General features: G+C 61.9%; 52 protein-coding genes (2 of these 52 cut by a window edge). 23 read left to right on the top strand and 29 right to left on the bottom strand.

The features are described 5' to 3' along the window. The 5 genes from BM132_RS04670 to pssA form a co-directional block, all read right to left on the bottom strand. On the bottom strand, positions 1 to 118 hold the start of the coding sequence (locus tag BM132_RS04670; protein WP_092453629.1) for an acetyl-CoA C-acyltransferase. Its footprint begins 1070 nt before the window's first position; 118 of the gene's 1188 nt are visible here — the first part of the coding sequence; the start codon lies at positions 116 to 118; its stop codon lies beyond the left edge, outside the window. An 11-nt stretch (positions 119 to 129) separates the two neighbouring features. Next, positions 130 to 891 carry an SDR family NAD(P)-dependent oxidoreductase gene (locus BM132_RS04675; protein ID WP_092453631.1) on the bottom strand — a complete coding sequence of 254 codons (762 nt, stop codon included), beginning with the start codon at positions 889 to 891 and terminating at the stop codon, positions 130 to 132. 16 nt (positions 892 to 907) lie between these two features. Continuing rightward, positions 908 to 2572 carry an AMP-binding protein gene (locus BM132_RS04680; protein WP_092453633.1) on the bottom strand — a complete coding sequence of 555 codons (1665 nt, stop codon included), beginning with the start codon at positions 2570 to 2572 and terminating at the stop codon, positions 908 to 910. A gap of 250 nt (positions 2573 to 2822) precedes the next feature. Next, the gene (locus BM132_RS04685; protein ID WP_092453910.1) at positions 2823 to 3839 is read right to left on the bottom strand and encodes an AraC family transcriptional regulator; all 1017 of its coding nucleotides are present in this window, start codon (positions 3837 to 3839) and stop codon (positions 2823 to 2825) included. Positions 3840 to 3850: 11 nt separating this feature from the next. Then, the gene (pssA, locus tag BM132_RS04690; protein WP_092398369.1) at positions 3851 to 5194 is read right to left on the bottom strand and encodes a CDP-diacylglycerol--serine O-phosphatidyltransferase; all 1344 of its coding nucleotides are present in this window, start codon (positions 5192 to 5194) and stop codon (positions 3851 to 3853) included. 122 nt (positions 5195 to 5316) lie between these two features. Between pssA and BM132_RS04695 the strand changes: the two genes are divergently transcribed. The 3 genes from BM132_RS04695 (at position 5317) to BM132_RS04705 (ending at position 7097) form a co-directional block, all read left to right on the top strand. Next, entirely contained in the window at positions 5317 to 5886 is a 570-nt protein-coding gene (locus BM132_RS04695) for a TetR/AcrR family transcriptional regulator (RefSeq protein ID WP_092453635.1), read from the top strand. A gap of 55 nt (positions 5887 to 5941) precedes the next feature. Continuing rightward, on the top strand, positions 5942 to 6421 hold the full coding sequence (locus BM132_RS04700) for a nuclear transport factor 2 family protein (RefSeq protein ID WP_092453637.1): 480 nt from the start codon (positions 5942 to 5944) through the stop codon (positions 6419 to 6421). A gap of 274 nt (positions 6422 to 6695) precedes the next feature. After that, a complete protein-coding gene (locus BM132_RS04705) occupies positions 6696 to 7097 on the top strand; it encodes a hypothetical protein (RefSeq protein ID WP_092398375.1) in 402 nt (133 codons plus the stop codon). A 33-nt stretch (positions 7098 to 7130) separates the two neighbouring features. Here the strand turns inward: BM132_RS04705 and BM132_RS04710 are convergent, their stop codons facing one another. The 5 genes from BM132_RS04710 to BM132_RS04730 form a co-directional block, all read right to left on the bottom strand. After that, positions 7131 to 9554, bottom strand: coding sequence for a TonB-dependent receptor (locus BM132_RS04710; protein ID WP_092453639.1), 2424 nt, complete (start codon positions 9552 to 9554; stop codon positions 7131 to 7133). A 67-nt stretch (positions 9555 to 9621) separates the two neighbouring features. Next, positions 9622 to 10566, bottom strand: coding sequence for a FecR domain-containing protein (locus BM132_RS04715; protein ID WP_092453641.1), 945 nt, complete (start codon positions 10564 to 10566; stop codon positions 9622 to 9624). Further along, positions 10566 to 11075 carry a sigma-70 family RNA polymerase sigma factor gene (locus BM132_RS04720; protein ID WP_092453643.1) on the bottom strand — a complete coding sequence of 170 codons (510 nt, stop codon included), beginning with the start codon at positions 11073 to 11075 and terminating at the stop codon, positions 10566 to 10568. The genes BM132_RS04715 and BM132_RS04720 overlap by 1 nt, the downstream gene beginning before the upstream one ends. 164 nt (positions 11076 to 11239) lie before the next feature. Beyond that, on the bottom strand, positions 11240 to 11806 hold the full coding sequence (locus BM132_RS04725) for a GNAT family N-acetyltransferase (RefSeq protein ID WP_092453645.1): 567 nt from the start codon (positions 11804 to 11806) through the stop codon (positions 11240 to 11242). Then, positions 11803 to 12360, bottom strand: a complete 558-nt coding sequence (locus BM132_RS04730; RefSeq protein ID WP_092453647.1) for an RNA polymerase sigma factor — start codon at positions 12358 to 12360, stop codon at positions 11803 to 11805. Before BM132_RS04730 ends, BM132_RS04725 begins: the two co-directional genes overlap by 4 nt. Positions 12361 to 12623: 263 nt before the next feature. On the opposite strand from BM132_RS04730, the gene sctW reads away from it, so the two are divergent. The 13 genes from sctW (at position 12624) to BM132_RS04795 (ending at position 28867) form a co-directional block, all read left to right on the top strand. Beyond that, complete coding sequence (gene sctW / locus BM132_RS04735) at positions 12624 to 13745, top strand: type III secretion system gatekeeper subunit SctW (RefSeq protein WP_092453649.1); 1122 nt, start codon at positions 12624 to 12626, stop codon at positions 13743 to 13745. Beyond that, positions 13742 to 15835, top strand: coding sequence for a type III secretion system export apparatus subunit SctV (gene sctV / locus BM132_RS04740; RefSeq protein WP_092453651.1), 2094 nt, complete (start codon positions 13742 to 13744; stop codon positions 15833 to 15835). The genes sctW and sctV overlap by 4 nt, the downstream gene beginning before the upstream one ends. Before the next feature lie 12 nt (positions 15836 to 15847). Beyond that, a complete protein-coding gene (locus BM132_RS04745; RefSeq protein WP_256244131.1) occupies positions 15848 to 16792 on the top strand; it encodes an FHA domain-containing protein in 945 nt (314 codons plus the stop codon). After that, on the top strand, positions 16792 to 18147 hold the full coding sequence (locus BM132_RS04750; RefSeq protein WP_092453653.1) for a FliI/YscN family ATPase: 1356 nt from the start codon (positions 16792 to 16794) through the stop codon (positions 18145 to 18147). The genes BM132_RS04745 and BM132_RS04750 overlap by 1 nt, the downstream gene beginning before the upstream one ends. Continuing rightward, positions 18134 to 18598 (top strand): type III secretion protein, encoded by a 465-nt coding sequence (locus BM132_RS04755; RefSeq protein WP_092453655.1) that lies wholly within the window; start codon positions 18134 to 18136, stop codon positions 18596 to 18598. Before BM132_RS04750 ends, BM132_RS04755 begins: the two co-directional genes overlap by 14 nt. Then, positions 18595 to 19161, top strand: a complete 567-nt coding sequence (locus BM132_RS04760) for a type III secretion system HrpP C-terminal domain-containing protein (RefSeq protein WP_092453657.1) — start codon at positions 18595 to 18597, stop codon at positions 19159 to 19161. Before BM132_RS04755 ends, BM132_RS04760 begins: the two co-directional genes overlap by 4 nt. A 1-nt stretch (position 19162) precedes the next feature. Next, the gene (locus BM132_RS04765; protein ID WP_092453659.1) at positions 19163 to 20224 is read left to right on the top strand and encodes a FliM/FliN family flagellar motor switch protein; all 1062 of its coding nucleotides are present in this window, start codon (positions 19163 to 19165) and stop codon (positions 20222 to 20224) included. Beyond that, positions 20221 to 20874, top strand: a complete 654-nt coding sequence (gene sctR, locus BM132_RS04770; protein WP_092453661.1) for a type III secretion system export apparatus subunit SctR — start codon at positions 20221 to 20223, stop codon at positions 20872 to 20874. Before BM132_RS04765 ends, sctR begins: the two co-directional genes overlap by 4 nt. A gap of 13 nt (positions 20875 to 20887) precedes the next feature. After that, positions 20888 to 21145: a type III secretion system export apparatus subunit SctS gene (gene sctS, locus BM132_RS04775; RefSeq protein WP_371264104.1), complete on the top strand. Its 258-nt coding sequence runs from the start codon at positions 20888 to 20890 to the stop codon at positions 21143 to 21145. A 1-nt stretch (position 21146) separates the two neighbouring features. Beyond that, positions 21147 to 21947 (top strand): type III secretion system export apparatus subunit SctT, encoded by an 801-nt coding sequence (gene sctT, locus BM132_RS04780; protein ID WP_092453665.1) that lies wholly within the window; start codon positions 21147 to 21149, stop codon positions 21945 to 21947. 33 nt (positions 21948 to 21980) lie between these two features. Continuing rightward, positions 21981 to 23072 carry a type III secretion system export apparatus subunit SctU gene (gene sctU, locus BM132_RS04785; RefSeq protein WP_092453667.1) on the top strand — a complete coding sequence of 364 codons (1092 nt, stop codon included), beginning with the start codon at positions 21981 to 21983 and terminating at the stop codon, positions 23070 to 23072. Between the two features lie 129 nt (positions 23073 to 23201). Beyond that, a complete protein-coding gene (locus BM132_RS04790) occupies positions 23202 to 28160 on the top strand; it encodes an AvrE-family type 3 secretion system effector (protein ID WP_092453669.1) in 4959 nt (1652 codons plus the stop codon). 89 nt (positions 28161 to 28249) lie between these two features. Next, positions 28250 to 28867: an aspartyl/asparaginyl beta-hydroxylase domain-containing protein gene (locus BM132_RS04795; RefSeq protein ID WP_092453671.1), complete on the top strand. Its 618-nt coding sequence runs from the start codon at positions 28250 to 28252 to the stop codon at positions 28865 to 28867. A 300-nt stretch (positions 28868 to 29167) separates the two neighbouring features. On the opposite strand, the gene BM132_RS04800 is transcribed toward BM132_RS04795, so the two are convergent. After that, positions 29168 to 29395 (bottom strand): DUF3079 domain-containing protein, encoded by a 228-nt coding sequence (locus BM132_RS04800; protein WP_092398604.1) that lies wholly within the window; start codon positions 29393 to 29395, stop codon positions 29168 to 29170. A gap of 202 nt (positions 29396 to 29597) precedes the next feature. Here BM132_RS04800 and BM132_RS04805 point away from each other — a divergent pair, with 202 nt between their 5' ends. From BM132_RS04805 to BM132_RS04820, 4 genes are read left to right on the top strand one after another with little or no spacing between them, the layout of a single operon-like run. Next, entirely contained in the window at positions 29598 to 30128 is a 531-nt protein-coding gene (locus tag BM132_RS04805) for an iron transporter (protein ID WP_092453673.1), read from the top strand. 2 nt (positions 30129 to 30130) lie between these two features. Continuing rightward, positions 30131 to 30481: a cupredoxin domain-containing protein gene (locus BM132_RS04810; protein WP_092453676.1), complete on the top strand. Its 351-nt coding sequence runs from the start codon at positions 30131 to 30133 to the stop codon at positions 30479 to 30481. Between the two features lie 22 nt (positions 30482 to 30503). Then, positions 30504 to 31358, top strand: a complete 855-nt coding sequence (locus BM132_RS04815) for an FTR1 family iron permease (RefSeq protein ID WP_092453678.1) — start codon at positions 30504 to 30506, stop codon at positions 31356 to 31358. Further along, positions 31346 to 32701: a 4Fe-4S binding protein gene (locus tag BM132_RS04820; RefSeq protein ID WP_092453680.1), complete on the top strand. Its 1356-nt coding sequence runs from the start codon at positions 31346 to 31348 to the stop codon at positions 32699 to 32701. Before BM132_RS04815 ends, BM132_RS04820 begins: the two co-directional genes overlap by 13 nt. Before the next feature lie 163 nt (positions 32702 to 32864). Here BM132_RS04820 and BM132_RS04825 read toward each other — a convergent pair whose 3' ends face one another. The 12 genes from BM132_RS04825 to BM132_RS04880 form a co-directional block, all read right to left on the bottom strand. Continuing rightward, entirely contained in the window at positions 32865 to 34487 is a 1623-nt protein-coding gene (locus BM132_RS04825) for a methyl-accepting chemotaxis protein (protein WP_092453682.1), read from the bottom strand. Between the two features lie 123 nt (positions 34488 to 34610). Beyond that, on the bottom strand, positions 34611 to 35306 hold the full coding sequence (locus BM132_RS04830) for an anaerobic ribonucleoside-triphosphate reductase activating protein (protein WP_092398396.1): 696 nt from the start codon (positions 35304 to 35306) through the stop codon (positions 34611 to 34613). After that, positions 35303 to 35464 carry an anaerobic ribonucleoside-triphosphate reductase gene (gene nrdD, locus BM132_RS04835; protein WP_003182303.1) on the bottom strand — a complete coding sequence of 54 codons (162 nt, stop codon included), beginning with the start codon at positions 35462 to 35464 and terminating at the stop codon, positions 35303 to 35305. Before nrdD ends, BM132_RS04830 begins: the two co-directional genes overlap by 4 nt. Positions 35465 to 35495: 31 nt before the next feature. Next, on the bottom strand, positions 35496 to 37511 hold the full coding sequence (locus tag BM132_RS04840) for a ribonucleoside triphosphate reductase (RefSeq protein WP_092453684.1): 2016 nt from the start codon (positions 37509 to 37511) through the stop codon (positions 35496 to 35498). Positions 37512 to 37782: 271 nt separating this feature from the next. Beyond that, positions 37783 to 38775: a GTP 3',8-cyclase MoaA gene (moaA, locus tag BM132_RS04845; RefSeq protein ID WP_092398400.1), complete on the bottom strand. Its 993-nt coding sequence runs from the start codon at positions 38773 to 38775 to the stop codon at positions 37783 to 37785. 25 nt (positions 38776 to 38800) lie between these two features. After that, the gene (locus BM132_RS04850) at positions 38801 to 39772 is read right to left on the bottom strand and encodes a peptidylprolyl isomerase (protein WP_092453686.1); all 972 of its coding nucleotides are present in this window, start codon (positions 39770 to 39772) and stop codon (positions 38801 to 38803) included. Between the two features lie 10 nt (positions 39773 to 39782). After that, positions 39783 to 40463, bottom strand: coding sequence for a respiratory nitrate reductase subunit gamma (gene narI / locus BM132_RS04855; protein ID WP_092398404.1), 681 nt, complete (start codon positions 40461 to 40463; stop codon positions 39783 to 39785). After that, entirely contained in the window at positions 40456 to 41211 is a 756-nt protein-coding gene (gene narJ, locus BM132_RS04860) for a nitrate reductase molybdenum cofactor assembly chaperone (protein WP_092398406.1), read from the bottom strand. The genes narI and narJ overlap by 8 nt, the downstream gene beginning before the upstream one ends. A 2-nt stretch (positions 41212 to 41213) precedes the next feature. Beyond that, complete coding sequence (narH, locus tag BM132_RS04865; RefSeq protein ID WP_092398408.1) at positions 41214 to 42752, bottom strand: nitrate reductase subunit beta; 1539 nt, start codon at positions 42750 to 42752, stop codon at positions 41214 to 41216. 1 nt (position 42753) lies between these two features. Beyond that, positions 42754 to 46527: a nitrate reductase subunit alpha gene (locus tag BM132_RS04870; RefSeq protein ID WP_092453688.1), complete on the bottom strand. Its 3774-nt coding sequence runs from the start codon at positions 46525 to 46527 to the stop codon at positions 42754 to 42756. A 64-nt stretch (positions 46528 to 46591) separates the two neighbouring features. Then, positions 46592 to 47989, bottom strand: coding sequence for a NarK family nitrate/nitrite MFS transporter (locus tag BM132_RS04875; protein ID WP_092453690.1), 1398 nt, complete (start codon positions 47987 to 47989; stop codon positions 46592 to 46594). Next, positions 47967 to 49268 carry an MFS transporter gene (locus BM132_RS04880; RefSeq protein WP_092398414.1) on the bottom strand — a complete coding sequence of 434 codons (1302 nt, stop codon included), beginning with the start codon at positions 49266 to 49268 and terminating at the stop codon, positions 47967 to 47969. The genes BM132_RS04875 and BM132_RS04880 overlap by 23 nt, the downstream gene beginning before the upstream one ends. Positions 49269 to 49579: 311 nt before the next feature. Here BM132_RS04880 and BM132_RS04885 point away from each other — a divergent pair, with 311 nt between their 5' ends. From BM132_RS04885 to BM132_RS04895, 3 genes are all read left to right on the top strand, one after another. Then, positions 49580 to 51379 (top strand): HAMP domain-containing protein, encoded by a 1800-nt coding sequence (locus tag BM132_RS04885; protein ID WP_092453692.1) that lies wholly within the window; start codon positions 49580 to 49582, stop codon positions 51377 to 51379. Continuing rightward, the gene (narL, locus tag BM132_RS04890; protein WP_092453694.1) at positions 51376 to 52023 is read left to right on the top strand and encodes a two-component system response regulator NarL; all 648 of its coding nucleotides are present in this window, start codon (positions 51376 to 51378) and stop codon (positions 52021 to 52023) included. The genes BM132_RS04885 and narL overlap by 4 nt, the downstream gene beginning before the upstream one ends. A gap of 261 nt (positions 52024 to 52284) precedes the next feature. Continuing rightward, positions 52285 to 52962 (top strand): Crp/Fnr family transcriptional regulator, encoded by a 678-nt coding sequence (locus tag BM132_RS04895; protein ID WP_092398420.1) that lies wholly within the window; start codon positions 52285 to 52287, stop codon positions 52960 to 52962. Between the two features lie 137 nt (positions 52963 to 53099). On the opposite strand, the gene BM132_RS04900 is transcribed toward BM132_RS04895, so the two are convergent. The 6 genes from BM132_RS04900 to moaB form a co-directional block, all read right to left on the bottom strand. Next, positions 53100 to 53489: a putative zinc-binding protein gene (locus BM132_RS04900; protein WP_092453696.1), complete on the bottom strand. Its 390-nt coding sequence runs from the start codon at positions 53487 to 53489 to the stop codon at positions 53100 to 53102. Continuing rightward, complete coding sequence (locus tag BM132_RS04905; RefSeq protein WP_092453698.1) at positions 53489 to 53959, bottom strand: ubiquinone anaerobic biosynthesis accessory factor UbiT; 471 nt, start codon at positions 53957 to 53959, stop codon at positions 53489 to 53491. The genes BM132_RS04900 and BM132_RS04905 overlap by 1 nt, the downstream gene beginning before the upstream one ends. After that, the gene (locus BM132_RS04910) at positions 53953 to 54843 is read right to left on the bottom strand and encodes a U32 family peptidase (RefSeq protein ID WP_092398426.1); all 891 of its coding nucleotides are present in this window, start codon (positions 54841 to 54843) and stop codon (positions 53953 to 53955) included. The genes BM132_RS04905 and BM132_RS04910 overlap by 7 nt, the downstream gene beginning before the upstream one ends. Positions 54844 to 54853: 10 nt before the next feature. Further along, a complete protein-coding gene (locus BM132_RS04915) occupies positions 54854 to 55849 on the bottom strand; it encodes a ubiquinone anaerobic biosynthesis protein UbiU (RefSeq protein ID WP_092398428.1) in 996 nt (331 codons plus the stop codon). An 81-nt stretch (positions 55850 to 55930) separates the two neighbouring features. Beyond that, positions 55931 to 57178, bottom strand: a complete 1248-nt coding sequence (gene glp / locus BM132_RS04920; protein WP_092453700.1) for a molybdopterin molybdotransferase MoeA — start codon at positions 57176 to 57178, stop codon at positions 55931 to 55933. Beyond that, positions 57175 to 57671, bottom strand: the 3' portion of a protein-coding gene (gene moaB, locus BM132_RS04925; RefSeq protein ID WP_092453702.1) for a molybdenum cofactor biosynthesis protein B. 58 nt of this gene lie beyond the right edge of the window; only the last 497 of its 555 coding nucleotides appear in the window; the start codon falls outside the window, past its right edge; it ends in the stop codon at positions 57175 to 57177. The genes glp and moaB overlap by 4 nt, the downstream gene beginning before the upstream one ends.

Here is a 57671-nt window from a genome sequence, read left to right on the forward strand (position 1 = left end):
CGGCAGCTTTAATGGCAGCGGCTCCCAGTTGCGGGGCGCTGAGGCTTTTCAGTTCACCTTGAAAGCCGCCCATGGGGGTGCGGACGGCGCTGACGATAACAATCGGATCATGGGACATGACAGTTGCTCCTACTTGGCAGCCATACGCAAGGCGCCGTCGAGACGGATCACCTCACCGTTGAGCATGGTGTTTTCAATGATATGCCTGACCAGCGCCGCGTACTCGGCCGGTTTGCCCAGGCGCGGTGGAAACGGCACGCCGGCGGCCAGGGAGTCGCGTACTTCGGGTGTCATGCCGGCCATCATCGGGGTTTCGAAAATACCTGGGGCGATGGTCATCACACGGATGCCGAAGCGCGCCAGTTCCCGGGCGGCCGGCAGGGTCAGGCTGGCGATGGCGCCTTTGGAGGCCGCGTAGGCTGCCTGGCCGATCTGGCCGTCGAAGGCCGCCACCGAAGCGGTGTTGATGATCACACCACGTTCACCGTCAGCATCGGCCTCGGTTTCACTGATGCCGGCGGCGGCCAGACGCAGCAAATTGAAGCTGCCGATCAGGTTGACGTTGATCACCTGACTGAAGCTGGCCAGCGCGTGTGGGCCGTTCTTGCCGAGGATCTTTTCGCCGCGCACGATGCCGGCGCAGTTCACCAGGCCGTTGAGGCCGCCGAACGCATCCACGGTGGCCTTGACCGCCGCAGCCGCAGCCGCCTCGTCACTGATATCCGCCACCACGCTTTGGCACCCAAGCTTTTGCGCCTGGGCAGCCACGGCTTCGGCATTGAGATCCACCAGCATCACCTTGGCGCCGGCCTTGACCAGCATCTCGCCGGTGGCCGCGCCGAGGCCGGACGCGCCACCGCTGACGAGGAAAATCTTGTTGTCGATCTGCATCATGGTTTCCTTGGATTCAAGCTGAAACGTTATGCGCCGCGGCTTCTTGGGCCTTGGCGACTTCCTGATTGCGCAAGATAAAGCGCTGCAATTTGCCGCTTGGGGTTTTCGGCAAATCACTGACAAATTCGATTTCACGGGGATAGGCATGAGCGGCGAGGCGCTTACGCACGTGCTGGCGCAGTTCTTCGGCCAGCTCCGGCGCGGCGCGGTATTGGGCGCCGAGCACCACGAAGGCTTTCACCAGTTCGGTGCGCTCGGGATCGGGCTTGCCGACCACCGCAGCCTCGACCACGGCCGGGTGTTCGATCAGTGCGCTTTCCACGTCGAACGGGCCGACGCGATAGCCGGAAGTGGTGATCACGTCGTCGCTGCGGCCGACGAAGCTGATACTGCCATCGGGGTTGAACTCAACGGTGTCGCCGCTCAGGTAATAATCGCCGACGAAAGCCTTGGTGGGCCCGCCCACATAACCGGCGAACCAGCACATCGGCGACTGGCTGCGGTCGACGGCGAGAATGCCCGGCTGGCCCACGCCCAATTCACGGTTATTTTCATCCAGCACCACGATCCGGTGGCCCGGCGAGGCAAAACCGGCCGCGCCCAGGTGCACCGGATGCTCCAGCCCGTGGTGATTGCACAGCACCATGCCCAGTTCGGTCTGGCCGTAGTGATCGTGGATCACCACGTTCAGGTTGTCGGCAAACCAGCGGATGACCTCCGGGTTCAGCGGCTCGCCGGCGCTGCTGACCACGCGCAGCGTGCCCTTGATCGAGCGGGCGAACTGCTCGCCCCCAGCGATTAGCAAACGATAGGCGGTGGGTGAACCGGCGAGGTTGGTGATGCCGTACTTGTTGATGACTCGGCAAGTGCTTTCCAGGGTGAACGGCCCATCGTAGAACGTGATGGGATGCCCCATCGCCAGAGGGCCGGTCACACCGAAGTAGATGCCATAGGCCCAGCCCGGGTCAGCGACGTTCCAGAAGGCGTCTTCGGGACGCAGGTCCACGGCGTCACGCATGTAGTTCTGGAATGCGACGATGGCCTTGAGCGGCACCGACAGCGCCTTGGCCGGCCCGGTGGTGCCGGAGGTAAACATCAGCAGGAACGGGTCCTCGCCACTGAGCATCACCGGTTCGCACTGGTTTGCATGGTTCGCCACTTCTGCCCAGAAACTGTAATCGCCGCGAACGATGCCCTGGCCTTTTGCGCTGCCGACGGTGACCACTGTGGGGCAATCGGCAACATCGTTGAGTTTGGGACGATTGACCGCGTCGGTGACCACAACACGCGCGCCTGAGCTGCCCAGGCGATGTTCGATGGCCTTGGGGCCGAATGCAGTGAACAGCGGCTGATACACCGCGCCGATGCGCCAGGTGGCGAGTACCACGATCAGCAGTTCAGCGGTGCGCGGCAGCAGGCCGGCCACCTTGTCACCCTTGCCCACGCCTTGGGCCAGGAGGAAATTGGCAAAACGCGCGGCGTTATCCTGCAGGTCACGGTAAGTCCAGGTCGCATCGCTGCCGTCACGGCCCTCCCAGAACAAGGCAATGCGCCCCGGCAACGCATGCCGGTCGCAACACTCGACACAGGCGTTCAGCGCCTCGAGCGAGCCGTGCAGTGCGGTATTGACGGTGTGCAGGTAATCGAACTGTGACGTGGCGGACGAGTAATCGCGCATGACCAGAATCCCTCTGTACTTTTTATTGGTTGGGGGAACCGTAAACAGCAGGGAAATACTCGCGCCGAAGGGCTTGGGCGGCAATGGTCAAAGCTATCAAGTTGCTTGACTGGTTTGGCCATGGTTGGGTGATCTGGAGTCTGAGAGGCCGCTATCGCGAGCAAGCTCGCTCCCACCGGGGCAATGCGACCTCTATGTGGGAGCAAGGCTTGCCCGCGATAGCGTCAACCCAGCCAACCCACATGCCGGATCAGCCAGGATCGTTGAGGATCAGGCTGCGATAATGTCCCGGATTGGACCCGGACCACTTGCGAAACGCCTTGTAAAAAGAACTGGCATCGGCAAACCCCAGGCGCGCGGCGATTTCCACGAAGCTGATGGAAGGTTCGGCTAGCCAGTTGATGGCCAACTCCTTGCGCACACTGTCCTTGAGCCCTTGATACGTCTGGCCCTCCTCCGCCAAGCGGCGGCGCAGGGTCGAGGCCGAAACACACAATTGCTGGGCCAGAGCCTCGGTCTCCGGCCACTGCTCGGGCGGTAACTGGCGCAGGTCGTGCCGGATGCGGCTGGCAAGGCTTTGCGGGTCGCGATACTTGACCAGGATGTTGGCCGGTGCCTGGGCCAGAAAGCGGTTGAGTTCCTCGGTGCTGCGTCGGATGGGCAGGTCCAGGCATTCGGCGGAGAAGATCATCCGGGTGCGGGGCCGGTCAAAGCGCAGGTTCCGCGAGAACATCACACGATAGTCGTCGCAGAAATCCGGTTCCGGGCAACGCAACTCAATGGAAAGAATCGGTATACGCCGCCCGGCCAGCCAACAGGCCACGCCATGAACAATCATCCAGTAGGTGAAATAGGTGAAGGCCCGGCGCGGGTCCTGATCGTCCTCCAGCAGGACGATCTCCGCCAGGCTCTGCTGGCGGCTCCACTGGGCCGGCAACTGTTCGAACATCAGCGAGAGGAACCCAAGCCCCACGGTCAACCCGCCCGCCAACGTCGGCTGGGCCATGGCGCATTGGCAAAGAAAGGCCAGGCTGCCCGACTTGAGTTTGCGCCCATCCATGCCGAAAAACTCGTCATCCAGGCGCCTGGCCAGCAAACGCCAGAGCCGCGCATAGGCGTGGGCCGGGACCCTCGCCTGGGGGTTGTCGAGCAATCCTGGATCGATACCGACCTTGCTCAGCACTTCATCGGTGGCCGGCCCAGGGGCGCAGCTTTGCAGCAGCGCCTCACGCACCAACTGGATGGAGATGGTGTCTTTTTCCGACATGGCACGGGCTTTCACAGGATCCGGTAAAGCAGCCGCTCTATCCGCACCCGGCTGACCCGTTTCAGAAACCTGGCGACTGCGGCGGGATAGTCCGGCAGGGTTTCCAGGTCCAGATATCGATCGATGCGCCGGGTGTGCTGGTAAATCTGCTCAAGCTCGGCCTGGCGTGGCCCCAGTAGCTCGCCCTTGGGGTCATCCAGCAACAACGCGTTTTCCAGGTCCAGGCGAAACGCTCGCGGGTTGAGGTTATTGCCGGTCAACAACGTGTAGCGCTCGTCGATCCACATGCCCTTGAGGTGATAGGTGTTGTCGCCGTCACGCCACAGGTGCAGGTTCAACTGGCCGCTGTCGATGTAGCGCTGATGCCGCTTGGCGAAGCGTCGCAGGCTGATTTCGTAGAGATAGGGCAGCGCGGCGATGATCTTGAACGGCTCACTGGGCGGCATGTAGAAGTCATTGGCGGTTTTGTCGCCGACGATAATGTCGATCTTGACCCCGCGAGCCAGCGCGCGATTGATCTCCCGGGTCACCCCCAGGGGCAGGTTGAAGTACGGCGTGCAGATGGTCAGTTGCCGGCGGCTGCTGGCAATCAATTCACCGATCACCCGGCTCAACGGATTGTTCTTGCCCACGCCCAGCAACGGGCTCACCGACAGGCCGCTCCTGTCGAGGCTGCCGGCCTGCGTGTCATACGCTGCGTACTTGAGCCGGCTGCGCAGATCGCCGATGTCCTTGCGCAGGCTGCGGGTGCTGGGCAGGTTCGGCAAATCCAGACGATGCACAGCGCTGGAAGCAATCAAACCATGCTGTATCAGGTGCTGCATCGAATCGGCCAGCGCCTCATTTCGCAACAGGTGGTAGCGGTCGTAGCGGTACTTGTCGAACTTGTGCAGGTAGACGTTATTGAGGCTGGCGCCGCTGTAAAGCACACAGTCGTCGATCACGAAACCCTTGAGGTGCAGCACACCGAACAACTCGCGGGTCTGCACCGGCACACCGTAGATCGGCACTTCGCTGGCGTGAGTGCGGGTCTGCTCCTGATACCACGCCGAATTGCCCGGCTGCTTCTTGGCACCAATCAGCCCGCGCTGGGCCCGCAGCCAGTCCACCACCACGACCACGTCCAGTTCCGGACGCTTGGCCTTGGCGGCGTGCAAGGCATCGAGGATTTCCTGCCCGGCCTCGTCCTCTTGCAGGTACAGGGCGACGATGTAGATGCGCTGGGTGGCCTGGGCGATTTTCTCCAGCAGGCAACGGCGGAACTGGGCTGCGCCATCGAGGATGGTCACGGCATCGGCGGTCAGTGCAAAGCTGCGTAGCTTAGGCAGCAAGGGGCGTTTGAAAAGCGACGGCATAGGGCTCGCAAAAGGTCGAATCCGAAGAATGGTTGAGCTTACACCATCGATGGGTTCGGGTCTTCAGGGCGTCATGAAAAAACAATTTGACCAAGGAGAACGATCGTTCTACTGTTGGCGCCATGAATGAAATCAATAGCAATGAGACCCGAGACATTATTCTCGATGTCGCCGAAAAGTTGATCTATAAAAGTGGCATCGCGGCCACCGGCATGGATCTGCTGGTGAAAACCGCCGGCGTCTCCAGAAAAAGTATCTATCGCTACTTTACCAATAAGGACGATCTGATCGTGGCCGCCCTCCAGCGGCGTGACGAGCGCTGGATGCACTGGTTCAGCAGTGAGGTCGACAAGGCCCCTACTCCGCGCGCCCGGCTGCTCAACCTGTTTACCGTGCTCAAAGCCTGGTTCGACAGCGAAGGCTTCCGCGGCTGTGCATTCATCAACACCAGTGGCGAAACCGGCGACCCACAGAACCCGGTCCGCCAGGTCGCCAAATTGCATAAACAGAAGTTGCTCGATTATGTAACCCGGCTGTGCACAGAACAAGGCGTCGAGCGCCCGGACGCCTTGGCCCGACAGTTACTGATCCTGATCGATGGCGCCATTACCGTCGCACTGGTCATGGGCGATCACAGCGCCGCCGACCAGGCCCAAAACATACTCAAGTCTTTATTGGCCGACACTGAATAACCTGTTTCCTGTAAACCGCTGTGCCACTTGCTCAATCACTCACTGGAGATCTGCCATGTCATCCACTGCTGAAGTTCGTCCGCCGCTGCCGCCGTTCACCCGTGAATCGGCCATTGAAAAAGTCCGCCTGGCCGAAGACGGCTGGAACTCCCGCGACCCGCAACGGGTGTCCCTGGCCTATACGCTGGACACTCAATGGCGCAACCGTGCCGAATTCGCCCATAGCCGCGAAGAGGCCAAGGCATTTTTGACCCGCAAATGGGCCAAGGAACTGGACTACCGGCTGATCAAGGAACTGTGGGCCTTCACCGGCAACCGTATCGCCGTGCGCTACGCCTACGAATGGCACGACGATTCGGGCAACTGGTTCCGTTCCTACGGCAATGAAAACTGGGAGTTTGACGAGCAAGGGTTGATGTCCAACCGCTACGCCTGCATCAACGACATGCCGATCCAGGAAAGCGAACGCAAATTCCATTGGCCGCTGGGGCGCCGGCCGGATGATCATCCGGGGCTGTCTGACCTGGGGCTGTAAGCCCACAGCATTTGTATAGGCAACAGAAACCTTGTGGGAGCGGGCTTGCTCGCGAAGACGGTTGCTCATCCAGCATTACTACCCGCTGAAGCACCGCTTTCGCGAGCAAGCCCGCTCCTACATGGGTGCTGCGGGGCTCGGCCCAGCGCCCGCTCGCAACGGCGCTAGACAAGCGGCCACTCACTAGGGTTGACCGGCATGCCGTCAAGCATCACATTGCCTGGACCGCCGAGACATTCAGGGGCGGTTCGATTGTTGCTGACCTGTGGAGCCCATGACTGCGTCGATTCCAATCCGTCCCCCCTGCCCGCCTGGTGTCTGTGACTGCGGGCGTGATGTGTTGCTGCAAACCCCGGGCAGTGACCTGCGCATCCTTTGCTTTAACCGCCAGGAAGAAAAACGCCTGCTCGAACGGCTGGAAAATATCCAGAGCCTGGACGAACTCCAACGGTTGCAGCAGCGTATGTACGAGAACCTCGGAATCCGCCTGACCGTCGAACCGGGCTACAACGAAGTGCGCACCATGCGCGGCATCGCCATCGAGTTCCAGGCACAGCCCGGCCTGTGCCGCAAGATTCGCCAGTCGATCCCCACCGCCATTCGACGCGGGTTGGAAAAACGTCCCGAAATCGCCTGGCGACTGCTTGATGCCCACGACCTGTTCCGTGACGCCTGAAAAACAGCTTCATCCCTGAAGCTGCACACCGGCCTAGAAGTCCACGGTGGCCGAAAGCAGGTAAGTGCGCGGCGTTGCCAGCGTCAAGCCTGCCTCACTGTCATCCGAGGCGCCGGCGGAACTCCAGTAGCGCTTGTCCGCGACGTTCTCGACATTGGCACGCAGGGTGATGTTCTTCTGGTCCACCTTGAACGCGTAGCGCGCGCCCACATCCAAACGCTCCCAGGAATCGATTTCCTTGGTGTTGGACTGGTCCAGGTACTGGGCGCTGGAGTGGATGGCGCGGCTGGTCAGGGTCAGGCCCTGCACGGTCGGCACATCCCACTCGGCGCCCAGGTTGAGGTTGTATTTGGGCGTGGCCGGCGCCCGATTGCCATCGAAGGTGCCATTGGTGGTGTCGGTCAACTCGCTGTCGATGTACATGACCCCGCCGAGCAAACGCAACCCCTTGAGCGGCTCACCAAACATGTTCAACTCAACCCCGGTGTTCTCACGTTTGCCGTTCGGACCGAAAACACGGGTCGTGGCGTCGGTCGCATAGGCAGGCTGCTTGATCCGGAAAACGGCGGCGGTGACGGCGAGCGCACCCGCGTCATATTTGGCACCGACCTCGACCTGACGACTGATGAACGGCGGGAATATTTCGTCCTCGTTGACCGAGGTCGATGGCGCGATCTTGCCCTGGCTCAAACCTTCCATGTAGTTGGCATACAGCGACAGCTTATCGGTGGCCTTGAACAGGATCCCGCCCGACGGCGACATCTTTTCCTCGTCGTACGCGGTGGCGCCTTTGACGTTATCCGTCCAGTCGTCAACCTTGATCCGCTGCCAGCGGGTGCCCAGGGTCAATAGCAGCCGATCATCGAAGAAACCCAGGGTGTCGGACAATGCTACGCCGGTGGAGCGGTTTTCGGTATAGACCTTGTTGTCCTGTCGCGTGGGGTCTCCCGGCGTCGGCGTTTGCACCGGGTCATACAGGTTGCTCGGAGACGAAGCATAACGCGCGCCGCCATTGGTGAAGTCCATGTAGAAATAGCTGGCGGCCAGGTTGATCTCATGGCTCACCGGGCCGGTATGAAACCAGTTGCGTACCCCGGCCGTGGCCGTGCGGACATTTTCATCCCGGGTAAAGTCGCGGGGTTGAACGCTGAAATCGCCCGCGTCGTTGCTGACCGAAACGTTATGGCGCAGGAAGTCATGATCACTTTTGCGCGCCCCTGCGCCGCCGTACAGCATCACCGAATCGTTGACATCGTATTCGGCATTGACTGTACCGAAAGTGTCCTGTGTACGTGCCTTGCTCCAGCGCTGAGCGTAGTTGCGGCGCACATCGCTGGCATGCGGGACCTGTGCGTTGGCACCGACCAGTACGCGCTCCTGCGGCGCGTCGGTATCGCGCTCGGTGCGCCCGATGTCCGTCGAGAGGCGCAAACGCTCGCCACGAAAATCCAGGCCCAGCACGGCCATGTCGCGGTCGACACTCTGGTGATCCCATTCGGTGTCGCCGGACTGCTTCACGCCGTTGAAACGAACGCCGAACTTGTTGTCTTCACCAAAACGCCGGGCGACATCCACGGCACCGCCGAGCTGGTTGTTGGAGGCGTAGCTGCCCGTGAACGAAGTGATGGGCTTGTCGGTGGCCCGCTTGGGCACCACATTGATCCCGCCCCCCACGCTGCCACGTGGCGAGACGCCGTTGATGAGCTGGGTCGGGCCCTTGATGATGTCGACGCGGTCGGCCATCTCCATGTCGATCGAATAGGTCGGCAGGATACCGTAGAGGCCGTTGTAGGCGACGTCACTGTTGAACAGACTGAAACCACGAATGGTGAACTGCTCGAAACGCCCGCCCGCCGGATTGGTGGCGCGAACCGAAGGGTCGCTGGCGATCAGGTCGCCCAGGGTACGAGCCTGCTGGTTCTTGACCACTTCGCTGGTATAGGTGGTCATGCTGAACGGGGTTTCCATGAAATCCCGCGACCCGAGCAAGCCTTGCGAGCCGCGGCGCGCCACCTGGCCCCCGGCATAGGGTTCGCCCTGCGCCAGGCTCGTGGCCCCCTTGATCGAGGTGGGAGCCAGTTGCAAGCTGCTGCCTTCCGGGGCCGGAGTCAGGATGTAAGCCTGCTCGCCCACTGGCTGCAGTTGCAGACCCGAGCCCTGCAACAGTCGGGCAAAGCCCTCCTCCACGGCATACTCACCCGACAGACCGGCGCTGTTACGCCCGTTCACCAGGGCCGGGTCGACCGACAGGTTGACACCCGCCAGGCCGGCGAACCGGGTCAGCGCGGCGCTGAGGCTGCCGGCCGGCACCTGATAGCTGCGTCGAGCAGCTTCTTCGGCCTGGCTGGAGGACATGAACAATGGACTGGCGCTCAGGCTTAGCACGAGGCTCAGGTTCAACAGCGCACGCCGGTCGGCAAAGGCCGGGCGAAAACGCAAAGGTACGACTGCGGACATTGGGGGGAGCTCTCATTTTTGTTCAGTTGCCTTGAATGACAAGCGAGACAAAAAAAGGGGACAGGCGTCAGACAGTATTTTTGCGAAGCGTCAATGTGACCCAGTATCGGGTGCGCATTTGCACGTGCACCGGCAGGCTGGCCGAGAGCAACGCGAGGATGCGATCGGTGTTTTCCAGACGGAAGCTGCCGGTCACCCGCAGCGACTCCAGGGCGGGGTCCCAACGCAATAAACCTGAGCGATAACGGCCCAGTTCACGGAGAAAATCCCCCAGCGGCTGGTTCTGCGCCACAAGCACACCGTCACGCCAACCCAACTGCGCTACGTCGAACGCCCCCACAGGTCCTGCGCCCGAGGCCAAGAGGTTGACCTGCTCGCCTTCCTTGAGCGTCAGCATTGGCCCGCGCAGCGGTTGCAGTTGCACCGAACCACTGAGGACCGACACCCGGCAACTGCGCTCACTCAGACGTACGCAGACCTCGCTACGGCTGACGGAGATCAGGCCGAACGGTGCCTGAATGGCCAATGGCGCAGCCCCCGGGACGTTGAGGGCCATCTCCCCTTGCACCAGCACCAGGCGTCGAGCCTTGAGGTCCAGGTCCAGGGCGCTGTCGGTGTTCAACTGCAAGGCGCTGCCGTCGGCCAGCGACCAGCGCCGCTGTTCGCCCGTGGCTGTGTGCAGGTCGGCGCGCCAGACCTCCAGCGGCAGCTCTCGCCCCAGCCACCAGGCCGTGGGCACCAAGGCGGCAACACCGAGCGCGCGCTTGAGCACCGCCCGACGGGGCAATGCCGGGCGATCCAGGGTCGCCATGCCCAACGATGGCGGCACCCCGGCGAAACGCTGGCGCAATCGCTGGGCTTTTTGCCAGGCCGCCTCGTGCTGGGCGCTGCTGTCGCGCCAGCGTTGCAGCGCGGCGCAATCGAAGTCATCCCCGCCAGACTCCATCATGGCCAGCCAGCGAGCCGCCGCCCGAGCGACTTCACGAGCTTCAAGCGAAGGGGCCTGGCGCATCAAAAGTCCATCAACAGGCAATGCTCATAAGCCTGGGCCATGTAGCGCTTGATGGTGCGCTCCGACACCTGCATGCGCTCGGCGATCTCTCGGTAGCCCAGGCCTTCGAGCTGGCTCCACAAAAAAGCCCGCCGCACCAGAGCCGGCAGGCCATCGAGCAATTCATCCAGGGCTTGCAACGTTTCCAGCAGCAACCAACGCTGCTCCGGTGAGGGTGCGCACGCTTCGGGCAAGCTCGCCAAGGCGTCGAGGTAGGCCTGCTCCAGATTGCGGCGAGCGTAAAAATTGCTCAGCAGACGCTTGCCGACTGTCAACAGATAAGCGCGTGGTTCGTGCAGATCGGCCAATGGCTGAGCGCTGGACAGTACGCGCAGGAACGTATCCTGGCGCAGATCCGCAGCATCCCAGGCGTTGCCCATGCGTCGTCTCAACCAGCCTTCCAGCCAGCCACCGTGGTCTCGGTACAGCGCGTGCAAGGAACGCTCCGTTGGCGTAGCTGCATCAGACATGTCAAGAAGCCTTGTGCAAGAGATCGATTAAATGAGAGTGATTCTAATTAATGTTCCCGCACGAATCCAATTTCTTTATCGACCGCTCTGTTAAATGCACGCTGGCCTATCAATGTTTGCCCGCCCCGCCAAACGGGTGCCCACCTGCGGGCACCCGTTGTCAGTCAGGCCTGGGAAGCGTCTTGCGCAAGGTTTTCGTAGAGAGGCAAGCCATAAAGCAACACGTCGGCACGTTCCTCGCCAAAGCGCGCGATGTTGGGCAGCCGAGCCCAAAGCTTCGCGCCAATGGACTGCACGATGTGCTGGCTCGGCACGTTGGCCGCCATGATCCACGCCACCAGCGTTTCCAGACCGAACTGGCGACCGAGCACGACGGTGGCATGGCCCAATCGCACACCGATGCCGCTACCATGGCGATCGGCACGCACGTAGATCGCTGTTTCGCCGGTGTTGCGGCACGCCTGGGTGCCCCAACTGAAGCGGTTGATCGACAACCAGCCAACCACTTGTCCGCCGCGCTCAAGGACATACACCGGCAAGCCGTCGCGTTTGTACAGGTTGATGTAGAACGTGACCTCTTCAAGCGTCATGGGCCGTGTCACGGGCGAATTGGCACCGGTGCCGGCCGTTTCGTTGAAGATGTCCATCATCGCCGGCAGGTCGCTGTCCAGCGACTCCCGGACGCCGCGGGGCAAGGTTTCGGGAAATGACTTGGCAATGAACCCGTTCATGCGCTGGCTCCCCCGGCGTAGACGCTCTGTTTCAATTGCCCGCGGGCCCTGGCCAGGCGTGACCGTACCGTACCGATCGGCACCCCCAGGTGCAACGCCGCGTCCTGGTAGCTGACGTCGGTATCGACCACCAGATCGATCACTGCCTTCATATCCACAGACAGCGCGTCCATCGCTTGCAGAGTGCGGCTCAACAGGCGCTGATGATCACTGACACTGCAAGGATCGTGATCATGCTCCAGGCTGTCGAGGCCCGACTCCTCCAGCACCGAGCACTGCGGCTGGCTGTAGAGCGTCTTGAAATGATTGCGGATCAGGTTGGTCGCGATACCAAACAACCACGTTTCCGGCTTGGACGCGCCGAGGAACTTGTGGCGATTGCGCCAGGCTTCCAGGTAGGTCATTTGCATCAAGTCATCGACGTCGGCCTGGTTGAACACACGTTTGTTAATGAACCCCCGCAGCTTTTTCTCGCTGCTGCGTGCCAGTCCGCTCAGGTCCAGGTCAATAGCGCCAATCACTTTGGCTTCCTGTTGAACAGTGCTCAGTTCCATGCTTGATCCCTCGTTATTCAGGCTATGCCAACAATGGCGAGGGACACAGAGAGCAGCGAACGTACCAACCTGCTTACATTGACTCCTCATTGATTTATAAGGATTTATTTTTGGAACCAAGGCTTTTTTTGCCATTTGTTGCACATTCGACAAAATGCCCGTGCCAGTTCTGGCACCGGTTTTCGAACCTTGCATGAGCGAGGGAACCACGCGCCGTCAATCACCACTCAGTGGCACCCAACCGCCGTGGAAATCGCGCCTTCATGAAGATCAACAGTTACAACGATGTGATTGCGCTGGACGTCCTCCCCCGCCCGTTGGCAGGCCCTCCCATGCCCTCGGCGGTGCCCGCCAATCCGCTGCTCGACGGCATGGAAGAAGTGGCGCTCAAGTTCAGTGAAAGCGTGGAGCGACACAGCAAAAGCCTGGACGAGCGCAGCATCGCGCAGCCAAACCAGGGCCAACGCATTGAACGAATCGAGAAACTGGCCGAGCTGTATCGCCTGCTCGATCGCAACGATCAGCCAAGCCTTGATCAGCAATCCCGGCGCATGCAGATCCAACTGCAGCAGCAACCTTCGATGGACGCCGTGCTGAGCCTGGGGGACAACGACCCGGCCCGCACCGACATCCTGTTGCAGCAGGCTTTGCGTCTATCGATGAAAGAAGGCGACGAAACCACCGTCAGCCAGGCCCGCAGCCTGATCGAAGAACTGCGCCAGTTGCACGGCGACAAGATCCGCGCGGGTTTCAACACCGCCAGCGCCATCGCCCTGTTCAGTCGCGATCCGGAACAGCGTGCAAGCATGCGTCAGCTCTACTACAAGGCCATTGTCGGCCAACAATCGCTGGCCAGCCTGCTCGAAGCATTACTGGAGCGCTTCAGTGACGAGCAATTCGTCCGTGGGCTGCGCACCTTGCAGCGCGCCCTGGCCGACGACCTTGCCGCCCTCGCCCCGTCATTGCCCGGCGCGGTGCTGGGTACGATGTTGCGTGGGCTGGGCTCCTGCGGTCAGTTGAGCAATCTGCTGTACACCTGCGACGCCTTGCTCAAACGCCTAGCGTTGAAACACTCGGGCACCCAACTGACGTCACTGGCGATGGGCAAACGCGTCTTGCGCTTCTGCGGCAACGGTTTTTTTGCTCGTGACCTGACGCTACTCACCGAAGAAGCGGTCGGCTCGACACGCGCGCTGCACCCGTTATTCCTCAATGGTTTGTACCCGTTGCTGCAAGGCTTGCCACTGGTGTTGTGGAAAGACCTTAAAACCCGGCAGAACGGCCTGCGCCTGTTGCACAACCTCATGGACGAACTGGCTCGCCAGGAGCGCCAAGCCCTGGGCTTCGATAAGCCGGGATTGAAGCAAGGACACCTGACGCGATGAACCGCCTGATTCACCTGCTCAACAAGCTGGCCCTGGCCGTCATGGGCCGTACTGAAATTGTCGGTGCGGTGATGGTCATGGCGATCGTGTTCATGATGATCCTGCCGCTGCCCACCGCCCTGCTCGATGTGCTGATTGCCCTGAACATCTGTATCTCTTCGCTGCTGATCGTCCTGGCGATGTATTTGCCCCGACCACTGGCGTTTTCGACGTTTCCGGCGGTGCTGCTGTTAACCACGATGTTCCGCCTGGCGCTGTCCATCGCCACCACGCGGCTGATCCTGATCCAGCAGGACGCCGGGCATATCGTCGAGGCCTTTGGCAGTTTCGTGGTGGGGGGCAACCTGGCGGTCGGCCTGGTGATCTTTCTGATCCTCACCGTCGTCAATTTCCTGGTCATCACCAAGGGTTCCGAGCGCGTGGCCGAAGTGGCTGCGCGCTTCACCCTCGACGCGATGCCGGGCAAGCAGATGTCGATCGACAGCGATTTGCGGGCCAACCTGATTACCGTGCGCGAAGCCCGGCAACGGCGCGAGCAGCTCTCCAAGGAAAGCCAGTTGTTTGGCGCGATGGACGGGGCGATGAAGTTCGTCAAGGGCGATGCCATTGCCGGACTGGTGATCGTGTTCATCAACCTGATCGGCGGGTTTTCCATCGGTGTGCTGCAAAACGGCATGGAGGCCGCCGACGCCATGCACCTGTATTCGGTGCTGACCATCGGCGACGGTCTGATCGCACAGATCCCGGCGCTGCTGATCTCCCTCACCGCCGGCATGATCATCACCCGCGTGGCACCCGACAGCAGCGCGCCGGATGCCAATATCGGCAACGAAATAGCCCAACAGCTCACCAGCCAGCCCAAGGCCTGGGTGTTTTCCTCCCTTGGCATGCTCGGCTTTGCGGCGATTCCCGGCATGCCGGGGCCGGTATTTGTCACCATTAGCCTTATCTGCCTGTTCAGCGGGTTGATGCAACTGTGGCGCGTGCGTCAGAAGCAGCTACTGCAAGACAACGCCGCCGGTGCGAGCAAGGGCGCACCCGAACTCAACGGGCGCGAAGACATCCGCCGGTTCAACCCATCGCGGGCCTACCTGCTGCAATTTCACCCCAGTCACCAGGGCACGCCGGAGCTTGAAGCGCTATTGCATGGCATCCGCCAGCGACGTAACACCCTGGTGCATCAGTTCGGCCTGACGCTGCCCTCCTTCGACCTGGAGTTCAACGAACACCTGCAAATCGATGAGTTCTGTTTCTGCGTCTACGAGGTTCCGCTGGTACGCGCCACCTTCAGCAGCACCCTCCAGGCCGTGGATGCGCAACAGGCCGGCGAGCTGCATGACGGCATCGCGGGGCGCCCTGACCGGGAGGAAAACCGCTGGGTCTGGTTTGAAACCGGTCACTCAATGCTGCGCATGAACACGGTGGAAGCCATCAGCGCCCAGGAGCTGATCCTCGAACGCATGGAGCGCGCTTTCCAGGCAACCGGACCGCAATTCATCGGGCTGCAAGAGAGCAAGGCCATTCTGGGCTGGCTGGAAAGCGAACAGCCGGAACTGGCCCAGGAGCTGCAGCGCACCCTGCCACTGGCGCGGTTTGCCGCGGTGCTGCAACGGTTGTCGGCCGAACTCGTCTCGCTGCGCTCGGTGAGGCCCATTGCCGAAACCCTGATCGAGCAGGGTCAGCATGAACGGGACTTGAACGCCCTGACCGATTACGTGCGCATCGCACTCAAGGCACAAATCTGCCATCAGCACGCCGAACAAGGTGCGCTCAACGCCTGGCTGGTCACCCCGGAAACCGAAGTGTTGCTACGCGATGCCTTGCGCCAGACCCAGAACGAAGCCTACTTCGCCCTGGAACCTGCGACCGGCAACGCGCTGCTGGAACAACTGCGCCTCGCCTTCCCCCTGCGGGCCAGGCCAAAACCGGTGCTGCTGGTGGCACAAGACCTGCGCAGCCCGCTGCACGGCCTGCTCAATGACGAATTCAACCATGTCCCGGTGCTCTCGTTCGCCGAACTGCTGTCCACGGTGCACGTGCAGGTGTTGGGACGAATCGAGCTGGATGATGCCTACGCCGTACTGGCCTGACGGAGCGCTGCCATGAACACCCAAATGATGTACGAACTGCGCGTCTTGACCGGATTGCACCGGGGAGCGGCATTGCCGCTGGCGGGCGAAGAATGGAGCATCGGCTCCTCCAGTGGTGCCGATCTGGCGCTGTACGATCCCGGCATCAAGGACCGTCATTGCCTGCTGCGGCTGGTGGACGAAACCTGGTCCCTGGCGCGCCATGAAGGCGCGGTGATGGACAGCGAAGGTCATCGGGTCGACGCCATCGATGGTCTTGAGCCGGGCACACCGTTTGCTCTCAACGGCGTGTGGTTGTCAGTGGTCAGCGCCAACACCGAGTGGCCGGAAGACGCACCCGAGCCGGACAGCCCGGGGCCCGACGAACGCCTAGCGCCGCCCTTACCCGCCCTGAGCGCAGAACGCGACACGCCAAGCCCTCCGGCAACAACGCGCACACCCCGTGGCTGGCTCGGGCCGATGCTGTTGGTCAGTGCATTCGCGGTGTTCCTGGGGACATTGCTCTGGGTCTTCAACCATCAGGCGCCGCTGCCGATCAAACCGTCCCCTCCAGCCAAAACGACGCTCACATCCACCGCCCAAGTCAAAGACGTCTTGCAACGCATGCTCAAGGAGCGCGAGTTACAGACGCGCATCCGTGTGGTGGAGGAAAACGGCAAACTGATGCTCCACGGCCGTTTCGATGAAGACGACCTGCTGCAGTTGACCGCGCGCATGTTGCTGCACTTCGAGCGCCAGTACCGCAGTCCGATCCCGGTCGCCAGCGCCCTGCCCGAGGCCAGCCCGATCCTGCCCTTCGAGATCGTGCAGATCAGCAATGCGCGTCTGCCGAACGTACTGACCAGCGATGGGAGACGACTGTTTCTGGGCGATGAGGTCGACGGCGTGCGCCTGGTGGACATCAATGACCATCAGGTGGTGTTCGAAGGCGACCGCCGCATTGAGTTGAGCTGGTGATGCAGGCGGCCCTGGATCGCCTCGAACGCTGGCAGCAGGCCCATCGACAGCGCCTCGAACACGGCGCTGCGGTGCAGGTCAGCGGGCGTATCTCGGGCGTGAGCGGCATTCTGTTGCACTGCCGTATGCCCAATGCGCGAATCGGCGATCTGTGTGAGATCCAGCGCGCCGACGGCAGCCAGGTCATGGCGGAGATTGTCGGTTTCGATCGGCAACAGACGCTGCTGGCGGCCCTCGGCCCGCTGGACGGCATCGCCATTGGCGCACCGGTTACGCCGCTGTTTCAACCCCACAGCCTGTTGGTGGGAGAGCATTTGCTGGGGACGGTGCTGGACGGATTCGGACGCTCGTTGAGCGGTGACGGCCCGCAGGCCTTCGCTCCGGCCGGTGCACAGGGGGCGCTACCCGTGATCCGCGACGCCCCGGCCGCCACCGAACGGCCGCGCATCGAAGCCCCCTTGCCCACGGGGCTGCGGGCCATCGACGGTTTGCTGACCCTTGGCGAGGGTCAGCGGGTAGGGATCTTTGCCGGAGCCGGTTGTGGCAAAACCACGTTGCTCGCGGAACTGGCGCGCAACACACCGTGCGAAGTCATCGTGTTCGGGTTGATTGGCGAACGCGGCCGCGAACTGCGGGAGTTTCTCGACCATGAACTCGATGAACAACTGCGCAGCCGCACCGTGCTGGTCTGTGCCACCTCCGACCGCAGCAGCATGGAACGCGCCCGTGCCGCCTTCACCGCCACGGCCATTGCCGAGGGCTTTCGCGCCCAAGGGCGCTCTACCCTGCTGATCATCGACTCGCTGACGCGCTTCGCCCGCGCCCAACGAGAAATCGGCCTGGCCAGCGGTGAGCCGGCCGGTCGCGGCGGCTTGCCACCTTCGGTGTACAGCCTGTTGCCACGCCTGGTTGAACGCGCCGGCCGCACTCATCAGGGGGTGATCACGGCGCTGTACTCAGTGCTGATCGAGCAGGACTCGATGAACGACCCGGTGGCCGATGAAGTGCGCTCGCTGCTCGACGGTCACATCGTACTCTCCCGGCGCCTGGCCGAGCGCGGGCACTACCCGGCCGTGGACATCCTCACCAGCCTCAGCCGCACGATGAGCAACGTGGTGGGAACCGAACAGCTGCACGGTGCCACACAGTTGCGTCGACTGATGGCCGCCTACCAGCAGGTCGAGATGCTGATCAAGTTGGGCGAATACCAGCCCGGCAACGATCCGCTGACCGATTGTGCGGTGAATACCCGGCCACGGATCGAGGCATTTTTGCAGCAGTCTTTGCGAGCGCCCGTATCGCTGGACGAAACCCTGAACCACCTTCTACAGGTCACCGCCGATGCCCCACTCTGATACCGACGGCCCGCTACCGGCCAATGATCCGTCACTCACTGACCTGCGGCCGACCCTGGACCTGCTCATGCCGATCCGCCGCCATCGCCTGAGCATGGCCGAGCAGGCCTGGCAACGTCACCGCAATGTGCTGGACGCCCTGGCTCAACGCCTGGAGAGCATGGGCCAGGAACTGCTGAAAATGCGCGAGCACCATCGCCAGTCTCGCCAAAGGGAGCGCGAACGCCACGCCAATCGGACCCTGGCCCTCAGTGAAATGAACGACTGGCTGGCTGACGAGCAGCGGGCGCTGTACCGCATTGAACACCATGAGGCACAACTCAAGGCGTTGCGTGAACAACACCGGCAACAGCAGCAATGGACCGACGACAGCCAGCAGCAAGTTCGTCGGCGCCAGCGGGACGTGGAAAAGCTCGATTATCTGAGCGAGCTGACGCAGGAGGCTTCATGAGCACCCATCGTCCTGCTCTCAAGCCCGCAGCGCGCCCCACGCCAGCGCAACCTCCACATACCCCCGCCCGCCCCCGGCCGGAGCCGGCGAACAACGCTGCGGTGCGCCACGAACGGTTTGGCGACATGCCCGGTGAAATCCGTTACGAGAGCGAGTGCTTCGAACAGTGGCTTGAACCCCTGAGCGATTTCATCCAGCCGACCGTGTGCGACTTCGGTCAAGGCGGCTTCAGCGATACTCATCCCAAGGATCCGGGCTCGTCAGCCTCTACCCAGACACCGTCAACGTCCAGCGCGGCGCTATGGGAGGCCGTGCTGAGTCACATTGAGGACTCGCTCAGCGAGGCCGGGCAACAGCCCATTGATGCGCTGATCGAACTGCCCAATCTGGGCGAGGTGACGGTGCGCGTCACGCCACGCCAGCAAGGCCTGGAGATTGTGTTGCAGTTCGTTCGCGAGGCGGCGTTCGTGCGCTGTCAGGAACAGCAACAGCGTAGCGCCCAATGGCTGAGTGATCGGCTGGGGCGATCGGTTCGGCTGCGCCTGCGTCGTGAGGCGCCCTGAAATGGCGCTGAATCTTTTGAAACTGCGAGCCATGGACAACGAAGAGGCTTGGACACGATCACGGATCGGCGCTGGCGTGAGCCTGGCACTGGACGGCCCGTGCTCCGGCACATGGCACATCCGACTGGCGGCGACGCCCCTGGAACATACACCGCTGACAGGCCTGCAAAGCGCCTGTGGGCCGCTGTGGCTCAGCGACGCCCAGGGGCTGCTGGGTCTGCTGTCGCGTTGTCCGCTTGTGCTCGATACCCAAGCTGACCCGGCCGGGCACGCCTGGTATTGGTCATTGTTCAACCGCTATATGAACCCGCACGTGCAGCAATTGCTGGGCCCCATTCAACCACTGTTGCAGCCGATGTCCGTCGAACAGGGCCTCGACTGCGTGTGGCAGGTGCACAGGGATGACGGCAAAAGCGCCATCAGTCAGGCGCGGATGCCGGCCGCCACACTGTTGCGCCTGTTGCAATCGGCAAACTGGCGCAGCACGGCGAACCGGGGCACGGCCATTGGGCTGGATGACGATTTTGCCTTGCATTGGCCTCTGCTGCTGGGCCACTGCCAATTGAACCCTGCTGACCTGGCTTCACTGCGCCCGGGCGACGTACTGCTCGCCGAGCGCGCGCTGTTCAGCCCCGAAGGACGGGGCACGTTGCAAGTCGGCAAGTACCGTCTGCATCTGGCCCTCATCGATGAACAGCCCTGGTGTTTTACCCTCACGGACCTGGAATTCCTGACCATGAATGATGACTTCGCGGCGCCCCTCACCGACCATTCGCCAGACCTCGATAGCCCCGCTGAAACCACCCGGCAGCCTGACCAGCCCGCAACAGCCGGCGAGCGTTTCGACGACCTGCCATTGGCGCTGACGTTGCAGGCCGGCAGCCTGTCCCTGAGCCTTGGGCAACTGCGCAACCTGGCAATCGGTTCGGTGCTCTGTGTCGACGGCTGTGCGCCGGGCCATGCCAGCCTGTATTACGGGCAACGGCCAGTGGCCCAGGGTGAGCTGGTGGACATCGACGGTCGTCTCGGCTTGCAGATCACTCGCCTGGACCTTCCACGATGAACCTGCAGGATGCCGATCCGCTCACGCTTGCACTGTTTCTGGGGGCGCTGTCGCTGGTGCCTTTGCTGATGATGATCTGCACCGCGTTCCTGAAAATCTCCATGGTGCTGCTGATCACCCGAAATGCCATAGGCGTGCAGCAGGCGCCGCCGAACATGGCGCTATATGGCATCGCCCTGGCCGCGACCCTTTTTATCATGGCGCCGGTGTTCAGTGACATGGGCCAGCGTTTCAGGCAACTGCCCGAGCGCATGGACAGCTTCGAGGCCCTGCAAGGTGGCGCCGGGCAGGTGGTGGAGCCGCTGCGACTGTTCATGGCGCGTAACGTCGATCCGGACATCCAGACCCATCTGCTGGAAAACACCCAGCGCATGTGGCCCAAGGAGATGGCCGCGAAAGCCAGTCGCGAAGACCTGCTGCTGACCGTGCCGGCCTTCGTGCTGTCGGAACTGCAGGCGGGCTTCCAGATCGGTTTTCTGATCTACGTGCCCTTCATTGTCATCGACCTGATCGTCTCCAACATCCTGTTGGCCCTTGGCATGCAGATGGTCGCCCCGATGACCATTTCCCTGCCGCTCAAGATCCTGCTGTTCGTGCTGGTGGATGGCTGGACCCGCCTGCTCGATGGGCTGTTCTACAGCTACCTGTGAGGGTTTCATGGACATGACATTGACGCTGTTCAAGCAGGCCATGCTGCTGGTGGTCGTTCTCTCGGCGCCGCCGCTGATCGTCGCGGTGATTGTCGGAATCGTCACTTCACTGTTGCAAGCGGTGATGCAGCTGCAAGACCAGACCCTGCCCTTTGCGATCAAACTGGTGGCGGTCGGTATCGCCCTGGCGCTTACCGGGCGCTGGATCGGTGTGGAGCTGATCCAGTTGGCGAACCTGGCGTTCGGCATGATTGCGCAGACGAGAGCCTGACATGTTCCAGGGTGCCCTCACCGAGGTTTCGCAATCGATCGTCGCCCTGACCCTGGGGATGGCACGACTCTACCCCTGTCTGTTTTTGATTCCGGCGTTCGCCTTCCGGGACATCAAGGGCGCACTGCGTCATGCCATCGTTGTGGCCCTGGCGCTGGTGCCGATGCCCGGCATTCGCGCCAGCATCGATGCCCAGGCACTGGGCTGGCTGGATATCTCAGCGCTGGTGCTCAAGGAAAGTGTGATCGGTCTGCTGCTGGGGTTGTTGATGGCCATGCCTTTCTGGCTGTTCGAGTCGGTCGGTTGCCTCTTCGATAACCAGCGCGGGGCGTTGATTGGCGGCCAGATCAACCCGGCACTGGGGGACAACACCTCGGAACTGGGGCACATGTTCAAGCAGATACTCATCCTGTTGCTGATCCTGGGAGGCGGTTACGCCAGCCTCACCCAGATCATCTGGGACAGCTACCTGATCTGGCCGGCCAGCCATTGGCTGCCGATGCCAGCAAGCGACGGGTTGGAGGTCTACCTGAACCTGGTAGCGAGCATGTTTCGCTTCATGGTGCTGTTCGCCGCACCGCTGGTGGGGCTGTTGCTGCTGATTGAGTTCGGCATGGCCATCTTGAGTCTCTACAGTCCGCAATTGCAGGTCTCGACCCTGGCGATGCCCGCCAAGAGCCTGCTGGGGCTGGGCTTCCTGGTGCTTTACCTGCCGATGTTGTGCTGGCTGGGCAACGGCCAGCTGGCGCAACTGGCTGACCTCAAACACCTGCTGCCGCTGATCTTGCAACCGGCGCGCTGAGCTGGCGCCAGCGCCCATGAGGAACGCTTTCCCGTGAGTGAAAAAACCGAACAACCGACCCAGAAAAAGCTCAATGATGCGCGCAAGAAAGGCCAGGTGGGACAAAGCCAGGATGTGCCCAAACTGCTGATTTTCGCCGCCCTGCTCGAGCTGATCCTGGGCCTGGCCGAAAGCGGTATCGATCGGCTCAAGGCCTTGATTACCTTGCCCTTGACACAACTGGGCCGGCCGTTCGGTGCCGGCAGCGGTGAGGTGTTGAGCAAGGCCGGCTGGGACTTGCTGCTGTTCATGCTGCCCGTGCTGGGGATCGCCGTGGTCATGCGTCTTGCCGGCGGCTGGGTCCAGTTCGGCCCACTGTTCGCCACCGAGGCCTTGAAACCGGACTTCGAACGCCTGAACCCGATCAATCAGTTCAAGCAGATGTTTTCTTCACGCCAGTTGTTCAATCTGCTCAATAGCCTGTGCAAGGCCGTGTTGATCGGCGCCGTGCTCTATTGGGTACTACCGCCTTCGCTGGGCGACCTGATCGGCCTGGCCAACACCGACCTCAACACTTACTGGCACGCCATGATTGACCTGTTCAAGCGGTTGTCGCGCACCTGCCTGGGCATCCTGCTGGTGCTGGCGATCATCGACTTCGCCCTGCAGAAGTATTTTTTCATCAAGGGTCAGCGCATGAGCCATGAGGACATCCGCAAGGAGTTCAAACAGATGGAAGGCGACCCCCATATGAAATCGCATCGCAGATCCCTGGCGCGGGAGCTGACCCAGCAACCGGCCAACAGCGCGCCGAGCAAAGCGCCGGTAGAAGACGCCGATCTGCTGCTGGTCAACCCGACCCACTTCGCCGTGGCGCTGTACTACCGCCCCGATCTCACCCCGCTGCCGCGCATCATCTGCAAGGGCCACGACGCCCAGGCACGCGAAATGATCGAACGTGCCCGGCAAGCCGGCGTGCCGGTGATCCGTTTCGTCTGGCTGGCACGCACCTTGTATCGCAGCGAAGTCGGACGATTCATCCCGCGCGAAACCCTGCAAGCGGTAGCGCAGGTTTATCGCCTGCTGCGTGAACTCGACGAGCGGGTCAATGGCGAAGTGATCGACATGCCCGGCGCGCCTTACTGACCTGCAGCCTTGCGCGACCTGTCAGGGAACCGGTCACGCCGCATTACCACTCAGGGCAAAGGAGTCAATCCTCAACGTCCCGGGTGAGCGTAACGAACTCGCCTTGTCAGCCAGTCACGGAGACAATGCATGCAGACAACTATCAGCCACGCCCCGATCGGTGGAAACCAGGGTAGCGCTGCCATCAACGCAACCACCAGCACCACGGCGGATTTGCAACAACAACCGCAGATCGCGACCCAGCGCCCTTTCCACTCGTTGCGCGGTGTCGGTCGAAGGGCCATGCGTGGCCTGGGACGCCTGATGCAACGAGCCCATGTCCTGCCTCGCCAACGCGCCAGCGCCCAAGCCACAGCGCAAGCCAACCCTGCGCAAGGTTCTGCCAGCACTCCAGCGGCGACGCCGCTCACGCCACGGCAAACAGCCAACATGGCCGCGCAACTGACCCGCGCTGCGGGCACGCGACTGCATGGGGGGGATGACCAGGGCCCGTCACTCGTGGCCCGTGCCAGCGCCGAACAGAAGCCCCATGTGCGTTTGAACGACAAAGGCGAACCGGACTTCAAAGGCTTCGATCCGGCCGCAGCCGGTGAGTTGCTCAACCACGCCCTGGGGCAGAAGGGCCAGACTTACCAGGCCCGATACACCGACCCAAGCGCCGAAAACCACTTTTTGCTCGACCAAAAGGGCCACGTGCTTCACATCAAGCAAAGTGACACCGCCATGGTCGCCTTGCGCAGCAGCCAACTGCAAGGTGCCTCCAAGGGCGATGCCCCCGCTGCTCAGCACCTCATTCATCAAGGGGCGAACGTGGAGGTGGCGGGCGTCGAACCGCGTCAGGCGCCACTGCAAACCCTGGGTGCAGGCCATTTGGGGCACATGACCGGTATCCATGAAGATGCTAGCGGCCAACAACTTCGCCTGCATGAGGACAAACTCTATGAATTCGACAAGGCCAGCGCTTCCTGGGTAGCACCGCCCGGCCACGAGGACATGACGTTCAACCAACTGGCCAGACAGGGCAATGGCAGTTTGTATGCGCGCAAGGATGATCACCTGATCAATCTGACCCCCACCGCTGAACATGAACCTGCAGCCACTGAGGTCCAGGTGCCTGACCTCAAGGCCTTTTCGGTGTCGGCCGATCATCAACTGGCAAGTTTGAGTGGTGAGAACGCGCAAACCTTGCAGATCCGCGACCTGGCGCAGGCCGCTGATAACCCCGTGCAGAATAAAACCCTGAACCTGGACGCGGGCCGCGCCGAAGCCAGACACATCGCTATCGGCCACGATCGGGTCTACATCAGCGACACCGAAGGCCGTCTCTACAGCGCCCGCCGCGAAGACCTGGCGGACGCCGGTCCCGAGCTCAAATTGATGCCGCAAACCCATCCTCAGATCGGCCACGAACATCGGGTCAGCGGTTTCATCAGCGGCGACGACGGCACCCCGCATGTGCTGGTCGAAGACCGCAACGGCCAAACCCACGCCCACGGGCTCGACGAACAAAACGGCGCGCTCAAGGGCGGCTGGAATCTGAGCGATGCCCTGGTACTGGACAACCGTAACGGCCTGCCCGGCAGTCTGGCGCCGCATCCATCCAATGTGTTCAACCTCGATCGCCTGGGCAGCGTCGCGCTCAACGAGCAACGCGTGCAAAGTTGGGACGCCGCCACTCAGGACTGGAAAGACACCGGCATCAAGGACATAGATCGGCTGGCCCGAGGCATCGATAGCCAGGCTTACGTGCTCAAGGACGGCACCCTCAGCAAACTGGACGTCAAACCCCATTACAACCCGGTGGCCGTGGGTGCTGAACACAACCTTCATCAGCCCCCGCGCTCAACCAAAGTGGCCCTGGGTGAGGCGGTTGCCGGCCTCGACAACCGGGTCATCACCGCCTTCGCGATGCTCAATGACAAGCAGTTCGTGGCCCTCGACGCCGCTGATCGCCTGACCGCTCATCACAAGACCGGTGAACCGAGCAACCTGAGCCGCGTCGGCCTGGAGGGTGATATCGCGCATCTGGCCCTGGACGAGCACCACAATCTCTATGCGTCCAATACCAGGGGCGAGCTGTATGCCATGGCCAAGGATGACTGGCAGTCACCGCCGTCGACGTCTTCCGCGCCCCCCACCTGGAAAAAAATTCCCCCCCCACGGCCGGATTCGGTGCAAAGCATTCGCACGGCAGACGATAACAGCCTGCACGTTACGGTCAGGGATGATCCGCAAGCGATGCAACTCAAAGGTCGCACCTGGCAACCGGCGGACCTCAGGACGCCCGAGCACAACGGCTTGAGCGAACTGTTCGACCGGCTCAAGGACGGCGAAGTCACCACACGCAAGCTCGGCAAGCTGGCACGCTTTAGCGTCAACCTGGCCGGACGCAATGGCATCGAGAACAGCAATCGCGCGCCGCTGGGCGAATGGGCTCGTGCACATCTGTTCAAGCCCACCATGGAGACACCCCGGGTACTCAAGAATATCGGCAACCATATCCAGCACCGCCATCATGGCCGGGAAGGCCTGCGCCCGATGTATGAGGTCGAAAACCAGGTGTTCAAACGCCTGGAGCTGCTCAGCGACTCGGCCCGGCCCGCCCCCGCCGTCGGACATGACCTCAAATCGCGGATAGCCAACCTGAACCTGGGGCCACACGGCGGTGAGTTGCTCGGTGCCCTGGAAGATTTTCGCAACGAACTGGAAGACAACAGCCTGCGGGCCACTCGTCATATGGGCAAAGAGCACGGCCAATCGCGCCTGCTGCGCCAAAAGGAAGGTTTGCTCAATATCCACGGCGAGTTATCGCAACCGTCCCGGCGCACGCAACTGAGCATGAAGCTGAGCAACTGGTCCGAGAAAATCAACGTCAGCAGCTCGGGCCATAACCTGATCAAAGAACTTCAATCGGCGCTGACCCACGTGGCCCCTTCGCCCGAAAACCGTACCGGCGAACTGCTCCAGGTGCTGTCCGATAACGGCATGAAACTGTCGCACCAGAAAGCCGACGTGCCACTGGGGCGGCGGCGTGACCGGGGTGACGAACTGGCCCTGACCAAAGCCCGGGTGGCCCTGGACGTGGTCACCCTCAAAGACCTGGGCGAAGTGCTGGACAAGGCTGAACTGCTCGGCCCGAATGCCAGCGAGGGTCAGCTCAAGCAATTGAATGCGCAACTGAGCGAATTGAAGGACAAAACCTACGGTGATCACCTGATCAAACAGGTGACCGACATGGGCTTCACCGACCATGCCAGCCTCGAAGCCACCTACGATGGCATCAAATCGTTCCTCAACGGCTTCAAGAAAGCCGACCATGCCACCAGCGTCAACATGCGCGCCGCCACCGGCAGTACCAGTCAGGCCGAACTGGCCGACAAACTCAAGTCATCGCTCAAGCAACTGGAACACCCTGACGATGAAATCGCCATGCAGCGCGGTTACGGTGGCGCGGCTAGCACCCCCTTCATCCAGATCGCCAACCTGCCGTTCGTGCCCTGGCCCACTGCCTCGGCGGGCGGTACGCGCAACTACAGTCTTAATGCCGAACGCGGTGACAAAGGCGTGACGGTCTACCTGTTGCGCGACGGCGCCGGCAACGCCAGTGGCGGCGTGGGGGGCGGCAAGGGGTTCTGGCCAGGCAACGACAACGCCAGTGCCAACATCGGCAACCAACGCACATTTGTTCCGGCCATTCGCCTGGGTGCGGAGGTCACGGGCGCCGCCACCGCTACCCAGCGCGATGGCGTGGTGTTCACCGTGCCTGACGAGCACATCGATCACTTTGTCGATGACCTGTTCAGCGGCAAGCTCAACCCCATGGACGTGATGAAAAAGGGCATTGAGCATGAAGTCCAGAAGGGCATGCGTTTCAATTTCGACCTCAACGCCAGCGCCACGGCGGAATTGCGTGGTGCCTTCGACCTCAGCGAAAGCGGTAGCACACCGTTGTCGGCTGCCGCCCGTTTTGGCCTGGGCGGCTCGGTGAACGTCAACCTGCTCAACTACATGGACTACTCGCTCACGCAAAAGGGCAACAAGGGTGAGTTGACCGAGGGTGGCCAGAACCGCGTCCGGGCATTCAACAACCTGACCGGTACCGTCCAGGCCCGGGCGCAGATCGCCGGGTCCAACACCCAGCCTTCTTCGGCAGCCCAGGCAGCCATCGCCCCGCTAGGCGGCAGTGCATCGCTGTCAATCGACTCAAAGACCACCAAGCGCGTCAAGTTCAACTTCAAGGAAGCCGAACCGCTGACCACCGCCAACCTGACCAAACTCAGCACCGCCCTGGGCAAGGCGTTCGAGGATCCTGCCACGCAAAAAGAGCTGACCCGCCTGGCAGACGCCAGCCAACCGGAGTACGCCAACGCCAGCGCCAAGGAAAAAATCCAGCTGCATCTGGACGGACTGAAGGCGTACTTCACCGATAAACCGGCGCAGAACGATGAGCAATACCTGGCCCTGCGAGCCCTCACACGAGCCGGTGTGCGGCAACAGACCGCCCACGACAAACACAGCCTGCTGGAAGGGGCGCGCTTCGAAAGCTCCTACACCAACCTGTCCCGGCTCGACGAGCAAGGCGTTGTGAACAAACTCATGAGCCTGGTCAATCCCATGCATTCCCCGAGCAATGCCGAGCGGATATCGGACCTGCTGGACAAGGACCCGACGCTCAAGTCAGTGCTCAAACAAATGCAGAACACCGACGGCACCCTGGGTCGGGTGCGCCTGGAGCTCAAGGATGATGTTCAAGACCGCATCGATCAGGGCAGTCGCGATGGCACGCTATCGCAGAAGGAGCTGGCAGGCCTGTTGGCAGACCGCAACAACATGCGCATCAAGTCCATCGCCGTGTTCCAGAGTGCAACAAAAGCTGACGGATTCACCTCGCCGTTGCCGCTGCTGAGCTACAGCAGCAACGCGTCGCTGGCGGTGAACAAGACCTTGGGCAAGATCAACTTTTCCTACGGCCAAGACCAGGACACGCCCAAAAGCTACTTCCTCGACGGCGAGCTGTCGCGTCCGTCGGCACAGCACAAAAGCGCTGTGGATGCCCTCAAGAACGGTGGACTGCAAATCAAGAGCTAGTACCCCAGTGCCGTGCGCAGTCGCCGCACGGCCACTTTTCGCCTTGAGCCACACCCTGCGGTGTGGCCGTCACACGTTGAGGACATTTCATGCGCCCGGCTTTTTATCCCATTGAAGACTTTCCCATGCTGGCAGAACTGGCCAGTCACTGGTCATCCATGCAAGAAGAAACACTGCACCTGCAAGCCCCGCTACTGGACATCAATCGCACTGAAAAACCCCACGAGCAAGTGGTGGCTGAAGTGCAACAGCACCTGCTACAGGGCGGCGAGTATGGCTGGCTCAAGGGTTGGGGCCAGGACGGTGGCAACCGTGAGTGGGTGCAATACCCATTGATATTCCAGGACCAGCCGATGCCCCAGGCGGAAACCGCCCTGCCCCGCACCCTGGCGTTATTGGGGCAGGTCCAGGGGCTGAAGGTCGCAGCCTTGGCCCGGTTGGAGCCCCATGCCTGGCTCAGCACCCATCGCCACCAGGAGGTGCTGGAAGAAGGGTTGCTGCAGATGCACATCACCCTCAGCGCCGCCCCGGAGCGCAACTATGCCTACCTTAACGTCGCCGGGCTGTTCCACCAGCACAATAGCGGCACCGCCGTCATCTTCGACGGCTCGCAGGATCATTTCGTGATCAACGCCAGCGACGCCGCCCGCGTCATCCTTTACCTTGAGTTCTACCCGGCACGTCTGGACATCAACGCAGGACGCTGACACCAATCGCGAGCAGGCTCGCCCCACAGGTTATCGGCTGGCCTGCTGCCAATCCCTTGTGGGAACGAGCCTGCTCGCGATAGCAATGGATCAGCATGCATGGATGTTGACTACCTGGGAAGCAAACTAGGGATTGGCTTTTCCGACGCCTTCATGGGCCCGCTGACCGCTTCCCTGACGTATGTCGGCATGGACGGATGTGGCGAGGGGATTTATCCCCGCTGGGCTGCGCAGCGGCCCCAGGATTTTGCGGTCGCTGTGCAACCCAGCGGGGATAAATCCCCTCGCCACAGGTTCACTTCATTCCTTCGGGCGAGTGGCGCTTGGATCGATGACCTTGGCACTAATGTCGACCAGCTCCACCCCCCAATCACCATGCAGGTACCAATCTTCCCCGATCATTTCGGCCGGGTGCATGGTTCGATCAGCGCCGTTACCACACGCCAAGGCGCTGGCCGGGCAATAGCGGTCGCAGCCCCAGCATATGCGCTCGGGATGTTTCGGACTGATGGGAAAGGGCTTTGCCATGACGACCCCGTATAACCAATGGGTGTACCCGTACCCTACCGTTTCCGGGCCAAAGCGCCCTTGATTTCAATCAAGAAGGGTCAGCACGGCTGGACCGGCATTCACGGTCGGTTAAATTGCCCTGAAAATTGACAAGAATCATTATTATTCGCAGCAAAGCTTCCTAGACTCGGCCATCCCTTAGTCCTCAGGAAGTCTTCACATGCGTACCCTTGCTCCTCTGTCTCTCGCCCTGCTGTTTCTCACACCGCTGGCCCAGGCCAAGGAATACCCCATTGGCGAACCGCAGATGTGCCCGGGCCTGGAGGTCGGCGCGGTGTACCTGCAACCGATCGAAATGGCCCCGGCCGGCATGATGCGCCCAACCGCCGAGTCTGACGTTCACCTGGAGGCCGATATCCGCGCCACGGCAGACAACCAGCAGGGTTTCCAGGAAGGCAGCTTCGTGCCCTACCTCAACGTGTCATTCCAACTGAAAAAACAGGGAAACGACATCCCGCTCAAGGGCGACTTCCACGCCATGGTCGCCAATGACGGGCCGCACTATGGCGACAACGTCAAGCTGCTCGGTCCCGGCAAATACCAATTGACCTTCACCGTCCTGCCGCCCGGCGGCCATGGCTCCCTCGGCCGTCATACCGACAAGGAAACCGGCGTGGCGCCATGGTTCGAGCGCTGTGAACTGCATTACGAATTCGTCTATGCCGGGATTGGCAAAAAAGGCGGGTATTGAGGATGCGTCGTTCAACGAGCCAAACAGCGCGACAGCTGGCCGGGTGGACGCTGGCCGGCTTGCTGTTGCCTTCAATCGCCCATGCCCAACTGCTGACTTACGAGTTGAGCATGCGCGACGGGCATTTCACTCCGCCGCTGCTGCAAGTGCCGGCCGGGCAGCGCTTCAAGATCGTGCTGAAAAACTTAGGCCAGGGGCCGGCGGAATTCGAGAGCACGCCCCTGCGGGTGGAAAAGGTTCTGTCGCCCGGCGTGACGACTTTTGTCGTCATTCACCCGCTGCGGCCCGGGCACTATCCGTTTTTCGATGAATTCAATCCGCAACTGCCCGAGGGCGGCATCCTCGCCCAGTAGTCGGCGAACAGGAGGTGTTTGCATGACTCAATCGATGTTTATTGTCTGGCGCGAAAGCGTCGAGGCGTTGTTGGTGATCGGGATCCTCCAGGCCTGGGTCAGCCGGCAGTCACAGGCCAGTCGCTTGTTGCAGTTCGTGTGGGCTGGCGTGGCGCTGGGGTTGCTGCTGTCGGGCATTTTGGCCGGCCTGATTCTGGTGGCCGGCGAAGCCATGAGCGGCGCCGCCAATGAATGGTTCCAGGCTGCGTTGGCGCTGGTCGCCAGTCTGCTGATCGTGCAAATGGTCGGTTGGATGCACCGAAACGCCGGGACGCTGAAACAGGATCTGACGCGTCACGCCGACCATCGTTTCAGCCGTCAGGGTGGATGGGGGCTGATGGTGTTGGCGCTGCTGGCCGTCAGCCGCGAAGGCAGTGAAACCGTGGTCTTCCTGTATGGCGCCGGGGCGCGTCTGCAAGGGGCGCCACTGGGCTTGTTCGCAGTGGGCGCGGTGGCCGGCCTGCTGCTGGCGCTGCTGACCATCGCCTTGCTGCACGGCAGTCGACGGTTCATCTCATGGCCGCGCTTCTTTGCCTTCAGCGAAACCATCCTGTTGTTATTGGGAGCGGCACTGCTGGTCAGCGGCATCGAGCGTATCAGCGGCCAGTTGCTCGCGATGGACTGGCCCGAAGTGGTCTATCACGGCATCGGCGACGCGCTCTGGGACAGCAGCGCGATATTGGATGACGGCCATGGCCTGGGCGGTTTCCTGGCGGATTTCACTGGCTATCGAGCCAGTCCCAGTGCCATGACCTTGTTGATGTGGCTCGGTTACTGGCTGATGCTTGCCGTCTGGCTGCGCCCACGCAAAGCGCAAACGCTGCCATGTTCGACGTGAACCTCTGGCTGCAACGCCTGGGTGACGGCATGCGGCGCCACGGCGCAACCATTCGCGCCGTGCAATGGGCGGTGGTGCTGTTCTATGCGGTGCTGCTGGTGGTGCCTGCGCTGTTGCCATTGCCCAGCAGCCAGGCTCGGCTGTTCGACAACCTCACGCTGCTGGCGCAGTTTCTGTTCTGGGGCATCTGGTGGCCGTTTGTGTTGCTGTCGATTGTGCTGTTCGGTCGACTCTGGTGTGGCGTGCTGTGTCCTGAAGGTGCCTTGAGTGAATGGGCCAGCCAGTATGGCAAAGGCCTGGGCGTGCCACGCGGGGTGCGTTGGGCCGGCTGGCCGACCCTGGCGTTCTGCCTGACCACGATCTACGGGCAGTTGATCAGCGTCTATGACTATGCCCAGGCGGCGCTGTTGATCCTGGGAGGCTCGACGGTCGCAGCGGTGATCGTTGGCCTGCTGTTCGCCCGAGGCAAGCGCATATGGTGCCGCTACCTATGTCCAGTCAGCGGCGTCTTCGCCCTGCTCGCCCGCCTGGCACCCGTCCACTTCCGTGTGGACGAACAACGCTGGCTGGAAAACCCCACGCCGCGTCGCCCTCCCCCCAATTGCGCGCCATTGCTGGACATCCGCCGGATGCGCGGTGCCGCCGATTGCCACGCCTGTGGCCGCTGCAGCGGCCAGCGCGATGCGGTGCGCTTGATAGCCCGCTCCAGTAACGAGGAAATCCTTCACTCAACAGCAACCACCCTTTCGCCCTGGGACGCGCGTTTGTTGTTGTTTGGCGTCATTGGCCTGGCCATGGGGGCTTTTCAGTGGACCGTCAGCCCCTGGTTCATTGCCTTGAAACAAAGCCTGGCCCAATGGCTGGTCGCCCACGAGCTGTTCTGGCCGTTACAGGACAACGCCCCCTGGTGGTTGCTGACCCACTATCCGCAGTTCAATGACAGTTTCAGTTGGCTCGATGGCTTTTGCATCGTCGCGTATCTGGGCATGAGTGCCTTGCTGTTGGGCACGTCGCTGCTGCTGTTGATGCGCCTGGCGGCAAGACTCTCGGGCGACGTCGCACAATATTGGCCCTTAGCCATCACCCTGACGCCCCTCGGCGGTGCAGGGTTGTTCCTCGGCCTGTCGGCCACCACCGTCAAACTGCTGCGCTATGAAGGGTTGTTGCTCGAGTGGGTGCAGCCGGCTCGGGCCGCGCTGCTGCTCGCGGCAATCGCCTGGAGCCTGTGGTTAGGTTACAAGCGCCTGGAACATGCATCCCGTTGGCGACTGGCAATGGCCTGCCTGGTATTGGCCAACGGCCTGGTGGGCTATGGCTGGTGGTTGCAGTTCTGGGGTTGGTGATCGCCGCTCCCACATCCGGATGCAACACAAAACCCTGTGGGAGCGAGCCTGCTCGCGATGACGTAAGCACATCCAACATCCATGCAACCCGACCCACCGCTATCGCGAGCAGGCTCGCTCCCACAGGGGATGTGTGTGGATCATTACATCTGACATGGGTTGCCTAAACCTTGAAACGCGCCACCGTCTCATGCAGTGAACCGGCCATCTGCGCGAGGTCCTGGCCGGCGGTATCGGTATGCCGGGCGCCGAGCAATACCTGTTCGGACAAGTTGCGAATACCCACCAGGTTTCGGTCTACCTCCCGGGCTACCAGCGCCTGTTCTTCCGTGGCGCTGGCGATCATCAGGTTGCGTTCGTTGATCTGCGAGATCGAACGGGCGATTTCATCCAGGGCATCGCCGGAGCGCCGGGCCACTTGCAGCGTGGTTTGCACCAGCTCGCTGTTGTTTTGCATGGATGTCACGGCGTGCTCGCTGTCCTGGCGAATGTTGCCGATCATCTCTTCGATTTCCCGGGTCGAATCCTGGGTGCGATGGGCCAGCGCCCGGACTTCGTCGGCCACCACCGCAAAACCACGCCCGGCATCGCCGGCGCGGGCCGCTTCAATAGCGGCGTTCAGGGCCAGCAGATTGGTTTGATCGGCGATGCTGCGGATCACGTCCAGCACCGAACTGATGTGCTCGACCCGTCCAGCCAACTGCTGGATGCGTCCCGAAGAGTCCGTGACCCCCAGCGCCAATGCGCTGATCGAAGCGACGGTCTCCTGGACCTGCTCACGACCACGCTGGGCGGTTTGCTCGGAGACCCGCGAGGCTTCGCTGGTACTCACGGCGTTGCGCGCCACTTCATCCACCGCCGCCGTCATTTGGTTCACGGCCGCCGCGGCCTGTTCGATTTCCTGGCCTTGCAGCTCCAAAGTGCTGTTGGTCTGACTGCTCACCGCGCTCAGCTCTTCGGAGGAACTGGCCACCCGATCCACCGAAGCTGCAATGTGCCGGACCATGCTGTTGAGGCTCTGTTGCATGTCATGCATGTTGCTCATCACACTGTCGTTAGCGCTACCGGCGTCCAATGGCACCTGGATCGTCAAGTCGCCTCGGGCAATCTGGCTCAGCACCCGCGCCGCATCATCGGGCTCGCCGCCCAACGGACGGGTCACGCTGCGGGTCACCAGGACCGCAACGGTACTCACCAGGGCCAGGCAGACCAGCACCAGCGCCAGCATGTTGCGCCGCGCGTCGCTGTAGCGCGCCTGGGCCAGGCGTTCACGTTCGACGAAAAGCTTGCCTTGCATCGCCATCAGTCCTTCCAGGCTTTTGTAGACCTCAAGCTCCGCCGGCATCACGCCTTGCTTGAGTTGCGTCATCGCGTCGTCCGTCGAGCCCTGGCGAATCAACGCCTGCACTTGAACGAACGCGGCCACATACGCCTCACGGTGCTTCTTCAATGCCGCATACGCCGCTTTGCCTTCGGGCTGGTCGAACAACGGCTCCAGCGTGGTAAAGGCCTGGGTAATACGTTGTCGGGTCATGTCGATGGATTGCTGGACCTGCGCGTTGTTCTTGTCGATCAACAGATCCCGGGTGTTCCTGGCGTTATCGCGCACGCCCGTGGCGATCACCATGATCGGCTCGATCTTCGGCCAATCCTGTTTGACGATCTGCACCGCCTGATCGCGCAGCGTGGCCAGGTCGTTCAAGGCGTACAACGCCAGAGCGATCAACGCCAGCGGCGCGATGGCAAAGCCGATCACGATACGGTGGGCAGTGGTGAGTCTGGTCATATCAAATGCTCCCTGTTCAACTACCTGCCGATTGGCAGCGCATTTGAAAACCATAAGAAAAGCCATAAAAAAGAACGGCTCGGCGATCCCGAGCCGCTGTCGGTCGTTCATCCCCGCGGTCGATCAACTGCGCAACACGAATGAAGGAAACAACTCGCGCATGGCGGCCCACAGCTCGGGCTGCAAGGCTTGTGCCGAAACGCTGGAAAGATGGGGGTCGAGCATTCGGGCGGTGCGCACCAGTTGCACGGCGAAACGCGTGACGCCCTGCTCGCTCAAGCGGCGAGCCAGGGTCAGCAAGCGTTCGGGGTCGAACAAATGCCAATGCACGGTGGTCCGGCATTCATAGTCCACGCCGCTTTCCAGCAAATGGTCGAGGCTGCGCCAGTTGGCGGCGCCGCTGCCATGAACCCGAGTCACGTCCAGAGCGTCTTCGGGCAAGGCCTTGATGTCGAAGCCAACCCAGTCGGCTTGCCCGACCACTTTGGCGAAGGCCGCCGGCTTGATGCCGGCGCTGTGCAGGCCAATGCGAAAGCCCATCTGCCGCACCTCGTCCATGGCCGAGGCCAGGCCGTCCTGTAAGGTCGGCTCGCCGCCGCTGAACACCACGGCGTCCAGCAGATTCTGGCGACGTTGCAGGAACGCCAACACCCGACACCAATCCACTTCTTCGCTGCCGCGCGGCGGGATCAGTTGCGGGTTGTGGCAATAACGGCAACGCCAGGCGCAACCCTGGCAAAACAGTACGCAAGCCAATTGGCCCGGATAATCAAGGGTGGTCAGGGGCACCAGGCCCCCGACCCGTAGCACTCGACTCATGGACGCCCGGCCGCGCTTTCAGTGAAATGCACCCGTTCGCGGTGCTCGGACTGCTTGCCTGGATTGAAGGCCGCCACCGGGCGGTGGTAGCCCATCACGCGGGTCCAGACTTCGCAACGTTGACGTTGGGCTTGTGGAAGGCTCTGCGATGCATTCATGGGTGAAGCTCCTTGCGGTCGATGGATCGGATCAGTGAACGCTGCCTGCCAACTGCTGTTGCAGTAGCAAGGCCTCGTCGCATTTGGGGCAAAACTCGTGCTCGCCAGCCAGGTAGCCGTGCACCGGGCAGATGGAAAAGGTCGGCGTGATGGTCAGGTACGGCAGGCGGAAACGTCCCAGGGCCTTGCGCACCAGCTGCTTGCAGGCCTGTGTGGAGGAGATCTGCTCGGCCATGTACAGGTGCAGCACGGTGCCGCCGGTGTATTTGCATTGCAGTTCGTCTTGCAGTTCCAGGGCTTCGAACGGGTCGTCGGTGAAGCCCACCGGCAATTGCGACGAGTTGGTGTAATACGGTGCGATCGGACTGCCGGCCTGCAAGATATCGGGATAGCGCTTGAGGTCTTCTTTGGCGAAACGGTAGGTGGTGCCTTCGGCGGGCGTGGCTTCCAGGTTGTAGAGGTGGCCGGTTTCTTCCTGGAAACGCAGCAGCGTGGCACGCACATGATCCAGCAGTTTCAGTGCGAATGCCCGGCCTTGCTCGGTATGCAGGCCTTGCTGGTCATCGGTGAAATTGCGCAGCATTTCGTGCAGGCCGTTCACGCCGATGGTGGAGAAGTGATTGCGCAGCGTGCCCAGGTAGCGTTTGGTGTACGGGTACAGCCCGGCGTCCATGTGGTGCTGGATGACCTTGCGCTTGACCTCCAGGCTCTCCTTCGCCAGTTCCATCAGCGTATCGATGCGTTGCAGCAGCGCGCTGGTGTCGCCTTTGTACAGGTAACCCAGACGCGCGCAGTTGATCGTCACCACACCCAGTGAGCCGGTCTGTTCCGCCGAGCCGAACAGGCCTCCTCCGCGCTTGAGCAACTCGCGCACATCCAGTTGCAGGCGGCAGCACATCGAGCGCACCTGGTTGGGTTGCATGTCCGAGTTGAGGAAGTTCTGGAAATACGGCAGGCCATAACGGGCGGTCATTTCGAACAGCCGGTCGGCGTTCTCGCTGTCCCACGGGAAATCATGGGTGATGTTGTAGGTCGGGATCGGGAAGGTGAATACCCGCCCTTTCGCATCACCGGCCTGCATCACCTCAATGTAGGCGCGGTTGATCAGTTCCATTTCTTCTTGCAGGTCGCCATAGGCGAACGGCATCTCTTCGCCGCCGATCACCGGGATCTGTTCGCGCAGATCCTCTGGGCAGACCCAATCGAACGTGAGGTTGGTGAACGGGGTTTGTGTCCCCCAGCGCGACGGAACGTTGAGGTTGTAGATAAACTCCTGCAACGACTGGCGCACCTCGCCATAGCTGAGCTTGTCCTTGCGCAGATAGGGCGCCAGGTAAGTGTCGAACGAGCTGAACGCCTGGGCGCCGGCCCATTCGTTTTGCAGGGTGCCGAGGAAATTCACCATCTGCCCCAGGGCGCTGCTCAAATGCTTGGGCGGCCCGGCCTCGACCCGACCCGGTACGCCGTTGAGGCCTTCGTGCAACAGCGTACGCAAGGACCAGCCGGCACAGTAGCCGGCGAGCATGTCCAGGTCATGGACATGCAGATCGGCCTCGCGGTGTGCCTGGCCGATGGCCTGGCTGTAGACCTCGTCAAGCCAATAGTTGGCGGTGACCTTGCCCGACACATTGAGGATCAGCCCGCCGAGGGAATAACCCTGGTTGGCGTTGGCCTGCACGCGCCAGTCTTCGCGGTCCAGGTATTCGTTCATCGAAGTGGCGACTTCGACCAGGGTGCGACGGTCGCGGCGCAGGCGTCCATGTTGCTCGCGATAGACGATATAGGCACGCATGGCCAGAAAGAAACCGGCGTCCATCAGCACCCGCTCGACACGATCCTGGATCTGCTCGACGTTCAAGCGCGTTTGCCCTTCCAGTCGAGCCAGCACTGCCTTCAGCAACTCCTCGGCCTCGGCCTCGGCGTATTCGCCTGTGGCCTTGCCGGCGGCGATCAGCGCCTGGCGGATCTTGTCCGCGTCGAAGGCAACCACACTGCCGTCGCGCTTGTGCAAGCGGTTACACTCCACTGTGATCAACGTGCTCTGCATTTTGGCTCCAGACACTACATATAGATAATTAATAAGCTATAAACACAATATGCAGTGGAGATTACGGCCAAACGATCGAGTTGCAATTGACCGATATCAAGAATCGAGGGTCGGTCAGCAGGCATTGAGGTTGACCTTGCTGTCGTCATCGCGAGCAGGCTCGCTCTCACATTGGTTTCAGGCGACTGCAATTTCTGCGTACACCTTAAATCCCCTGTGGGAGCGAGCCTGCTCGCGATGGCGGCGGTACATTCAATATGTTCGGTGCAGCTCACCCACCACTCATATTCATGAACCGCACAATCTGCACTTCCCCGCCCGGGTTGAAGTCATGGCGCAAAGGTTTCCCGCGCAAGGCCTGTTGCACAGCCTGGATCACCGGTTGATCGTCCAGCGGATAGCGCCGCAGCAAGCTGCGCAGGTCCAGCGAGTCCTCCTGTCCCAGGCACAGCAGCAACCGTCCTTCAACGGTCATACGCACCCGATTGCAACTGGCGCAAAAGTTATGGGTATTGGGGGAAATAAAACCGATTCGGGTCTGCGCATGCTGCTCCAGGCGCACATAACGCGCCGGGCCGCCGCTGTTTTCAGTGCTGTCGAGCAGCCGGTGATGGCCGGCAATGACCGCCCGGACCTCATCGCTGGAACAGAACGACTCACCACGGGAGCGCCCGACTTCACCCAGGGGCATTTCCTCGATGAAGCTGATGTCGATGCGTTGCTCGATGGCGTACTGCACCAGCGCCGGGACTTCATCGAAGTTGCGCCCTTTCATCACCACGCAGTTGAGCTTGATCCGCTCGAACCCCGCGGCCTTCGCCGCCTCAATGCCCGCCAGCACCTGATCCAGGTCACCGTTGCGGGTGATCGCCCGAAAGCGCTCGCCATCCAGACTGTCCAGGCTGATGTTCATGCGCTTGACCCCGGCTTCGACCAGCGGTCGGGCCAGTCGCCCCAGTTGCGAACCGTTACTGGTCATCACCAGTTCCCGCAGGCCGGGCAACGCCGCGATGTCGCGACACAACCCGACGATGCCCGGACGGATCAGCGGTTCGCCACCAGTCAGGCGGATTTTCTTGACCCCCAGGCCCACGAACAGCCGCGCCAAGCGGTGCAGTTCCTCCAGGGTCAACACTTGCTGACGCGGCAGGAAGGTCATGTTTTTCGCCATGCAATACACACAGCGAAAATCACAACGATCGGTCACCGACATCCGCAGATAATCGATCTGGCGCCCAAATCCGTCCTGCAACACGGCGTTCATGTCTGTCCCCTGATTGAGCCGGTGCTCACTGCACCAGCGGCGAGTCGGCGCCCTGAAGATGAATGCCGCGAATGTCCGCCGCACCGATCAGGGTTTGCAGGTACTGCACCAGCGCCTTCTGCCACACGCCTTGTTGCAGTTGGGTGCGAATCGCCGTCGCCACCGCCTCATAAGGCAACGGTTGGCCTTCGACACGCTGATCGATGCTGATCACATGCCAGCCGTAGCGACTTTCCAGCGGTTTGCCCACCAGGCCGGCCGGCAAGGCAAACAACTGGCGCTCCAGTTCGGGCACGGTCTGGCCCTTGCTGATCTGCCCCAGCGAACCGCCCTGCGCCTTGGACGGGCAGGCCGAGTGATTCAGCGCCAGCTCGGCAAAGCTGCCGGGGAACTCGTCCAGGCGTTGCAGCAGGCTTTCGGCCTGGCCGTGAGCCTGGTCGCGCGCTTCGGCGTCGTCCGGTGCGCACTCGAGCAGGATGTGCCGCACCGCCAGCAACGGTGCGCTGTGAAAGCGCGCCCGATTGCTTTCGTAGTAGCGCAGACAGGTCGCCTCATCACATTGCGGCACCTGCACCTCACGTTCGAGCAACAGCCGCGTGGCCGCCTCCTCTTCGTTTTCACCGGCGCCCACCTGCAACGCCAGCCCCAGCTCGGCAATGCGTTGCTGGAGCAATTCCCGGATCACCAACGCCCGTGCAGCCTGGTAGACCGCATCCTCGCGGCTTTCAGCCGGGTGATATTGCAGCTCCTGGGCCATCGCCTGCGGGGTGATCGACATCCCGTTGACGCTGATGATCGGCCACTCCTGCTCACTGCTGGCGATCAATTGCGCCGGGGCATCATCGCCCGCTGCCGGCCCGGCCTGGGCCGGTTCGAACTGCACCGCCCCGGTCGGTTCGACCTCATCGATCGACGCCATCACCGGTGCCGCTTTTGCCGAAGAACCACAACCGCCGCTGCCGCCACCACTGCCACCACATCCGCATCCACTCGCCATGATCTTCTCCTCAAAACTTCTGCCGAACGATTTGATAACGACGTCCCAGGTACCAGACCGGCGCACTGACGATGTGTACCAGACGGGTGAACGGGAACAGCACGAACAGGGTCAGGCCCAGCACCACATGAAGCTTGTAGACCAAGCCCACTGGCGCAATGGCCGCGGCCGCCTCAACCGGACGCAACAGCACAGTGTTCTGTGCCCAGTCGGCCAGCATCACCATCACCGAGCCGTCCATATGGGCGGTCGACGCCACAATGGTCATCAAGCCCAGCACCAGTTGCACCAGCAGCACCACCAACACCAGGATGTCCGAGGTACTGGACGTGGCACGCACCCGCGGGTCAGTCAGCCGCCGGTTGAGCAGCATCACCAGGCCGATCAGGCCCAGCACACCGAAGAAACCGCCGGACACCATCGCCAGCAACTGCTTGTTCTCAGTGCTCAATACATGGTGGTAGATCGCCGAGGGTGTCAGCAGGCCGACAAAGTGCCCAGCCAGCACGAACAGCACACCGACGTGGAACAGGTTGCTCGCCACACGCATGCCACGGTTGCTCAGCATCTGGCTGGAACCGGCCTTCCAGGTGTACTGGGACAGGTCGAACCGCGCCCAACTGCCGATCAGGCAAATCGCCAAGGCGACATAGGGGTAGACCCCGAACATCAACAGATCCCATTTAGACATTACCCACCTCCCCGGCTGGCGCTGCGGCCAGGCCTTCATGCTGAAAATCCACCCAGTGCAACGGCACCGCACTTTCGTCCCGCGCCTTGCCTGGCCCGCTGGGCAGTGAACTGCAACGGTCCTGCTGTTCGGCCTGCATGAAATCCACCGCTTCTTCTTCCCAGATCTTGTCCAGGGCCTCGAGGGAGTCATCCCGTGGCTCGGCCTTTACCTGCTCGCGCAACCCGGCCACCGCCACCTGGGGTTCGGCCCCGGCGATTTGCAGCAAGGCCCTGAAGCAACTGGCGTAGGCGCTTTCCCGCTCTTCCAGGCGTGCAGCGAGCAAGGCCAACAGGTGTTCCACGTCAGCCAGGCCCTCGCGAGCCTCGACGTCTTCGCGGGTGGAGAGAAACTCCAGGTACAGCGGGATGTAATCGGGCAGTTCCTTCACGCCGATGGCAAAACCGGCCTCTTCGTACTGGGCCATCATGTCCACCATGGCCTGGCCCCGATCGCGGGATTCGCCATGGACGTGTTCGAACAACAGCAGCGACAGCGAGCGCCCACGGCCGAACAGCGCACCGTAGTGCTCCTGGCCGTCCATCAGGTCCTTGCCGCAGATCAGTTCGAGCAGTTCGAACAGCGCGGCGCGCTGTTGCGGACTGATTTCCCGTGCCTGGAGGATGGCCTGTTCCAGCTCGTCACGTCCTTGCACCAGGGTCTCGGTCGGATAATCGAGCAGCAACGAAATTACCTTGAGAATGCGCATGTTCATTCCTCCCACAACTGCACGGTTTTGATCACGTCGCGGCGATTGGCTTTTTTGCCGCCGAACATGTTGGTGTCGGAACTGCCACTGCAACCGCTGCCGAAACTGAAACCACAACCGGAGCGTTCGGCGAACGCGTCGCTCATGGCGTCTTCGCGGTGGGCGCTTGGCACGACGAAACGGTCTTCGTAGTTGGCGATGGCCAGGTAGCGGTACATCTCTTCCACCTGGTTCACGCTCAGGCCGACATCGGCCAGCACCTGCAGGTCCTGCACGCCGTCCACCTGTTCGGAACGCTTGTAGGCACGCATCGCCAGCAGGCGCTTGAGGGCGCGCTTGACCGGCTTTTCATCGCCAGCGGTGAGCATGTTGGCCAGGTAGCGCAGCGGGATGCGCAGGCTGTCGACGTCCGGGATCACCCCGTTCATGCCCACAGTGCCGGCCGCCGCAGCGTTCTGGATCGGCGACAGTGGCGGCACGTACCAAACCATGGGCAAGGTGCGGTATTCAGGGTGCAACGGCAGCGCGAGTTTCCAGTCCACGGCCATTTTGTAGACCGGCGAGCGTTGCGCCGAGTCGATCACCGACTGCGGCACGCCGTCGGCCAGGGCCTGGCGAATCACCGCCGGGTCGTTCGGGTCAAGGAAGATCTCCAGTTGCTTCTCATACAGGTCGTGCTCGTTGGCGGTGCTCGCCACTTCACTGATGCGGTCGGCGTCATACAGCAACACACCCAGGTAGCGAATGCGCCCTACGCAGGTTTCAGCGCAAACGGTCGGCATCCCGGCTTCGATGCGCGGGTAGCAGAAAATGCATTTTTCCGATTTGCCGCTCTTCCAGTTGAAATAGATTTTCTTGTACGGGCAGCCGCTGATGCACATGCGCCAGCCCCGGCATTTCTCCTGGTCGATCAGGACGATGCCGTCCTCCTCGCGCTTGTAGATCGCCCCGCTCGGGCAGGACGCCGCGCACGCCGGGTTCAGGCAGTGCTCGCACAAACGCGGCAGGTACATCATGAAAGTGTTTTCGTATTCGCCGTAGATGTCCGCCTGGATCTGGTCGAAGTTCTTGTCCTTGCGCCGCTTGGCGAACTCGGTGCCGAGGATTTCCTCCCAGTTCGGGCCCCATTCGATTTTCTCCATGCGCTTGCCAGACACCAGCGAGCGCGGCCGTGCGGTGGGCTGATGCTCGCCCAGCGGCGCGGTGTGCAGGTGCTGGTAGTCGAAGTCGAACGGTTCGTAGTAATCGTCCAGGCTCGGCAGGTCCGGGTTGGCGAAGATGTTCGCCAGCACGCGGAACTTGCCGCCGATGCGCGGGTTGATCGAACCGTCGGCGTTGCGGATCCAGCCGCCCTTCCACTTGTCCTGGTTTTCCCATTCCTTGGGGTAGCCGATGCCAGGCTTGGATTCAACGTTGTTGAACCAGGCGTATTCCATGCCTTCACGGCTGGTCCAGACGTTCTTGCAGGTGATCGAGCAGGTGTGGCAGCCGATGCATTTGTCCAGGTTCAGGACCATGCCGATTTGTGAGCGAATTTTCATCTCAGTTCTCCTCGATATCGGTGGGCAGTGGACGCGGCAGATCATCGCCACTGGAACCGTCGAGCCAATCGACCTTGGACATCTTGCGCACCACGACGAACTCGTCGCGGTTGCAACCGACCGTGCCGTAATAGTTGAAACCGTAGGCCTGTTGCGCGTAGCCACCGATCATGTGAGTGGGCTTGAGCACCACGCGGGTCACCGAGTTATGGTGGCCGCCACGGGTCTTGGTGGTTTCCGAACCTGGCACGTTCACGATCCGTTCCTGAGCGTGATACATCATCACCATGCCTTCCTTGACGCGCTGACTGACCACCGCGCGGGCGGTCAGTGCACCGTTGACGTTGAAGCATTCGATCCAGTCGTTGTCCTCGATACCGGCGCGCTTGGCGTCGATCTCCGAGAGCCAGACGATCGGTCCGCCTCGACTCAAGGTAAGCATCAGCAGGTTGTCGCTGTAGGTGCTGTGGATGCCCCACTTCTGGTGCGGGGTGATCCAGTTCAGGACGATCTCGGTCTCGCCATTGCTGCGCTTGCCCTTCACGCCTTCGATGGTGCGGGTGTTGACCGGCGGCCGATAGCTCATCAGTTGCTCGCCGAACGCCTGCATCCACGGGTGATCCTGGTAGAACTGCTGGCGGCCAGTGATGGTGCGCCATGGAATCGCCTCGTGAACGTTGGTATAGCCGGCGTTGTAGCTGACGTGATCGTCTTCCAGGCCAGACCAGGTCGGGCTGGAAATGATCTTGCGCGGCTGCGCCTGGATGTCGCGGAAACGAATCGCTTCGTGGGCCTTGGACAGCGCCAGATGGCTGTGATCGATACCGGTGAATTTCGACAGGGCCGCCCAGGCCTTGACGGCCACCTGGCCATTGGTTTCCGGGGCCAGGGACAGAATCACCTCGGCCGCGTCAATGGCGCTGTCGATCTTCGGCCGCCCCTGGCTGATACCGGCGTCGACTTCATGGTGATTGAGCTCACCGAGGAATTTCACTTCATCGTCGGTGTTCCAGTTGATGCCCTTGCCGCCGTTGCCGAGTTTTTCCAGCATCGGGCCCAGGGACGTGAACTGCTTGTAGATGTTCGGGTAATCGCGCTCCACCACCTGCAGATTGGGTGCGTTCTTGCCCGGTTGCGGCGCCACGCCGGCGCTTTTCCAGTCGGTGCCGCCAAACGGCTGGGCCAGTTCACCGACGCTGTCATGCATCAACGGCACGGTGACCAGGTCTTTCTCGACACCCAGGTGCCCGACCGACATGGCCGAGAACGCCTTGGCGATGCCCTTGTAGATTTCCCAGTCCGAACGCGATTCCCAGGCCGGATCGATGGCGGCCGACAATGGGTGGATGAACGGGTGCATGTCCGAGGTGTTCATGTCGTCTTTTTCGTACCAGGTCGCGGTCGGCAAGACGATGTCGGAGTACACGCAGGTCGAGGACATGCGGAAGTCCAGGGTGGTCACCAGGTCCAGTTTGCCGATGGCACCGTTGTCGACCCATTCAGCCTCGGTAGGCTTGGATTCGCCGCCAAAGCCGATGTCTTCGTTCATCACGCCGTTCTTGGTGCCCAGCAGGTACTTGAGCATGTACTCGTGGCCTTTGCCCGAGGAGCCCAGCAGGTTGGAACGCCAGATGAACATGTTGCGCGGGAAGTTAACCGGGCTGTCAGGTTGCTCGCAGGCAAACCGCAGGGTGCCGTCCTGCAGCGACTTGACCACGTAATCCTTGGGCTCCAGGCCCGCGGCGGCGGCATCGCGGCAGATGTGCAGCGGGTTGGTGTTGAGTTGTGGCGCGCTGGGCAGCCAGCCAGCCCGTTCGGCGCGAATGTTGTAGTCCAGGGCATGCTCGGGGAACTGCGATTTGTCCGCCAGGGGCGAGAGCACGTCGTGCATGCTCATCTTCTCGTGGCGCCATTGCGAGCTGTGGCCGTAGAAGAAGCTGGTGCCGTTCATCTGCCGGGGCGGACGGTTCCAGTCCAGACCGAAGGCCAGGGGCAACCAGCCGCATTGCGGACGGAGTTTTTCCTGGCCGACATAGTGCGCCCAACCGCCGCCGGTCTGACCGACACACCCACAGAGCATGAGCATGTTGATCAGCCCACGGTAGTTCATGTCCATGTGGTACCAGTGGTTCATCGCCGCGCCGACGATGATCATCGAGCGACCACGGGTCTTGTCGGCGTTGTCAGCGAACTCACGGGCGATCTGGATGGCTTTCTCGCGGCTCACGCCGGTGATCTGCTCCTGCCAGGCCGGGGTGCCGGGCACCGAGGCGTCGTCATAGTCCTTGGCAACGTTGGCGCCACCCAGGCCACGGTCGATGGCCAGGTTGGCCGCCGACAGGTCAAACACCGTGGCGACCTTCGCCACGCTGCCGTCGGCCAGCACCACGTTGTGCACCGGCACTCGGCGGTACTGCACCGCCTCACCGGCCACGTGCTGGAAGTATTCCTGGGCTTCACCGGCAAAATACGGGAAGGCCACTTCAGCGACGTCATCGCCAATCAGGCTGAGCTTGAGGTCGATCTCACGGCCCTCACCGCCTTCACGGGCAAGAATGTTCCATTTGCCCTCCTCGCCCCAGCGATAGCCGATGGAGCCTTGTGGCGAAACCAGTTCACCGCTGGCATCCAGGGCGATGGTTTTCCATTCAGGGTTGTTCTCCTGTCCAAGATTATTGGTCAGGTCGCTGGCGCGCAGGAAGCGATCCGGCTGGTAGCCCGAACCCGGCGCCACGCCGAGCATCGGCTTGAGCATCACCAGAACCGGCAAGTCGGTGTAACGCTTGGCGTACTCGGTGAAGTAGGCGCTGGGCTTGTCCAGGTGAAACTCTTTGAAGATCACATGGTTGAAAGCCTGGGCCAGGGCCGCGTCGGTGCCCTGCTTGGGGTTGAGCCACAGGTCGGTGAGCTTGGCGACTTCCGAATAGTCCGGGGTGATCGCCACGGTCTTGGTGCCCTTGTAGCGCACCTCGGTGAAAAAGTGCGCGTCAGGGGTACGGGTCTGCGGGACGTTGGAGCCCCAGGCAATGATGTAGTTGGAGTTGTACCAGTCGGCCGATTCCGGCACGTCGGTCTGCTCGCCCCAAACCATCGGCGAAGCCGGTGGCAGGTCGCAGTACCAGTCGTAGAAGCTCAGGCACACGCCACCGATCAGCGACAGGTAACGCGAACCGGCGGCATAGCTGACCATCGACATGGCCGGTATCGGCGAGAAGCCGACCACCCGATCCGGGCCGTATTGCTTGACGGTGTAGACGTTGGCCGCGGCGATGATCTCGTTGACTTCTTCCCAGTTGGAACGGATGAAACCGCCCATGCCGCGCTTGCTTTTATACGAGTCGGCCTTGGCCTTGTCCTCGACGATGCTGGCCCAGGCTTCGACCGGCGCCAGGGTCTGCCGGGCGTCGCGCCACAGCTTGAGCAATGGCTTGCGGATCTTCGGGTACTTGAGCCGGTTGGCGCTGTAGATGTACCAGCTATAGCTAGCGCCACGAGGACAGCCGCGCGGCTCGTGGTTGGGCAAGTCGTTACGGGTGCGCGGGTAATCGGTCTGCTGGGTTTCCCAGGTGATCAGGCCGTTCTTGACGTAGATTTTCCACGAGCACGAACCGGTGCAGTTCACCCCGTGGGTGGAACGCACGATCTTGTCGTACTGCCAGCGGGAACGGTAGACGTTCTCCCAGTCGCGGGACTCCTTGCGGGTCTCGCCATGGCCGTCGGAAAACTCGCCTTGCTTACGGTTGAAAAACCGCAGTTGATCCAGTAAATGACTCACAGTGTGTTCCTCTCAGGCTTGCTCCGCGGGGTCTGCGCCCCGCCCACGCAGGTTTAGGTTCGGCTTAGCACGGTGTTGCGGCGCCCTTGCGGGCGTACCACCACCAGGTCACCACGATGCAGCTCAGGTAGAAGCCGACGAACATGTAGAAGGCCATCTCCGGGCCGCCGGTCAGGGCCATCGAAGTGCCGAATGATTTGGGGATGAAGAACGCGCCGAAGGCGCCCATGGCCGAGCTGAAACCCAGCACCGCGGCCGACTCCTTGCCGGCGTTCTTGAGCGCTTGTTCACGCAGTTCGGGTTGTTGGCCGCGGCTGGCTTTTTCATGCAGGGTGCGGAAGATCACCGGGATCATGCGGAACGTGGAACCGTTGCCCACGCCAGTGGTGATGAACAGCAACATGAACATGCCGAGGAAGCCGTAGAAACTACCGCCCTGGCCGTTCTGCGGCAGGAAGTGCATGACGCCGAAGACCATCGCGATCATCAGTACGAAGTTCCACAAGGTGACCTTCGCGCCGCCGAGCTTGTCCGCCAGCCAGCCACCCAGTGGCCGTACCAAGGCACCCACCAGCGGGCCAAGGAAGGCGAACTTCAGGGCGATGACGTCAGGGAACGAGGTTTTGATCAGCAGCGGAAACGCGGCCGAGAAACCAATGAACGAACCGAAAGTCGCCAGGTACAACCAGCACATCAGCCAGTTGTGCTTGCGCTTGAAAATCACTGCCTGCTCGCTGAACGAAGCGCGTGCGCTGGACAGGTCGTTCATGCCGAACCAGGCAATCACGGTTACGGCGAGGATGAACGGCACCCAGATAAAACCGGCGTTCTGCAGCCACAACGAACTGCCGTCGGCCAGCACCTGCGGCTGGCCGCCCATGAAGCCGAAGACGCCGAAGGAAATCACCAGCGGCACGCTGAACTGCATCACCGACACGCCCAGGTTGCCCAGCCCGGCGTTCAGGCCAAGGGCGGTGCCCTGCTGGGACTTGGGATAGAAGAAGCTGATGTTGGACATGCTCGAGGCGAAGTTGCCGCCGCCAAAACCACAGAGCAGCGCGATCAGCACGAACACGCTGTAAGGCGTGGCCGGATCCTGCACGGCAAAGCCCATCCACAGCGCCGGTATCAGCAGCGACGCGGTGCTCAGGGCCGTCCAGCGACGACCGCCGAAGATCGGCACCATGAACGAATAGAAGATGCGCAAGGTCGCGCCCGACAGCCCCGGCAAGGCCGCGAGCCAGAACAACTGGTCGGTAGTGAAGCTGAAGCCGATGGCGTTCAGGCGCACGATCACCGTGCTCCAGACCATCCACACCGCGAAGGCCAACAGCAGCGCCGGGATGGAAATCCACAGGTTACGCCGGGCGGTCTGTTTGCCACTCTTGCCCCAGAACGCGGGGTCTTCCGGGCGCCAGTCATGGATGACCGGGCCCTTTTCAGGCGTTTGCAGAACGGACATGTTCTTCTCCTTGGGCAATGCTGGAAAACGGGGATTGGCTGGCGGGCGGCTGTTTACCCAACAGCGGGCGCTTGCGCACCTCGCTCAGGTACATCCAGATGAGGGAGACCCAGACCACGCCGTACATCAACATGAAGCAGGACGAGCGCACGCCGGTGAGGTCCACCAGGGCGCCGAACATGATCGGCAGCACAAAGCCCCCCAACCCGCCGGCCAGGCCGACGATGCCGGACACCGCGCCCATGTTTTTCGGGTAGTCATTGGCGATGTACTTGAAGACCGAGGCCTTGCCGAACGCGAAGGCAATGCCCATCACGAACAGCAGCACCGTGAACAGCGTGGCGTTGAGGCCGATGTGAAAATCCACCGTGCCGTTGACGGTCTGCACTTGCAGTTGGGTCTGTGGGTACGAGAGCAGGAACAGGCAGATCCAGCTGACCCACAACACCCACCAGGTGACGCTCTGGGCGCCCCAACGGTCGGACATCCAGCCACCGACCGCTCGCAGCACGCCTCCGGGCAGGGAAAAACACGCCGCCAGCAACGCCGCGCTTTGCAGGCTGAAGCCGTATTCCTGCACGTAGTACTTGGTCATCCACAGGGCCAGGGCCACATAGCCGCCGAACACGATCGAGTAGTACTGGCAGTAGCGCCAAACGGCCGGCTCTTTCAGGGTTTTCAATTGCTCGCGCAACGTGGCGCCACCGCTGCCGCTGTGTTCCTTTTTCTCGGTGGTGAGGAACCAGAACAGCAGCGCGGTGATGAACAGAATGGCGCTGAACACCTTCGGCACCAGGTGCCAGGAACCGAATGCGATCAAGGCCGGCGCGAGGAATTTGGTCAATGCGGCGCCAGCGTTACCTGCGCCGAACACACCCATCGCGAAGCCTTGATTCTGTTTGTCGAACCACTTGGCCACATAAGCGATGCCCACCGAGAACGATCCCCCGGCCAGGCCGACGAACAGACCAAGCACCAGGAACTGCCAGAAAGCAGTCGCCAGGGTGATCAGGTACAGCGGCAGCACACAGGAGAGCATCAGCAGGAAGAACACGATGCGCCCGCCGAAGCGGTCGGTCAGCAACCCCAGAGGCAGGCGCACCAGCGAACCGGTGAGCACCGGCGTGGCCGCCAGCAGGCCAAACTGGGTTTCGTTCAGGGCCAGCATTTCCTTGATCGGAACACCGAGCACGGCAAACATCATCCAGACCATGAAGCACACGGTGAAGGCCAGGGTACTCATCCCCAGTACCAGCCCTTGTTGCACTTGCGCTCGCATCTCGGTGCACTCCCCATAAGTTCGATGAGCGCAGCCTAGTGATGCGTACCCTGCTAAAACTTGACTTGGGTCAACGTGCGTCCCGGCGGTACTGACCTATGCTGGCGCCGTCTACCTCTTAGGGGGTAGAGCCTGAAGTTGATAAGAACCTTTATTTATCAAGGCCTTGAACATTTCGGCCGACGCTTTTATCGAAACGGAGCGGCCGACAACTCTTTAGAGGTAGTGCGTCCGGGATCGGCTGCTACCCCCCCAAGTCCAGGGCATCCCCCCATGTTCGGTTTGCAGATTTTCTTCCAGGGCCAGCCTCGATGATGCGCTGGCTGCGCAGTTCCCTGCCCGCTCGCGCCGGGCTGGCGGTGATCCTGATCGCCATCCTGGCCCTGGCCAGCTCCTTGAGCGCCGGTCTGATTGCCTGGTTCAGCCAGGGTGATGCAGCCGCCATCAACACCGCCGGATCCGTGCGCATGGAGACCTATCACCTGAGCTGGAAACTGGCCGCCGGGGCCAGCGACGATGTCCCGGTGATCATCGACAGCCTGCAACGGCGTCTCGAAAGCCCGTCCCTACTCGCCGTGCTGGAAGACGGACCGGCGACCTCCCTGCATCAGAGTTATCAGAGCCTCCTGCAGCGTTGGAACCAGACCTTGCGTCCGGCCATCGAACGCGGCGATTCAGCGTTCTTTCATGCCAGCGCCGGCTCCTTCGTCGAGCAACTGGACCAGTTCGTCACCCTGTTGCAGCGCCAGAGCGAGCACAAACAAGCCTGGCAACAGACGATCCAGGGCATGGCGCTGTTCAGCACCATGATCATCCTGCTGATTGGCCTGTATGAATTGCAGTACGGCGTGGTCACGCCGTTGCAGGAGCTGGTGGACGCCACTCAGCGCTTTCGCCGTGGCGAGTTCCAAGTGCGCGTCAATCATCATTCCGAGGATGAACTGGGCCAGTTGGCGACCAGCTTCAACACCATGGCCGAGACGATCGAGCAATCGCACCGCACTCTGGAGAACCAGGTCCGGCAAAAGACCCTGAACCTGCAACAGGCCAATGCCGCCCTGGAGCTGCTGTATCAGAGCAGCCGCAGCCTGGCCACGCGGCAGGCCAATGCCGAAGGGTTGGATGAACTGATCAGCCGGTTCCAGCAGCGGCTGCCGGGCCTGCGTCTGTCGCTATGCCTGCAAGGCCAGTTGCAGGCGCCGGCCCGGCAACTGCTGTCGCTGCATGGCGCCAACAGCCGCGAGGTCTGCGCCAGCAGCGATTGCGCCACCTGCCAGAAACATCACAGCGCCCGGCCGCAGACGTTCAGCATCAGTAACCAGGGCACGGAGCTGGGTGAGCTCAAGGCGAATTTTGTTGACGGCCATAAGGCCCAACCCTGGGAAACCGCACTGATCCAGGCCCTGGCGAACCTGATCGGCACTTCGCTATCCCTCAAGCGCCAGCGCGAACAGGACCATCGCCTGCTGCTGCTCGATGAGCGCACGATCATTGCCCGCGAGCTACATGATTCCCTGGCCCAAGCCTTGTCGTACATGAAGCTGCAGGTGAGCCGCATGCAAACCCTGATGCGGCGCGGCGAGCCGGTGCAAACCCTTGAGACCGTCACCGCCGAACTGCGCGAAGGCCTGAACAATGCCTACCGCCAGTTGCGTGAACTGCTCACCACGTTCCGCTTGCAGATCCACGACGACGGGTTGGTCCAGGAACTCAAGGACACCGCTGAAGAGTTCTCCCGCCGGGGCGATTTCCAGGTGCATCTGTTCGTCGACACCCTGGCCTTCGAGCTCTCGGCCAGCGAGCAGATCCATATCCTGCAGATCACCCGTGAGGCGCTTTCCAACTGCCTGCGCCATGCCCATGCAGAGAACGCCTGGCTCGAACTTCGCCAGGAAGGCGAAACCGTGCGCTTGTCGGTCGAAGACGATGGCCGGGGCTTCAGTGGCGAAGTGGACCAGCGCGAACACCATGGCCTGAACATCATGAACGAACGAGCCCGCAGCTTGCGTGGCCAACTGCAAATTAACTCCCGAACGCCCCAGGGCACCCGTATCCAGGTGCATTTCCAACCGGAATTCCTGGGCCAACACAGCGAAGGTCTCGCAACATGAACGCCCCCCTGCGTCACACCCTCCTGCTGGTCGACGACCACCCAATGATGCGTCGAGGGATCCGCCAGATGCTTGAACTCGAAAACGACTTGCACATCGTCGGCGAAGCCAGCCACGGCGAAGAAGCCCTGACCCTGATCGAACCGCTCAAACCCGACCTGGTGCTGCTGGACAACAACATGCCGCAAATGAACGGCATCGAAACCCTGCGCCGGCTGCGGGCCATGCATTACACCGGCAAAGTATTGCTGTTCACCGTCTCCGACGCCGAGGACGACATCCGCGACGCCCTGCGCCTCGATGCCAACGGATACCTGCTCAAGGACATGGAGCCGGAGCTGCTGGTGCAGTACATCCGCGACGCCCTCAACGGCGCGCTGGTGATCAGCCCCGGTCTGACCCGCGTCATGGCCCAGGCCTTGCGCTCCCCGCCCCGCCAGGCCGACGTGGAACTGACCGAGCGCGAACGCCAGGTACTCAAGACCATCGCCGGCGGCTGCAGCAACAAAGTCATCGGCCACAAACTGGGCATCACCGAAGGCACGGTCAAGGTTCATGTGAAGAACTTGCTGCACAAACTGGGTTTGCGCTCACGGGTCGAAGCGGCCGTGTGGGCGATGGAGCATTTGCGCGGGGCGGGCTAACTCAATCAACACCTACCCCTGTGGGAGATGGGTGGTGAACACAAGCCCGGGAACACTCGAAAAACTGTGGGAGCGAGCCTGCTCGCGATGACGGCGGCATATTCAACATCCCTGCAAGCTGACCCTCCGCTATCGCGAGCAGGCTCGCTCCCACAGGGTTTGTGTTTGAGCGGGGCGCACCTCCCTCTTCCGAGGTAAGCCTGCCGAGGCATAGGCCGCAAGCGCGTGGGGTTCTACCATGACGGTACGCGGAGGTACGCCATGCTGACTCATCCTTCCATCGTTTTACTGTTGCGTCGTCATCATTTGTTCAGCCAGTTACCGGAACGGGTCTTCGAGGACGTGTGCAATCTGGCCGTGCTCAAACGCCTGGAGTGCAACAGCACGCTCATGCATCAGGGTGACCCGGCCAAGCGGTTTTTCCTGCTGATCAGCGGTCAGATCAAACTGTTCCGGGTCACCGGGGAAGGCCAGGAAAACCTGGTGGAAATCATCCAGCCCGGGCAGACCTTCGCCGAGGCGTTGCTGTTCAGCCAGGCCCGGTGCTACCCGGTCAGTGCGTCGGCACTCAAGGACAGTGTGCTGGTGAGTATCGAAGGCACCCACTACCGCAAGGCCCTGGAAGACCAGCCGAAGGTCTGCCTGGCGATTCTGGCGAGCATGAGTATCCATTTGCACCAGCGCCTCAAGGACATCGACAACCTGACCCTGGCCAGCGCCAGCCGACGGGTCATCAACTTTCTGCTTCAAGAGCGCGATCCGCGCGACGGCCAGGTAGTGCTGCAGGTGTCCAAACGCCTGGTGGCCTCCAAGCTGGGAATCCAGCCAGAGACTTTCTCGCGCATTCTTCATCGCCTGGTGGACGGCGGCCTGATCGCCATGGAGCGGCGCAACATCCGCATCCTGGCCGAGGATGAGCTGGACGCTTACCAGCAATAATGCGCGCAGCCCCAACTCCCTTGTGGCGAGGGGATTTATCCCCGCTGGGGCGCGAAGCGGCCCCTATTCAAACTGTCTGACACAGCGCATTGGGACTGCTTCGCAGTCCAGCGGGGATAAATCCCCTCGCCACAGGTTCAGCCAGACTCACTATCTGCTGTGTCATTTCCAACGATCATCGGTATCAACCGCTCAAACAACGCCTCCCCCTCTTCTTGCGTGCAATCGACCCCGAACCGCTTGCGCCAGCCCAACTGACTCAGAATCACATGCACATCCGCCCTCAAATCATGCTGCTGCAAACACGCCTGGACGCATTGCAGCGGGCAACCGTCCAGCGCGATGATCCGCCGACCCGAGCGGGCTTTGTTGACCAGTGCCGGCACATGCCCGCCGACCCCGACAATGCAGGACATCTCGGCCAACCCGGCGCGGTCCAGACGCAGGGCGACGGTGTTGGCCAGTTGCGCGACGTTGGAGCAACCGGAACAGGAGTACACCAGGGGCAGTGTGCCTGGGGCTTTCATCAGACCGTCGCCAATCCCTTGCCCGCCCGCTCCAGATTGCGCCATAACCACGGCGGCAATACCTCCGGGTCGAGGCTGTCGATCAGGTTCTTCAACGCCAGCCCCAGTTCGGTGTCGCCCTCGATCACCAACCGCCGCCGGAAGAACAACGTATCGGGATCCTCCTGACGACTGGCGAGCAAGAGGAATTCACGCCAGTTGCCGCTGATGGTGACCTGGGCTTCGGCCCGTTCGGCGATGCGCAGTCCATCCTGCGCCAGGGTCAGGTACCAGCACAACTTCAGGTCCGGCACCCGCAGGCACAGCCAGCGCCCACGCAGCACCTCGAAACCGCCATCGCGCAGCGGCTCGGCCAGGCAACGATTGAGCGCCTGTTGCAGCGCCAGGCGCTGCACGACAAACGGCACCTTGCCCACCAGCGGCAGCACCCGGTCAGCGCCTTTGAGCAACCATTTTTTAGGACTCAGCACAGGCCCGCCTCCTCAACTTTCAACATACCGGCATGGCCGTGCCAATAGCCGTTGCAACCGTCCACAAACAGCGGTGGCGCCTCGCCCTGGCGAACCTTGTCAAAGGCCCTGACCACCTCGGCCATGCCCTGGGCGCGCGGGCTCAGGCGCAGGACGTTGGCGCCACTGGCCATCAGCGCGGGGTAATCGGCCAGCAGATTGGTCACCTCACCGGACATCGTCTGAATGCCATTGAGGGTGAACAGTTGCTGGCCCTCCTGACTGCTCAACGCCAGGCCATCGGGATAGTTGATGCAACAGAACTGACAGTCGTCCTTGGGCCGGTTTTCGGCCCGGGCGGTAAAGCAGCGCGCCGAATAAGCCAGGGGCAAGTGGCCGTAGGCAAAGATCTCCACCTCGGGCACCTCGCGGTCCATTTCCCGCACCTGCTCCAACACATCGCCGATCAGCGCCGCCGAGCATTCCACCGGCGGCACCCAGCGAATCATGCCGCTGTCGAGCAATTGCTTCAGGGCGTGGCCGTTGTACAGGTTCAACGCCGGGCCGCCGACGAAGGGCAGCTTGCGTTCGGCGAGCAACTGCACCGCGCCCATGTCATTGGCTTCCACCAGCAATTGACCGTTGTCACACAGGCGTCGCAGCGAGGACAGCTCTGAAGCCGCTTCGATCAGCGTCAGGCTCGACAATACGATCTGCGCCTGGCTGCACGTTTGTAGCTCGCGCGCCAAACCCAGCCATTGATCCAGAGAGAATGCCCGGCGCTTGGAACACACGGTTTCCCCCAGGTAAATCACATCCAGCGGCAAGGCCGACATCTCGGCGTAGAAATTCCCCAGTTGCGCTTTGTCCCAGTAAAACAGGACCGGTCCCAGGCTGAGTTTCATCTGGCCTCCCTCATTGCCATGATCGATGGTATGCGCCCAGGGTGGTCTGGCTGCCTTCCGACAAACCGGCCAATACCTGGCGCCATTCTTCCCGCACCCGGAATCGTTGCGGTGCAGCGCGGTGGGCATCCAGTGCGGCGCGCCAGACCCGGGTCACTTGTTCGACGTAGGCCGGGCTGCGCTGGCGGCCTTCGATCTTCACCGCTTCGACGCCGATGGCCGCCAGCTCCGGCAGCAGGTCCAGGGTGTCGAGGCTGGTGGGTTCTTCCAGGGCATGGAAACGCTTGCCGCCCACCAGGAAGCGGCCCTTGCACAGGGTCGGGTATCCGGCCGGCTCTTCAGGGGTGTAGCGGTCGATCAACACCTCGCTCAAGCGTGCGCTCAGGCCGTCGGCGTCTTCGCTCCAGCGCACTGCCTTGGCCGGCGAGCACACGCCGCACAGGTTCGGTGACTCACCGGTGATGTAGGAGGACAAGTGGCAACGGCCCTCGGCCATGATGCACAGGCTGCCGAAACCGAAGACTTCGATCGGCACCGGGCTGGCCGCTGCGACTTGTCGCACCTGGGCCAGGGACAGTACCCGCGGCAGCACCGCACGCCGAATGCCGTAGCGCTCGGCGTAAAAAGCCAGTGCCGCCGCATGGGTCGCCGAACCTTGTACCGAAAGATGCAGGGCCAATTGCGGATGGCGCTGGCTGGCATAGCCGAGCACGCCGGGGTCGGCAGCGATCAGGGCATCGACGCCCAGATCGGCGGCGCGATCCACCGCGCGCTGCCAGCGCTCCCAGCCCTTGGGTTGCGGGTAGGTGTTGACCGCCACGTAGAGTTTGCGTTGATGCTGGCGGATGTGCGCGACGGCCGCGTCGAACTGCTTGTCGTCCATGTTCAGCCCGGCGAAGTGCCGGGCGTTGGTGTCATCGCGAAAACCGACATAGACGGCATCGGCGCCTTGGCGCACCGCCGCTTTGAGGGCAGGCAGATTCCCTGCCGGGCAAACCAGTTGCATGGGGCATCCTCATGAGAAAACTCGGGGCGCCGCCAGTCTAGTCAGCTCGTGGGCGGCGACCTTGACGACAATCAATTGCCGTCAATGCATCAGGCTCGCGAACGGCAAGTACATCACCTTGTCGTGCAGACGCACTTGCGTCTGGCACTCGACCACGGCCAAACCATCGGCCCAGCATGCGGCAGCCAACATGGCCGAACTTTGCTGGGGATGCAGCTCGACACACAGCGAGCCATCGGCGCTCGGGGCCAGTTTCGCCCGCAGGTACTGGCGCCGCCGATTGGGTTTTGGCCAGTCAAACCCGGCCGGCAACTGCAGCGGGACAGGCAACACTTCATTCATGCCTTGAGCCCGAAACAGGAACGGGCGCAGGACAATCAACGCGGTGATCAGCGCCGCCGATGGGTTACCTGGCAGACCGATCCAGGGTTTGCCGGCCACTTCGCCAAAGGCCAGCGGTTTGCCCGGTTGGATTGCCAGGCGCCACAGGTCAACGCTGCCCAGCGCTTCGATGGCTTGTTTGAGATGATCCTCCTCGCCCACCGAGACTCCGCCGGAGGTCAGCAGCAAGTCGCACTCGGCCGCCGCCAGGCTCAAGGCCTGGCGACTGGCGAGTAGCTTGTCGGGCATGGCGCCGTAGTCATGTACTTGCATGCCCCAACTGCGCAGCAATGCCGCGAGGCTATGGCGATTGCTGTTATAGATCTGCCCCGGTGCCAACGCTTCGCCGGGCTCGCGCAGTTCATCGCCGCTGCTGAGCAGGCCCACCTGCAAGGGCCGATAGACCTCCACCCGGGCAATCCCGGCACCGGCCAGCAGCCCCAACTCCTGAGCCCGCAAGCGCTTGCCGGCACGAAGCAAAAGGTCTCCTTGGCGCATTTCCTCGCCTTCCTTGCGCACATGGTCCCCGTCATGGACCGGTGGCAACCAGACCCGCTCACCTTCTACCTGACAACTTTCCTGGGGCACCACGGTGTCTGCCCCCGGCGGCAGCGGCGCGCCAGTGAAAATCCGTACGGCCTGGCCGGGCTGCAGCGGTTTATTCGATGCCTGCCCGGCGGCAATGCGCCCAACCAGGGTCAGATAACCGCCGGCGGCTGGCAAATCACAGGCCCGCAGGGCATAACCATCCATGGCGCTGTTGTCCCACGCAGGCAAATTCATGGGGCTGTGAATGTCTGTTGCCAGCACCCGGCCCAGGGCCTGGTCCAGCGCCACCCGTTGCACCGGCGGCGGCAGCGGTGCCTGATCCAGCAGGTAGCGGATGGCTTCATCCACCGGCATCAGCGCTCCGCTCTCACAGACGCTACCACACGCGCCGCTGCTCATGAGCGTGTCCCGCAAGGCTCAACGACAACGCCTGGTTGCGGTTTGAGGTGGGGAGTGAAGTTGCACGGGCCGGTGCGGCTGTCCAGTTGGCCGGCCAGGATCTGGTCCCAACCGGTGCGACACGCCCCCGGCGAACCCGGCAGGCAGCACACCAACACGCCGTTGCTCATGCCCGCCAATGCCCGCGATTGCAGGCTAGACATGCCGATCTCCGCCAGCGACACCTGACGGAACAACTCACCGAAACCGTCCACCTGCTTGTCCAGCAGCGGCAGCACCGCCTGGGGGGTGTTATCGCGAGGGGTGAAACCGGTGCCGCCGGTCATCAGCACCACTTGTACTTGCGGAGCGGCGATCCACTGCGAGACCTGGGCGCGGATCTGGTAGATATCGTCCTTCACCAGCCCGCGGTCGATCAGCACATGCCCGGCGGTTTGCAGCAGATCGGCGAGGGTCTGGCCGGAAGTGTCGGTCTCGAAGCTACGGGTATCGC

The sequence above is a fragment of the Pseudomonas sp. NFACC45 genome (assembly GCF_900113505.1).
Classification (GTDB): Bacteria; Pseudomonadota; Gammaproteobacteria; order Pseudomonadales; family Pseudomonadaceae; genus Aquipseudomonas; species Aquipseudomonas tehranensis.

Coding starts and splice junctions, on each gene's coding strand:
- BM132_RS04840 (WP_092453684.1), bottom strand. CDS start 37,511: ATGCAGAGCACGTTGATCACAGTGGAGTGTAACCGCTTGCACAAGCGC.
- BM132_RS04815 (WP_092453678.1), top strand. CDS start 30,504: ATGACTCAATCGATGTTTATTGTCTGGCGCGAAAGCGTCGAGGCGTTG.
- BM132_RS04765 (WP_092453659.1), top strand. CDS start 19,163: ATGGCGCTGAATCTTTTGAAACTGCGAGCCATGGACAACGAAGAGGCT.
- BM132_RS04900 (WP_092453696.1), bottom strand. CDS start 53,489: ATGAAAGCCCCAGGCACACTGCCCCTGGTGTACTCCTGTTCCGGTTGC.
- BM132_RS04745 (WP_256244131.1), top strand. CDS start 15,848: ATGAACACCCAAATGATGTACGAACTGCGCGTCTTGACCGGATTGCAC.
- BM132_RS04885 (WP_092453692.1), top strand. CDS start 49,580: ATGATGCGCTGGCTGCGCAGTTCCCTGCCCGCTCGCGCCGGGCTGGCG.
- sctW (WP_092453649.1), top strand. CDS start 12,624: ATGAAGATCAACAGTTACAACGATGTGATTGCGCTGGACGTCCTCCCC.
- glp (WP_092453700.1), bottom strand. CDS start 57,178: ATGAGCAGCGGCGCGTGTGGTAGCGTCTGTGAGAGCGGAGCGCTGATG.
- BM132_RS04750 (WP_092453653.1), top strand. CDS start 16,792: ATGCAGGCGGCCCTGGATCGCCTCGAACGCTGGCAGCAGGCCCATCGA.
- BM132_RS04730 (WP_092453647.1), bottom strand. CDS start 12,360: ATGGAACTGAGCACTGTTCAACAGGAAGCCAAAGTGATTGGCGCTATT.
- BM132_RS04790 (WP_092453669.1), top strand. CDS start 23,202: ATGCAGACAACTATCAGCCACGCCCCGATCGGTGGAAACCAGGGTAGC.
- BM132_RS04875 (WP_092453690.1), bottom strand. CDS start 47,989: ATGTCCGTTCTGCAAACGCCTGAAAAGGGCCCGGTCATCCATGACTGG.
- sctV (WP_092453651.1), top strand. CDS start 13,742: ATGAACCGCCTGATTCACCTGCTCAACAAGCTGGCCCTGGCCGTCATG.
- BM132_RS04910 (WP_092398426.1), bottom strand. CDS start 54,843: ATGAAACTCAGCCTGGGACCGGTCCTGTTTTACTGGGACAAAGCGCAA.
- BM132_RS04915 (WP_092398428.1), bottom strand. CDS start 55,849: ATGCAACTGGTTTGCCCGGCAGGGAATCTGCCTGCCCTCAAAGCGGCG.
- BM132_RS04880 (WP_092398414.1), bottom strand. CDS start 49,268: ATGCGAGCGCAAGTGCAACAAGGGCTGGTACTGGGGATGAGTACCCTG.
- sctT (WP_092453665.1), top strand. CDS start 21,147: ATGTTCCAGGGTGCCCTCACCGAGGTTTCGCAATCGATCGTCGCCCTG.
- nrdD (WP_003182303.1), bottom strand. CDS start 35,464: ATGAATGCATCGCAGAGCCTTCCACAAGCCCAACGTCAACGTTGCGAA.
- BM132_RS04805 (WP_092453673.1), top strand. CDS start 29,598: ATGCGTACCCTTGCTCCTCTGTCTCTCGCCCTGCTGTTTCTCACACCG.
- moaA (WP_092398400.1), bottom strand. CDS start 38,775: ATGAACGCCGTGTTGCAGGACGGATTTGGGCGCCAGATCGATTATCTG.
- BM132_RS04755 (WP_092453655.1), top strand. CDS start 18,134: ATGCCCCACTCTGATACCGACGGCCCGCTACCGGCCAATGATCCGTCA.
- pssA (WP_092398369.1), bottom strand. CDS start 5,194: ATGCCGTCGCTTTTCAAACGCCCCTTGCTGCCTAAGCTACGCAGCTTT.
- BM132_RS04830 (WP_092398396.1), bottom strand. CDS start 35,306: ATGAGTCGAGTGCTACGGGTCGGGGGCCTGGTGCCCCTGACCACCCTT.
- BM132_RS04695 (WP_092453635.1), top strand. CDS start 5,317: ATGAATGAAATCAATAGCAATGAGACCCGAGACATTATTCTCGATGTC.
- BM132_RS04715 (WP_092453641.1), bottom strand. CDS start 10,566: ATGCGCCAGGCCCCTTCGCTTGAAGCTCGTGAAGTCGCTCGGGCGGCG.
- sctR (WP_092453661.1), top strand. CDS start 20,221: ATGAACCTGCAGGATGCCGATCCGCTCACGCTTGCACTGTTTCTGGGG.
- narH (WP_092398408.1), bottom strand. CDS start 42,752: ATGAAAATTCGCTCACAAATCGGCATGGTCCTGAACCTGGACAAATGC.
- BM132_RS04720 (WP_092453643.1), bottom strand. CDS start 11,075: ATGTCTGATGCAGCTACGCCAACGGAGCGTTCCTTGCACGCGCTGTAC.
- BM132_RS04705 (WP_092398375.1), top strand. CDS start 6,696: ATGACTGCGTCGATTCCAATCCGTCCCCCCTGCCCGCCTGGTGTCTGT.
- BM132_RS04710 (WP_092453639.1), bottom strand. CDS start 9,554: ATGTCCGCAGTCGTACCTTTGCGTTTTCGCCCGGCCTTTGCCGACCGG.
- BM132_RS04810 (WP_092453676.1), top strand. CDS start 30,131: ATGCGTCGTTCAACGAGCCAAACAGCGCGACAGCTGGCCGGGTGGACG.
- BM132_RS04825 (WP_092453682.1), bottom strand. CDS start 34,487: ATGACCAGACTCACCACTGCCCACCGTATCGTGATCGGCTTTGCCATC.
- BM132_RS04850 (WP_092453686.1), bottom strand. CDS start 39,772: ATGGCGAGTGGATGCGGATGTGGTGGCAGTGGTGGCGGCAGCGGCGGT.
- BM132_RS04685 (WP_092453910.1), bottom strand. CDS start 3,839: ATGTCGGAAAAAGACACCATCTCCATCCAGTTGGTGCGTGAGGCGCTG.
- BM132_RS04675 (WP_092453631.1), bottom strand. CDS start 891: ATGCAGATCGACAACAAGATTTTCCTCGTCAGCGGTGGCGCGTCCGGC.
- BM132_RS04820 (WP_092453680.1), top strand. CDS start 31,346: ATGTTCGACGTGAACCTCTGGCTGCAACGCCTGGGTGACGGCATGCGG.
- BM132_RS04895 (WP_092398420.1), top strand. CDS start 52,285: ATGCTGACTCATCCTTCCATCGTTTTACTGTTGCGTCGTCATCATTTG.
- narI (WP_092398404.1), bottom strand. CDS start 40,463: ATGTCTAAATGGGATCTGTTGATGTTCGGGGTCTACCCCTATGTCGCC.
- BM132_RS04760 (WP_092453657.1), top strand. CDS start 18,595: ATGAGCACCCATCGTCCTGCTCTCAAGCCCGCAGCGCGCCCCACGCCA.
- narL (WP_092453694.1), top strand. CDS start 51,376: ATGAACGCCCCCCTGCGTCACACCCTCCTGCTGGTCGACGACCACCCA.
- sctS (WP_371264104.1), top strand. CDS start 20,888: ATGACATTGACGCTGTTCAAGCAGGCCATGCTGCTGGTGGTCGTTCTC.
- BM132_RS04795 (WP_092453671.1), top strand. CDS start 28,250: ATGCGCCCGGCTTTTTATCCCATTGAAGACTTTCCCATGCTGGCAGAA.
- BM132_RS04725 (WP_092453645.1), bottom strand. CDS start 11,806: ATGAACGGGTTCATTGCCAAGTCATTTCCCGAAACCTTGCCCCGCGGC.
- BM132_RS04800 (WP_092398604.1), bottom strand. CDS start 29,395: ATGGCAAAGCCCTTTCCCATCAGTCCGAAACATCCCGAGCGCATATGC.
- BM132_RS04680 (WP_092453633.1), bottom strand. CDS start 2,572: ATGCGCGATTACTCGTCCGCCACGTCACAGTTCGATTACCTGCACACC.
- narJ (WP_092398406.1), bottom strand. CDS start 41,211: ATGCGCATTCTCAAGGTAATTTCGTTGCTGCTCGATTATCCGACCGAG.
- BM132_RS04700 (WP_092453637.1), top strand. CDS start 5,942: ATGTCATCCACTGCTGAAGTTCGTCCGCCGCTGCCGCCGTTCACCCGT.